This is a genomic window from Nocardia alni (genome assembly GCF_019038435.1).
In the GTDB taxonomy this organism is placed as follows: Bacteria; Actinomycetota; Actinomycetes; order Mycobacteriales; family Mycobacteriaceae; genus Nocardia; species Nocardia alni.
Window position 1 is genome coordinate 1 of the sequence record NZ_JAGPOX010000008.1, and the last position, 56,355, is coordinate 56,355.

Consider the following 56,355-nt stretch of genomic DNA (forward strand, 5'->3'; position numbering starts at 1 on the left):
GAGCTGGACTACCTCTTCGCCGGGGCGGGGGCCGGTGTTGTGGACGGTGACCGTGATGTCCATCGAGCCGTCGGTGGGCAGCGTGGTGGTGCTCAGGGTCAGGTCGGAGTATTCGAATGTGGTGTAGGACAGGCCGTGGCCGAAGGGGTACAGCGGGGTCGGGTCGAGGTTGCTGATGCCCTTGCTGTCGCGGCCCAGCGGAGGTTGCAGGTAGGTGGTCGTCTGGCCTGGGGTGCGGGGGATTTGGACCGGGAGGTGGCCGGACGGGTTGATTCGGCCGGACAGGATGCCCGCCAGGGCGGCGGCGCCCTCCTCGCCCGCCATGAAGGCCTGGATCATCGCGGCGGATGCGGTGAAGCGGCCCAGGGCGTAGGGGCGGCCGGAGACTACGACGAGTATTAGCGGGGTTCCGGTGTCGAGCAGGGCTTCGACCAGATCCGCTTGTACGCCGGGCAGATTCAGGTCCTCGGCGTCGCAACCCTCGCCGGAGGTTCCGTATCCGAACAGGCCGGCCCGGTCACCCACGACCGCGATGCAGACATCCGATTCCCGGGCTGCCGCAACGGCTTCGGCGAAGCCCGAGCGATCGTGCTCGCGGATCGGGCAACCGGGGCGCAGCACGATCTCGGCCGCGGGGAATTCCTCGCGCAGGCCTTCGGCGATGGACGGGACGGTGATCCCGATGCCGTGTTCGGGATGGCGTGCGAGGACGTGGTTGGGGAACGAGTAGCAACCCATCAGGGCCAGCGGATCGTCGGCACACGGGCCGACCACGGCGATCGTGTACGCCGCGAGGGGCAGGGAACCGTCGTTGGCCAGCAGGATGATCGAGCGCTCGGCGAGGTCTCGGGCAATGGCACGGTTGCGTGACGAGTCCAGGTCGACCGGGACCGCGCGGGGAGTCCAGTTCGCATCCAGCAGGCCGAGTTCCGCCTTCTGCCGCAGTAGTCGCAGGGCGGCGCGATCGATCAACTCCTCGGAAACCTCACCGGCGCGGACCGATTCGGCCAATTCCTCGCCGTAGCAGAGGGTGTCGGGGAGTTCGACGTCGATTCCGGCTCGTAGCGCCAGTGCGCCCGCGGCGCCGGGGCTCTCGGCCACCCGGTGCATCGTGTCCAGAAATGCGATGGCCCAATAGTCCGAGACGACCACACCGTCGAAACCCCACTCCTGGCGCAGTATTCCGGTCAGCAGTGCCGTATTCGCCGCCGCTGGAACCCCGTCCAGGTCGACGTAGGCGTTCATCACCGACCGTGCCCCGCCCTCGCGCACGGCCGTCTCGAACGGCGGCAGGATGACGTCGCGCAGCTCACGCGGCCCGATCGAGACCGGCGCGTGGTTGCGCGCGGCCCGCGAAGCGGAATATCCGGCGAAATGTTTCAGCGTCGCCATCACGCCCTCGCCCTGCAGGCCGCGCACGTAGGCCGTGCCGAGAATGCCTACCAGATAGGGATCTTCGCCGAGGGTCTCCTCCACCCGGCCCCATCGGTAGTCGCGCACCACATCCAATACGGGTGACAGTCCCTGATGCACGCCCACCGCGTGCATATCCGATCCGATCGCCGCGGCCATGCGCTCGACCAGCGCCGGATCGAAGGTGGCGGCCCACGCCAGCGCGGTGGGATACACGGTCGCGCCGAGGGTGGTGAACCCGGTCAGGCACTCCTCGTGCACGATCGCCGGAATGCCCAGCCTGGTCCCCTCGACGATCTGCCGCTGCAACTCGATCAACCGGGTCACGCCGTCGACGACACTGATCGGCTTCGTACCGAAAACCCTTGTGAGATGACCGATCCCCTCGCGCACAGCATGCTCGAACGCGCTCGAAGCGGTGAACACGTCCTGCATCGGTGCGACGTTGCCGCTGATCTCCTCGTTACCGGGCCAGGCGCTGCCGAGCTGAGCCAGCTTCTCCGCCAACGTCATCTGCGACAGCAGCGCACGCGCACGCTCCTCGGGCGGGAGAGTCTCATCGTGCCAAAGGCACACGCCCGCGTCGTCTCGGCGCTCGCTCATCGTGTCCCTTCCAGGGGGCCGGTGGAGTCGCGGACGACGAGATTCGTCGCGAGCTCGACGTGATGGGAATCCAGTGGCGCACCATCGATCAGCTTCAGCAGAGTGCGCAGCGCGACCCGGCCCATATCGTGCAGGGGCTGGCGGATCACGGTCAGCGCCGGAGTGGACAGGCGCGCCATGACCGTGTCGTCGAATCCGATGACGCTCAGGTCGTCCGGGACGCGCAGCCCGCGACGACGCGCGGCCTCCACGACACCCAGCGCGGTCACATCGCTCGCGCCGAAGATCGCCGTGGGCGGATCCTGCTCGCCCAGGAGCCGACCGCCCATCTCGACGCCCTCCGCATGACCGAACACCCCGGCGTGCAGCACAAGTCCCGGATCGTAGGCGACCCCGGCCCGCTCCAGCGCGGCCCGATAGCCATGCAGGCGGGCCATACCGGGCGCGGATTGCGGTGGGCCGCCGACGAATCCGATGCGTCGATGCCCCAGCCCCAGCAGGTGTTCGGCAGCGGCTACCCCACCGGCCCAGTTGGTCGCGCCCACGCTGGCGACCTCGACGCGCGGCGGATTCAGCGGATCGATGACCACCAGCGACAGCCCGGCCCGCTCGAACGCCTCGATCTGCGCCAGCGACAGTTCCGTGGTGACCACGATCAGGCCCACGCGTCCGTTGCTCTTCAGGCGTTGTGCCCATTGGTCTTCCGGCGCCAGCGGACCACGGCGATCCGAGTCGTGGGTGCGCCCCACGACGACGTCGACGGCCGATTCGCCCGCGGCCTCCGTCACCCCGCGCAACACCTCGAGCTCGTAAGGACTGTCCAGACAATCGAATACCGCGTCGATCACCCGGGCGACCCCGGCCAGTCGGCGCCCGCGCTGCGGCACGTACCCGTACTCCTGAAGCACGCCCTCGACCCGCGTCCGGGTAGCACGGGCGACATCGTCGCGGCCGTTGACGACCTTGCTCACCGTCGCCAGCGATACCCCGGCTACCTCGGCCACCATCGCCAGAGTCACCTGACCGCTCGGAGTTTCGGTCACTGCACTCCATTCGAATCGCAAATTTTCGACGGACTTTACCTCTGGATTTACCAGAAATGTAGCCCTTGACTGGGTTTCGTGACGAGCCTATCTTCCCTGCAACAGCTCAATACTTTTCGAAAGTTTTCGAACTTCACTGGGGAAGTGACACCATGGCCCTCCTCACTCGTCCGGCCCGGCGCACATGGCGTGCGGCCGCCGTTGCCACCCTGCTCACCCTCGTCGCGGCCTGTGGCTCGTCGGGTCCCGGATCCCGGACCACCGCCTGGGCCCTGACCGGCGGTGACGAACAGGTGTTCCGCAGTTCGTTCAGCAGCCAGAACATCGACGGACAGTTCTTCGGCAACGACGCGTACAAACAGAAGATCCGCTCCGCGATCGGCGCGGGTTCCGCGCCGACGCTCATCTTCAGCTGGGGCGCGGCGGGCACGCTTAAGACCTGGGTGGACGCCGGCAAGATCATGGACCTGACCCCGCAGGTACAGCAGGACCCCGCCCTCACCGGCCGGTTCCTCCCCTCGGTGGCCAAGACCGGCGCCATCGACGGCAAGACCTACGCGGTGCCGAACAACAGCATGCAGCCGGTCATGCTGTTCTACGACAAGGACCTGTTCACGAAGATCGGCGCGCAACCGCCGAAGACCTGGGACGATCTGATGGCGCTCGTGCCGCGGTTCAACCAGGCCGGCGTCGCCCCGCTGTCGATCGGCGGGCAGAGCAAGTGGCCGCAGCTGATGTGGGAGGAGTACCTCGTCGATCGCCTCGGCGGCCCCAGGGTATTCGATGCGATCGCCGCCAACCAGCCAGGCGCGTGGTCGAATCCGGCGGTGCTACAGGCGAATCGGATGATCCAGCAACTCGTGGACGCCGGCGGGTTCGTCAAGGGCTTCGATTCGATCGCCACCGACTCCAATGCCGACACCGCCCTGCTCTACACCGGTAAGGCCGCGATGTATCTGATGGGCTCGTGGGCCTACCCGACCATCAAACAGGCCGAGCCGGACTTCGCCGCGACGACATTGGGATACACCACGTTCCCGGCGGTATCCGGCGGCGCCGGTGATGCGTCCGACGTGGTCGGCAATCCCGCCAACTTCTGGTCGATCTCGGCGAGCGCCAGCGCGACCCAGAAAGATGCCGCGGTGAAGTACCTGCGCAACGGCGTGATGAACGACGCCTACGTCGACCAATTACTCTCGGGCGGTTCGGTGCCGCCGATCGCCGGCATCGACGCGAAACTGGCGAAAACCCAAGATCCGCAGTATCTCTCGTTCGTCTACGGCCTGGCCCGCAACGCGCCGAACTTCCAGCTGTCCTGGGATCAGGCGCTGTCCCCCGGCCAGTCGGACGCGTTGCTGACCGCCCTGGATCAGCTGTTCGGCAAGCAGATCTCGCCGGAACAGTTCTCCTCCACCATGAATGCGACCATCGGCAAGTGACGGCCACGCTCATTCCCGCGCGGCGCGCCGCAATTGGGGAGGTCCGGGGCCGCCGCACCGGACCGCATCCGCTCATGGCGGTCCCCGCGCTGACGTTGTTCGCCCTGTTCGCCCTGCTGCCGATGGCCGGGGTCGCCGTGCTGAGCCTGATGCGCTGGGACGGGGTCGCCTCACCCGGCTGGACCGGGATGACGAATTGGACCGTGGCACTGAGCGATCCGGTCACCTATCACGCCATCTGGCTGTCGGTCCAGGTGATGGTACTGAGCTGGCTGTTCCAGACACCGGTGTCGCTGTTGCTCGGGGTGCTCGTCGCCGGCCGCGGCAGATATCGGGCGCTGCTCGGCGTGCTGTATTTCGTTCCGCTGCTGCTGTCCTCGGCGGCCATCGCGATCGCGTTCAAGGCGCTGCTGGATCCGAATTTCGGCATGAGCCGGGCCTTCGGGCTGCCGGCGCTGGCCCAGGACTGGCTCGGCAATCCACATCTGGCGCTGTACGTGGTGATCTTCGTGATCGGCTGGCAGTTCGTGCCGTTCCACACGCTGCTGTATCAGGCCGGGGTACGCCAGATTCCGGCGCAGCTCTACGAGGCCGCGCGGTTGGACGGCGCCGGGCGCGTGCGGCAGTTCCAGCACATCACCCTGCCACAGCTGCGCTACACGATCCTGACCTCGTCCACGCTCATGCTGGTGGGGTCGCTGACCTATTTCGACCTGGTATTCGTGCTGACCAACGGCGGACCGGGCAACGCGACCCGAATCCTGGCCCTGGACATGTACCTTCAGGGTTTCTCCAACAACGATATGGGTCGCGCGAGCACCGTGGCGGTGCTGCTCGTGGCGGCGGGATTGGCGCTCTCCCTGAGCCTGGCGCGGCTGGCCAGGTTCTCGCGCGGCAGCCAGTTGGACGGTGCGTGAGATGAGCCTGAAAGCTGTGCGGGACAGCAATGTTCCCGCGGGCCTCGGCGGGTTCGTCTGGCTCGTGATCGTGCTGGTTCCGGTGTACTACATCGTCGTGACCAGCCTGCGCGAACAACGCGGCTTCTACGACGCCAATCCCCTGTCGATTCCGGCCCATCCGACCCTGCACAACTACGCCCTGGTGCTCCAGAACGATTTTCCACGCTACCTGGGCAACAGCATCGTGGTGACGGCCGGAACGGTGGCGATCACGGTCGCGGTCTCACTGATGGCGGCATACTTCGTGGTGCGCAGCCACACGAGATTCGCCGGCGCCGCCTACCGCGCCTTCCTCCTGGGCCTGGCAATACCGTTGCAGGCCACCATAATCCCGATCTATTACCTGATCACCCGAATCCATCTCTACGACACGCTACTTGCGATCATCCTGCCCTCGGCGGCATTCGCGATCCCCCTGACAGTGGTGATCCTGGCCAACTTCCTCCGCGACGTCCCCAGCGAACTGTTCGAGTCGATGCGAGTAGACGGCGCCGGCCACTGGCGAATCCTGTGGAGCCTGGTCCTCCCCCTCGTCCGCCCCGCCGTGGTAACCGTCGCCGTCTACGACGGTCTCACCGTCTGGAACGGCTTCCTGTTCCCCCTGATCCTCACCCAGAGCCCAACCGAACGCGTCCTCCCCATGGCCCTCTGGGCATTCCAGGGCCAGTTCCGCGTCAACATCCCCGCGGTCCTGGCCGCCGTCGTCCTCTCGGCCCTTCCCATGCTCGCCCTGTACATCCTCGGCCGCCGCTACCTCGTAGCCGGACTCACCGCCGGCTTCGGCCGGTAGCCCGGCCACCCGGTCAGGCCGAGCCCGTCCCTTCGAAGACGGCCTATCTCCAGCGACCACACGCCAAGCGCTCTTCAGGACCGGTCAGCCCCGACCCTGATAGCGCGTGGTTCGCGTGCCGTAGTGGCTATCACACACTGACCACTCGACCAGCCGGTCAGCCCCGACCCCGATAGCGCGTAGTTCGCGTGCCGTAGGAGCCATCAGACACTGACGGCTCGACCAGGCCGAGGTATCGACGACGACCCTAGACGAGTCGGCCCGTGTCGCGGCTACCCGTTCAGGCCGAGGCTTTTGGCGATGATCGTCTTCATGACCTCGCTGGTTCCGGCGTAGATGCGGGCTACGCGGGCGTCGGCGTAGAGGCGGGCTATGGGGTATTCGAGCATGTAGCCGTAGCCGCCGAAGAGTTGGAGGCAGCGGTCTACCACTCTGGCTTGGGTTTCGGTGCAGAAGAGTTTTACCCGGGCCGCGTCGGGCGCGGATAGTTCGCTGTCGACCAAGTCGAGGACAGCGCGGTCGATCATCGTCTGGGCGGCTTCTACTTCGGCGGACATGGCGGCGAGTTCGAATTTGGTGTTCTGGAAGTCGGCTACCGGGCGGCCGAAGGCCTTGCGGCCCTTCACGTATTCGACCGTGGCAGCGATCGCCGAGTGGGCCTGGGCTACCGAGCCCACCGCGACGGTGATGCGTTCCTGGGCCAGGTTGTGGCCGAGGTAGCTGAAAGCCTCTCCCTCCTGGCCCAATCGGTTGGTCACCGGGACTCGCACGTCGGTGAAGGCCAGTTCCACCGTGTCCTGAACCTTGCAGCCGAGCTTGTCCAGTACCCGGCCCTTGGTGAAACCGGGAGTGCCGTGCTCGACCACGATGAGGCTCAGGCCTTTTCGCCGGTTGTCCGGATCGGTGCCGGTGCGGGCGACGACGATCACCAGATCGGCCAGCAGGCCGCCGGTGATGAAGGTCTTCGCGCCGTTGATGATGTACTCGTCGCCGTCGCGGACCGCGGTCGTGCGGATGCCGGCGAGGTCGGAGCCGGTGCCGGGTTCGGTCATGGCGATCGCGGTGAGCAGCGTGCCGCCTGCCAGCCCGGGGAACCAGCGCCCGCGCTGTTCGTCGTTCGCGTACTCGAGGAAGTACGGCAGGATGACGTCGATCTGGGTCCGGACCGTGCCCAGGGTGACCAGTGCGCGGTATGCCTCCTCCTGCAATACCGCGTTGTACCGGTAGTCGCGCACTCCCCCGCCGCCGTACTCCTCCGGGATCGCGGTCCCGAGCAGCCCCAATTCGCCCATCCGCGCGAATGTCTCGCGCGGTATGCGCCCGTCGTGTTCCCAGTCGGCGTAGTGCGGAACCACCTCCTTGGCGATGAAACCGCGAGCCAGCTCACGGAACGCCTCGTGATCGGCGGTGTACACATCGCGACGCATCGCGCCCTCCTCCTACGAGAACAGTTCTACGACAGTGGCGTTGGCGGTGCCGCCGCCCTCACACATGGTCTGCAGGCCGTAGCGGATGCCCTGCTCGCGCATGTGGTGAATCATCCGGGTCATCAGCACCGCTCCCGACGCGCCGAGCGGATGGCCGAGTGCGATGGCCCCGCCGAGCGGGTTCACCAGCTCCGGGTCGGCGCCGGTCTCGGCCTGCCAGGCCAGCGGCACCGGCGCGAACGCCTCGTTCACCTCGAACACGCCGATGTCCGGCAGCCCGATTCCGGCCTTGCGCAACACCTTTGCCGTCGCGGGGATCGGGCCGGTGAGCATCAGCACCGGATCCGCGCCGGTCACCGCGCCGGCACGGTACCGCACCAGCGGCGTCAGTCCCAGCTCACGGGCCTTGTCGGCGGTGGTCACCACCAGCGCGGCCGCGCCGTCGGAGATCTGCGAGGAGTTCCCGGCGTGGATCACGCCGTCATCCTGGAAGGCGGGCTTCAGCCCGGCCAGTTTCTCGACCGACGTACCACGGCGGATGCCCTCGTCGGCCTGCACGCTGCCGGAATCGGTGGACACCGGCACGATCTGCTCGGTGAACGCACCGCGATCCTGCGCCGCGGCGGCCCGCTCGTGCGAGCGTGCGGAGAACTCGTCCACCTGTGTGCGGCCGAAACCCCATTTCTGCGCGATCAATTCGGCCGAGATGCCCTGATTGAACGAGAAATCCTCGTAGCGGGCAAGCACTTTGGGCCCGTACGGCTGCCCCGTCGCGCGCGCGGTCCCCAGCGGCACCCGGCTCATCACCTCGACCCCGCCGGCCACCACCAGATCCTGCTGCCCGGAGCCCACCGCCTGCGCGGCGAAATCCAGTGCCTGCTGGCTGGATCCGCACGCCCGGTTCACCGTGGTGCCCGGAATCGTCTCCGGCCAACCCGCCGCCAGCACCGCGTAGCGGCCGATATTGCTCGACTGGTCGCCGACCTGGGATACGCAACCCCAGATCACATCGTCCACGACCTCGGGGTCGAGCCCGGTCCGGTCGACCAGCGCGCCCAGCACCACAGCGGACAAATCCGCGGAATGCACACCGGACAGACCCCCGTTCCGCTTGCCAACGGCGGTCCGCACCGCGCCCGCGATCACTACCTCACGCATCGCACCGCTCCTGTTCGCTACTCGTCATTCCAGCGTCTCCACTACACCTCGGTCGTCCCGGCATGATTTCGGCCGGAACCCCGCTGCGCAGCGAGTCACCATGGGCCCCGCCCGCACGCACACCGCGATGACAGGTGAGAGAGGGTGGGACGACAGGTGAGACATGCCGCGACGCCGGGCGAGGTCCACGTACCGCACACTGGTATGACGTGCCGGTGGACCTGCATCCCACGCCGCACCGACGCGAGGTCAGCCTCCTGGGCCGCACGGCGGAAAAACAGCGCACCGACCAGATCACGGCACGACCGCATCCGGGCCGGACGACGCGACGCCGGCACCCTGCACCGGTGCCGTACGCGCATAGGCCGGTCCGACCGCACCGTCCGCCCGGAACTGCTCGATATCGCTTGCCCCGTAACCCAATTCCGACAGCACCGCATCGGTGTGCTCCCCCAGGCCGGGCACCGCCCCCATCGGCGGGTCGTAGCCGTCGATCACGGCGGGCGGCAGTAGAGATGGGACCGGGCCGCCAGGGGTTTCGATGGCGCGCCATCGGTCGCGCGCCGCCAGCTGCGGGTGGGCGACGACGTCGGTGGGCGTGTTGTAGCGGGAGTTCCCGATCCCCGCAGCGTCGGCCACGCGCTGGATTTCCGCCAGATCGTGTCGTGCACACCAGGACCCGATGGCCTCCTCGAGCAGCTCTCGATGCTCGCAGCGGCCCGGATTGGTGCGCAGGCGCTCGTCGTCGGCCAGATCGGGCCGGTTCAGGATGTCGCGGGCCAGCCGCTGCCATTCCTTGTCGTTCGTGGTGCCCAGCACGACGGTCTGCTCATCGGCGGTCCGATAGCCGCCGTAGGGGGCGACGGCCGGTGAACTCATGCCCAGGGGCTGCAGGTTCACACCGGCGTGCCGGGCGTGGCCGAGGTGGTAACCCATCATGTCGGCCATGGTGTCGAACAGGCTCACCGCGATGCTCGCGCCCGGTCCCGGTCCGTTGCGCAGTCGTCCGCACAGCGTGGCCAGGATCGACAGCGCCGCATGCAATCCCGTCGTCACATCGGCCATCGGCGGTCCCGGTTTCGCGGGGGCGCCGGCCTCCCCGGTCACCGCGCAGACCCCCGACTCCGCCTGCACCAGCAGGTCGTAGGCGCGCTTGTGCGACAACGGCCCGCCCGGGCCGAAACCGTCGATCTCCAGGGCGATCAGATGTGGATGCGCCACAGCGAGATCCGCGGGCGCGATACCCAGCCGCGCGGTCGCGCCGGGCGCCAGATTCGACACCAGCACGTCGGCGCGTGCCAGCAACCGATGCAGCACCTCCAGGCCCGCAGTGCTTTTCACGTCCAGAGTCACCGACTCCTTACCCCGGTTGACCCAGACGAAGTGCGCGGCCTGCCCATTCACGACCTCGTCGTAGTGCCGGGCGAAGTCGCCGCCGTCGGGATTCTCCACCTTGATCACCCGGGCGCCGAAGTCGGCCAGCGTCCGCGTGCACATCGGCGCGGACACCGCCTGTTCCAGCGATACGACCAGCACACCCGACAGCGGGGCGCTGCCCGTGCGCGGTCCGATCGCCGACATCACATCACCATGCCGCCGTCGACCGGCAGCACCTGTCCGGTCACGAAGGACGCCGCGTCGGTGGCCAGGAAGACGAACGCGCCCGCGACCTCGTCGGGTTCGGCCCAGCGCCGCAACGGGATCCGATTGATCATCTGCGGTGCGAACCGCTCGTCGGTGCGGATCGTCTCGGTCATGGGGGTCGCGGCCAGCGGGGCCAGTGCGTTCACGGTGATCTGCTTGCGCGCGAGTTCCCGGGCCAGGGACTTGGTGAGCCCGATGATGGCCGACTTGGCCGCCGAATAGTTCACCTGGCCGATGGTTCCGACGATGCCGGCCGAGGAGGTGACATTGATGATGCGCCCGGTGCCATCGTTCGGCAGATGGGCCAGTGCCGCCTGGGTGCAGTTGAACGTCCCGAGGGTATGGACCTCGAACAGCCGCCGCATCGAGTCGGCGGAGGTGTCGGCGAACATGTGCGGGTCGGTCACGCCGGCGTTGTTGACCACGATGTGCAATGTGCCGCCGCCCAATTCGGCCGCGGCAGCGGTCGCGGCGTCCGCCGCCGCACGGTCCGACACGTCCAGCGCGAATCCCGCCGCGGTACCGCCGTCTCCGGTGATCTTCTCCGCGACGGCCCTCGCCGCATTGCCGTCGACGTCGGTGACCAGCACCGCCGCCCCCTGTCGCGCCAGCGCCTGCGCCACCGCCGAACCGATGCCACCGGCCGCGCCGGTGACCATCGCCGTGCGGCCGGTCAGATCGAAAAGGCCGTTCCTGCTTGGCATATGACTTTCCTTCAGTAGCTGCGAGGCAGACCCAGGACGTGGGAGCCCAGATAGTTCAGGATCATCTCCTGGCTGATAGGCGCGATCCGCATCACCCGAGCCTCACGGAAGTAGCGCGAGATGCTGTATTCCTCGGCGTATCCCATGCCGCCGTGGGTCTGCATCGCCCGGTCCGCCGCGGTGAATCCGGCGTCGGCACACAGGTATTTGGCGGTGTTGGCCTCGCGGCCGCAGGGCTTCCCGTTGTCGAACAGCCAGGTCGCCTTGCGCAGTACCAGTTCCGCCGCGTCGAGGTGGGCCAGCGAATCCGCCAGCGGGAACTGGATGCCCTGGTTCATGCCGATCGGACGGTCGAACACCACGCGTTCGTTGCCGTACTTCACCGCCCGGTCCAGCGACACCCGGCCCAAACCCAGTGCCTCGGCCGCGATCAGCATGCGCTCGGGATTCAGCCCATCCAGCAGATACCGGAATCCCTTGCCCTCCTCGCCGACTCGATCCTCCACGGGGATGCGCAATCCGTCGATGAACACCTCGTTGGAGCTGACGGCGTTGCGGCCCATCTTGGTGATCGGCCGGATGTCGACGTGCGCGCGGTCCAGGTCGGTGAGGAACAGGGTCATCCCGTCGGTCTTCTTGTCGACCTCGTCGTATCGCGTGGTGCGCGTGAGCAGCAGGATCTTCTCGGACTCCAGCGCCTTGGAGATCCACACCTTGCGGCCGTTGACCACGTAGTGGTCGCCGTCGCGCCGGGCGAAGGTGGTGATGCGAGTGGTGTCCAGGCCCGCGCCCGGTTCGGTCACCCCGAAGCAGACGTGCAGGTCACCGCTCGCCACGCGGGGCAGCGTGCGCCGCTTGAGCTCGTCGGAGCCGTGCATGACGACCGGCTGCATGCCGAAGATCGACAGGTGGATGGAGGTGGCGGCGTTCATGCCGCCACCGGACCGCGACACCTCCTCGGCCAGCAGCGTGGCCTCGGTGATGCCGAGGCCGTGCCCGCCGTACTCCTCGGGAATGGTGATGCCCAGCCAACCGCCCGAGGCGATGGCCTCGTAGAACTCGGTGGGAAACTCGTGCGCCTGGTCCTTGCGCATCCAGTACTGGTCGTCGAATTTGCGGCAGAGGTCCGCGACCGAGCGGCGGATCAGCTGCTGGTCCTCGGTCAGCTCGAAATCCATGGGTACAGACCTGCTTCCCGTCAGTCCGATGCGGGCAACGCCTTGGCGGCCTTGACAGTCATGGCAACCCCGCCGCAGGTCAGCTCCCCGGCGCCGGCACTGGTGCACAGCAGCTCGACGGTCTCCTCGGCGTCGACGTACCGCTTACCCAGTAGCGTCGCCTGATCGCCGCCGGCGGGTTTCACCGGTGCGACCGTCGCCGCGGGCGCCATCGGAGCGCCGCCGCAGGCGATGTCCAGCGGGCCAGGCGGGGCCTTGACCACGACCACCCGAGTCGAGCACACCGTGCTGGCCAGCTGCTCGCCGGGGCGAAGCGACAATGCCGTCATAGTAGAACGTCCTTTCCAGCGGTGTGATCACCCTTGAATGGAAACTATCTTCTCATAAACCGAGAATCAACCTCTACCCTCCCCTCTCCCGCTCCGCTCACGGCGCGACACACGGGCCGCCGACGGCCCGTCGCAGTGCCCCCGTTGACTAACCGACAACGACATGGAAATGTAGTGAGCAGAATTGAGAATGACATTCTCCTGAGAGGAGGTGCCGGTGCGCCTACCCCCGTTGCCAGCAGACCAATGGGACGATCGCACCCGCGAGGCGTTCCGCGCCCTGCTGCCGCGCGCGCGGCGCAATCCCGACGGCGCCGGACCGGCCATGGCCCCCATGGCCCGCCATCCCGACCTGACCGAGGCATACCTCGGCTTCAGCGTCTACCTGCTGTTTCGTTCGACCCTCCCACCCCGGGTACGTGAACTCGCGGTGCTGCGCACAGCCCACCGCCGTCACTGCGCCTACGAATGGGTCCACCACACGAAATTCGGCCAGGAAGCCGGGCTGACGGAGGCCGACATCGAGGGGGTCGCCACAGGCCAGGCGGCCACCGAGTTCGACCGCCTGATCCTGGCCGCGGTCGACGAACTCGACGAGACCTCCGAACTGTCCGACCAGACCTGGAACGCGCTGTCCGAATGGCTCGACGAACGACAGTGCATGGACCTGGTTTTCACGATCGGCGGCTACACGATGCTGGCCATGGCCTTGAACACCTTCGGTGTCACGCCCGACGACCTCGATCCGAATCACTGAGAAGGGAAACCCCTTGCCGCACTTCACCAAACCGGCCGCCGGGAGCTGGACCGAGAACTACCCCGAACTCGGTACCGAGGTGGTCGATTTCACCGACTCCACCGATCCGGCCTTCTACGCCGACGAACAGGAGGCCATCTTCAAGAAGAGCTGGCTCAATGTCGGCCGGGTCGAACGGCTTCCGCGCGTGGGCAGCTACTTCACCCGCGAGATCGCGGCCGTGAACGCCTCGCTGATCCTGGTCAAGGATCACGATCAGCGAATCCGCGCTTATTACAACATCTGCCGCCACCGCGGCAACAAGCTCGTGTGGGACGACTACCCGGGCGAGGAGACCGCGGGCATCTGCCGCCAGTTCACCTGCAAGTACCACGCCTGGCGCTACACCCTCGAGGGCGAAGCCACCTTCGTGCAGCAGGAGAAGGAGTTCTTCGGCATCGACAAGAGCCAGTTCGGGCTCAAGTCGGTGCGCTGCGAGGTGTGGGAGGGGTTCATCTTCGTGAACCTCGACGACAACGCCCAGCCGCTCGAGGAGTATCTCGGCGCGTGGGCAAAGGGCTTGGAGGGCTATCCCTTCCACGAGATGACCGAGGTGTACAGCTACCGCGCCGAGATCGGCGCGAACTGGAAGCTGTTCATCGACGCGTTCGCCGAGTTCTATCACGCGCCCGTGCTGCACATGAAGCAGGCGGTCAAGGACGAGGCCGACAAGCTGCTCGACGTCGGGTTCGAGGCGCTGCACTACGAGTGCTGGACACCGCATTCCATGGTCTCCTCGTGGGGCGGCATGGCCCCGCCGAAGGATCCGAACATGGTCAAGCCGATCGAGCGCGAACTGCGCAGCGGCCTGTTCGGCCCGTGGGACCGCCCCGATATCGAGGGGCTGGATCCGCTGCCGTCCGGCGTCAACCCGGCCGGCCACCGAGCCTGGGGCGTCGACGAATTCGAGGTGTTCCCGAATTTCGGCATCCTCATCTGGGCTCCCGGCTGGTATCTGACCTATCACTACTGGCCGACCGCCGTGAACAAGCATGTGTTCGAGGCGAATCTGTACTTCACCCCGTCCCGTAACGCACGCCAGCGCCTGGCCCGGGAGCTCGCGGGTGTCACGTTCAAGGAATACGCGCTGCAGGATGCCAACACCCTCGAGGCCACCCAGACCATGCTCGAGACCGGCGTCGTCACCGAATTCCCGCTCAACGACCAGGAAGTCCTGCTGCGCCACCTGCATGTGACCGTCCAGAACATGATCAAGGAGTACCGCGATGGCAAATCCAACTGACCAGCAGGCGACCGAGACCAAGTCGCTCCCAGCTGATTTCGCCGATCTGGCGTGGTTCTCGGACTGGATCCTGGCCACCGAGCCCGAACGCTACACCAAGCGCCTGGCCTCGCCGATGAGCGAGATGCAGGACCTCTACGAGGCGGTGTTCCCCCGGCTGCAAGAGGCCCTGGATCACATCGAGAAGTACGACTGGGACGACCTGCCCGACGAGCAGCGCAACCTGTTCCACCTGCTGCAATCGCTGGTGATGGTGTCCTTCCCGGTCGAGGTGTGGAAGCAGCCGCGCGTACCCGATTCCGGTGCGGCGTATCTGGACGTGATCTCCGAGCCGGTGGTGTGACATGGTGACGCTGCGTGCCGCCGGGGTGCTCGACGTCGACACGGGCGAGGTCGTCCGTCCGGGCATCGTGCACGTCGACGGCGATCGCATCACCGGAATCGGCGGCACTGTCAGCGATTCCGACGATGTGCTCGACCTCGGTGACCTGATCCTGCTGCCCGGCCTGATGGACATGGAGGTCAACCTCCTGATGGGCGGGCGCGGCGAGACGGGTCTGGCCTCGAGTGTGACGGACGATCCGGCCCTGCGGATGCTGCGCGCGGTCGGCAACGCCCGCCGTACGCTGCGGGCCGGGTTCACCACCGTGCGCAACCTGGGCCTGTTCGTCAAGACCGGCGGCTATCTGCTGGATGTCGCGCTGGGCAAGGCGATCGACCGCGGCTGGATCGACGGACCGCGCATCGTGCCCGCGGGTCATGCGATCACGCCGCTGGGCGGGCATCTGGATCCGACGATGTTCTCCGCGTTCGCCCCCGACGTGCTGAAGCTGACCCTCGAGGAGGGCATCGCCAACGGCGTCGACGAGGTGCGCAAGGCGGTGCGGTACCAGATCAAGTACGGCGCCCAGCTGATCAAGATCTGCGTCTCCGGCGGGGTCATGTCGCTCACCGGATCCCCTGGCGCGCAGCACTACTCGGACGACGAGTTGCGCGCCATCGTCGACGAGGCGCACCGGCGCGGGCTCAAGGTCGCCGCGCACACGCACGGCGCCGAGGCGGTCCAGCACGCCATCGAATGCGGAATCGACTGTATCGAGCACGGATTCCTCATCGACGACAAGACGATCGACCTGATGGTCGAGCGCAAGACCTGGCTGGTCCCCACCACCCGGCTCGCCGATGCCATGGATCTGTCGCACGCCGACGAGGCGCTCAAAGCCAAAGCGGCCGAGATGTTCCCGAAGGCGCGCAGCTCCGTCCTGGCCGCCTACAAGGCGGGCGTGCGGATCGCGGTCGGCACCGACGCGCCGGCGATCCCGCACGGCAAGAATGCCGACGAGTTGGTGGCGCTGGTCTCGCGCGGCCTGGATCCGCGGGACGTGTTGCGCGCGGCCACGATCAACGCCGCCGATCTGATCGACGCCGAGGACCGGGGCCGGATCGCACCCGGACTGCTCGCCGACATCATCGGCGTCCCCGGCAATCCGGTCGACGACATGAGCGTCACCCAGGACGTACGCTTCGTGATGAAGGGCGGCAAGGTCTTTGTCCAGAAATGACGATCTACTGGAGATCCAGCAGTTGCTGGCCCGCTATGCCGTCGGCATGACCCAGAACGACATCGACATGGTCGTTTCGGTGTTCACCCCCGACGGCAGCTACAGCGCCTTCGGCGACACCTACACCCTGGACCTGTTCCCGGAGCTGGTGGACGCCGCACCCAAGGGCCTGTTCATGACCGGCACACCGCTTCTGGATATCGACGGCGATACCGCGTCGGGCACCCAGCCGCTGTGCTTCATCGAGCACAGCGCGCACGACATGCGCATCGGCTACTACACCGATGCACTGGTTCGCACCGCCGACGGCTGGCGCCTGAAGACCCGCAGGATGACCTTCATCCGCCGCAGCGGGACGCACGACTCGGGCATTCCGCACGCCTTCGAGCGCACCAAGAGTCAGTGAGAACGCCTGTCGTCCCGGCGTATTCGTGGCGGGAATCCACCTGGTTCACTGCGGGTCACGGTGGATCCCGGCCACGAGCACGCCGGGATGACGGGGTTGGGTGGAGATGAGCGAATCATATGGACATCACTGAATTCCGGGCCGGAGTGCAGTCCTGGCTCGACGAGAACGATCTGTCGCCGGGGCCGGACCACTCCCTGGATGCTCAGGTCGCGCAGCTGGCCCGCGTCCGTCGTGCCCTGTACGACGCGGGCTGGATGCGTTATGGCTGGCCTGCCGAGATCGGGGGTCTCGGCGGGCCCGCCGCGCTGCGCGCGGTACTCGGCGAGGAGGTCGCCACCCGCGATCTGGCCGAGCCGGGCCTGTATTCGATGGTCGAGGTGCTGGCGCCGACCATGATCTCTTATGCGCGCGGTGATCTGGCCGCGCGGATGGTGCCGCGTCTGCTGAACGGCGACGAACAGTGGTGCCAGGGCTTCTCCGAACCCGGTTCGGGCAGCGATCTGGCCTCGCTGAGCACCAAAGCCGTTCCGGACGGCGACAATTGGCGCGTCACCGGGCAGAAGGTATGGACCAGCCTGGCGCAGTACTCCTCTCGCTGCGTCCTGCTGACCCGCACCGGCCCCGGGCACGCCGGCATCACGGCCTTCTTCGTGGACATGGACTCCCCCGGCATCACCGTGCGCCCGCTGCGCACCATGCACGGCGTGGACGAATTCGCCGAGGTCTACTTCGACGACGTCGTCGTTCCGGCCGACCGCATGCTGGGTGAGCCCGGCGACGGCTGGCAGTTGGCCATGGATCTGCTGCCCTACGAACGCTCCACCTGCTTCTGGCATCGCATCGCCTACCTGTTCACCCGTTTGGACCGGGTGCTGGAGCAGACCACGATCGGTGACGACGCCGAACTGGGCGCGGCCTACCTCGACCTGCACACCGTGCGCTGCCGGTCCCGGGAAACCCAGCGCCGCTTGGCTTCCGGCCAGGCGCTGGGCCCCGACACCTCCGTGGACAAGGTCCTGCTGGCCACGGCCGAACAGCATCTGTTCGATACCGCACGCGACCTGCTGCCCGGCGCGATCGAACTCGCTCCCGGCGAGTGGCGCACCGAATACCTGTTCTCCCGCGCCGCCACGATCTACGGCGGAACCGCCGAGATCCAGCGCAACATCATCGCCCGCAGGCTGCTGGGCTTGGGGAAGGAATGAGCGTGCCCGACACCGACGCGGCCGAGATCAGCCTGCTCACCGAGACGCTTCGCAAGACGATGACGACGACCTCGGGTGTCGAGCTCGATGCGGCCCTGACCGAGCTGGGCTGGCCGGAGATGCTCGCCATGATGCCCGATATCGCTGTGCCGCTTGTCTTCCGGCTGCTCGGCGAGACCGGCGCGCACGCTCCCGTACTCAACGACGTTGTCCTGCACGCCCTCGATCGCCGGATCGGTGACACGGTGCCGATCCCGTACGCCGACAGATGGCTCATCTGGGGACGTGACGGCGACGGCGGCGAGACGGCCGATCCCGAACTACCGCTGCGCCCGGCTGTTCCCGGCTCGGGGGAGTCGGTCGCCTCCCATTCCACCGAACCCGGCCCCGCGGCCGCGGCCCGCCGGGCCCTGGCCTGGTGGCTGGTCGGCAGCGGTCACGCCATGCTGTCCCTGGCGCGGCAGCATGCCCTCGATCGCACGCAATTCGGTCGTCCGGTCGCCTCCTTCCAGGCGATCCGGCACAAACTGGCCGAAACCCTGGTGGCGCTGGAAGGTGCGGAGGCCACACTGACGTTCGCCGACGACGACCTGGGCGCCCTGCTGGCCAAGGCCGCCGCGGGCCGCGCCGCGCTGCTGGCCGCCAAACACTGCCAGCAGACCCTCGGCGGCATCGGCTTCACCGCCGAACACGATCTGCAAGGTCATATCCGTCGCGTGCTCGTCCTGGACGGATTGTTCGGCAGCACGCGCGAACTCACCCGCGAGGCGGGTCGGCGAATCCGCGACCTCGGCTCGGCGCCCCGTCTGGCACAGCTGTAATCCCCCGGTGCCCATCCCCTGACGCATTTCGGCCGGGACCCATCCGAATCGGATGGATCCCGGCCGAAAGCATGTGACCCCGGCGGGATCGCCCGCCTACCGCAGGTTCTGCTTCATCTCGTCCAACCGCATCAGCACCGGCAATCCGGTGTGGCTCAACGCGTTCCCGTGCCCGGTCTGATGGATGTCGAACACCGACTGGATCGCCGCGTAGAACCCCTGCACATCCAGGGTCTGGTTCACCGCTCGTTTCGCCTGGCGCAGACCGAATGCCGGCATCTGGGCGATCTGGGCGGCCAGCGCCTGAGTCTCGGTGTCCAGCTCCGCGCGTGCCACCACCTTGTTCACCATGCCCACCTGCTCGGCTTCCTGGGCGGTCACCGGGCGTCCGGTGAACAGGATCTCCTTGGCCTTGCGAGGGCCGAGTTCCCAGGTGTGCCCGTGGTATTCGACGCCGCCGATGCCCATCAGCACCACCGGGTCGGAGAACAGCGCATCCTCGGCGGCGATGATCAGATCGCACGGCCAGCACAGCAGCAGCCCACCGGAGATGCACCGGCCCTGCACCGCGGCGATCGACGGCTTCGGGACGTTGCGCCAGCGCAGCGAATACTCCAGGTACCGACGGGATTCCACGCTGTAGATCATGTCGAGGGTGATCTTGTCGGGCCACGCGCCGCTGCCCTTGAGGTCGTGCCCGGCCGAGAAGTGCTTACCCTCGGCCCGCAGCACGATCACCGAGACGTCCGCGTCGTCGGCCGCCCGCATCCAGGCCGCGTCCAACTCCTCCAGCAGCTCGTGGTTCTGGGCGTTCGCCGCCTCGGGCCGGTTCAGTGTGATGGTCGCGATCCGGTCGGCGACCTCGTATCGGATGTACATGCGCTTTCCTGACTATCGAGGCAGGCCGAGCACTCGCTCGGCGATGATGTTGCGCTGGATCTCCGACGTGCCGCCCGCGATTGTGCCCGCGAAGCTGCGCACGTAGCGCTCGAACCAGCTGGGTACGAAATTGTCGTTGTTGAACGGGTTGAACGGCGCGGTCATCGCCGGATGGATCAGCCCGTCCGACCCCCAGGAGTACAGGGCCTGCTCGGCTGCGGCCTGAACCGCCTCGGAGCCCAGGAGTTTGAGCACCGACAGCGCGGGCACATCCTGCTCGCCGCGCGCCTCGCGGGCCAGCGCCGCCGAGCCGAGCAGCCGCAGCGCCTGATTGTCCATCGCCAGCGTGGCGTAGCGATCTCGCTCCAGCACGGTATGCGGACGGAAGTCCTCGACCAGCTCCTGGAGCCGGTCCGCGAAACTCAGCCACAGCAGGGTTCTTTCGTGCCCGAGCGACCCGTTGGCCACACCCCAGCCGCCGTTCAACGGGCCTACCAGATTCTCCGCGGGCACCCGGACGTCCTCGAAGAACACCTCGTTGAAGTCCAGATCGTGCGGACCGCAGATGGAGGCGAAGGGCCGCCGCGTCACACCCGGGGTATCGGTGGGGATCAGCAGCACACTGATTCCCTTGTGCTTGGGCGCCTCCGGATCGGTGCGCACGAACGTGAGCAGTACGTCGGCGTCGTGGGCGCCGGAGGTCCATACCTTCTGCCCGTTCACCACGAAATGATCGCCGTCCAGGACCGCCCGCGTGCGCAGGCCGGCCAGATCCGACCCCGCCCCGGGCTCGCTCATCCCCAGTGCCGCGGTGATCTCCGCGCGCAGAATCCTTCGTGCCCAACGGGTCTTCTGCTCATCGGTGCCGAAGGACAGCAACGAGGCCGCGATGATGCCCAGTCCCTGCGGATTGAAGCTGTGATATATCCGCCGGCGTGACAGCTCCTCCAAATGCACGTACTGCTGCAGGATTCCGGCGTTTCGCCCGCCGAATTCCGGCGGATTCCCGGGCAGCAGCCAGCCGTGGTCGAATTGCAGGCGTTGCCATTCCCGCGCCCACGGCGGCACCTCGGCGCTGGAGATCGGCCGATCCTTCGCGGCCACGGCCGGATCGGGCAGATACTCATCGAGGAAGGCCGCGAATTCGGCCCGGAACTCCTCGATGTCGGCGTCAAAACTCAGCTGCACGGTACTCCTCGGCGATCAGCGCCCGATGTTCGGCCGCGCCGCCGAGCAGCAGCTCGCCGGACTTGGCCCGCTTGAGCGCGAATTGCAGGTCGTTCTCCCAGGTGAAGCTCATCGCACCGGACAGCTGCATGCCGTGCCGGAACACCAGTGACTGGCACTCCCCGGCCGCGGCCTTGGCCATGGACGCCGCCAAGCGCCGGCGCGGATCGTCCTCGCGGATCGTCAGCGCCGCGAAATACGCCAGCGCACGGGCCCTTTCGATGGCGATGTGCATGTCGACGGCCTTGTGCTTGACCGCCTGGAACGTCCCGATCGGCACGCCGAACTGCTGCCGGGTGCGCACATGCTCGAGCACAAGGTCCAGGACACGCTGGCACGCCCCCACCATCGTGAGCGCCAGGCCGGTCAGCGCGATATGCCGGGCGGGCTCCGGATCGACACGCAGGAGATGGTCGTCGGGCACACGCACACCGGACAGCGTCACCGACCCGATATGCAGCACCGGATCGAATACCGGCTCCCGATGCACCACGATGTCGCCGGCGGGAACCACGAACACCCCGGCATCGGTGACCACGGCGAATCGCGTCGCGCGATCGGCCTCCAGCACATGCCGCGTCGCACCCTCCAGCACCCATCCGCCCGCCTCCCGGCGTGCCGACACTCCGGCGTACACCGTCGCTCCCGCCTCCGGCGGTTCCATGAATCGCGATGCCAGCGGCGCGAATTGGGTCATCGTCGCCAGAAAGGGCGTGGGATCCGTTGCGCGGCCCAGCTCTTCGAGCACGATGGCCAGCTCGATGGCCGCCTCCGGCTCGATGAGCTCGGTCCAGCCGAGATCGATATAACTGCGCCACAACGGCTCCGGATCTCCACCCTTGTCGGCGATAGATCGAACGAGCGTGGACGGGCACTGCTTGGCGAGTACCTCGCGTACGGTGCTGCGCCAGAGCCGCTGATCGGAGTCGAACTCCAAAAGCATCCCGTACTGCCTCCTCACGGGGTAGCGTAAACGGTCTAGCGAGAATATCATTCTCTTCAGACGAAAGTAATAGTCTCCAATATGGTGGGCGACACTTCGCCCAGCCGCCGGTGAACAGCATGTTCTCCGGTACAGTGCAATCATGTTCTGCACACATAACAAGGAACAGGTCTGCCCGTGACAAGCCCCAGCGAAGAACCCGCCTGGAAGCAGCGGGCAGTCGAGCGTTCCATCCGGACCGCCAAACTTCGTGCCGAACAAAGAGTGCAGCGTTTCCTGGACGCCGCGCAGGCCATCATTACCGAGAAGGGCACTACCGACTTCACCGTACAGGAGGTCGTAGACCGCTCACGGCAGTCGTTGCGCAGCTTCTACCTGCAGTTCGATGGTAAACATGAGCTGCTGCTGGCCCTGTTCGAGGATGCGCTCGTGCGCACCGCCGATCAGCTGCGCGCCGCCGCCGACGGGCAGTCCGACCCGATCGAGCGTCTCCGGGTGGCCGTGGAACTGCTCTACGAGCTGTGCCGCCCCGACCCGACCGCACAGCGGCCGCTGTTCACCGATTTCGCTCCGCAGCTGCTGGTTTCGCATCCCGCCCAGGTCAAGATAGCACACGCGCCTGTCCTCGCGCTGTTCTCCGAGCTGCTGGAGGAGGCGGCGCAGACCGGCGGGCTGCGCAAAGATGTCGCGCCGCGCCGGATGGCGGCCATGGTCATGCAGACGGTGATGTTCACCGCGCAGTCCAACGGCGGCACCGACGAGGAGACCGCGCACCCCATCAGTTCGGACGAGGTATGGGCCTTCTGCGCACACGGCTTCGCGAAAAAATGAGAATATCATTCTCAAGCTAAGAGAAGGTCGCTTACACTCGGGGTATGCCCGATCTGTGGAGCGACCTTCTCGACTGTTTCGACCTGCGTGAATCCGGTGATTCCGCGTTCACCGGCCGCAACCAGCAGTTGGAATACCACCGGGTCTTCGGCGGCCAGTTACTCGGCCAGTTCCTGCGCGCGGCGGCTCGGACCTGCCCGGACAAGGCGGTCAAATCCGTGCACGCGCTGTTCCCGCGCGAGGGCAGGACCGACGAGCCGATCGACTATCGGGTCACCCGCCTGCACGAGGGCCGCACCTTCGCCGCCGTGCACATCGTGGCCGAGCAGTCCAAGGGCGTGGTCGCCACGGCGTCGGTGTCACTGCACTCGCCCGAGGACGGACCCGAGCACCAAAGCGTGCAATCGGTTCCGGAGCTACTGGGCGCCGAGCACAAGGTCGACTGGAGCATAATGCCCTGGGAGACCCGCGCCGCCGCCGATCTCGAGGACACCGCTTGCGCCCCACCGGAATTCGAGTTCTGGATGCGCACCCCCGAGATCGCGTCCGGCCTGGCTCCCGCGATCCTCGCCTACGCCACCGATCTGAACCTCATCGGCACCGCTCTGCGCCCTGTGGACGGAGTCTGCCAGCGCGGCAACGGAACTGCCTTCCACTCCGCGGTCACCTCCCACACCGTCTGGTTCCACCGCCCCTTCCGTACCGACTCGTGGCTGCTGCTGCGTCAGCACAGCCCGATCCTCGCGGGCGGGCGCGGCTTCGGTCGCGGCGACGCGCTCACCGAGGACGGAACCCTGGTCGCTTCCTATGCCCAAGAAGCAATGGTGCGGTTCGCACAGTGAACCGCCGTCTCATCCGAACAACAGTAGGTCAACCATGAGTGAAAACGTATTGCCGCACAGCACTTCCGCGGATGCGACACCACAATCCCCGCTCCGCGTCGTCCAGTGGTCGACGGGAACGATCGGCAGTCGCGCGCTACGCGGCATACTCGAGCATCCCAGCCTCGAATTGTGCGGGCTCTACGCGCATTCCGCCGAGAAGATCGGCCGTGACGCCGGCGAGCTGAGCGGGCTGCCGGCCTGTGAGGTGAAGGCCACCAACGATATCGATGCGATCGTTGACCTGAACGCCGACTGCGTGCTGTACATGCCGCTCGCCTTCGACGCGGATGTGGTGACCCGGCTGCTGAGCTCGGGCACGAACGTGGTCACCACCTGCGGCGTGTTCCACCATCCGGCCAGTATGGATCCCGCACTGCGCGAACAGATCACCCGCGCCTGCGAACTCGGCGGCACCTCGATCCACGCCACCGGCAGCAGCCCGGGCTTCATCACCGAGGCGGTGCCGCTGGTGCTGGCCTCCATCCAGCGCCGCCTGGAGGGGCTGGCCATCGACGAATACGCCGACCTGTCCCGGCGTGATTCCCCCGAGATGCTCTTCGACATCATGGGGTTCGGCCATCCACCCGCCGATTTCGACGCCCGCCGGGCCGAATTCCTCGCCGGCTCCTTCGGACCTTCACTGCGCCTTGTCGCCGAGGCCCTCGGCTACACGGTCGAGGAGATCCGCGCACACGGCGAGGTCGCCACCACCCGCGACAAGCTGCAGATCGCGGCGGGCACGCTCGCACCCGGAACCGTTGCCGCCCAACGCACCACGATCGAGGCCATAGTCGACGGCCAACCCCTCCTGCGCTTCCGCGCCAACTGGTACTGCACCACCGACGTGGAGCCCGCCTGGGACCTGCTCGACACCGGCTGGCACATCTCGGTTCTCGGTGACGCCCCGCTGGAGGTGACCCTCCGCATGCCGTTCCCGCTGGAACGCATGGCCGAGATCTCCCCCGCCTACACCGCCAACCGAGCCGTCAACGCCGTAGCCGCCGTCTGCGCCGCCGCACCCGGCATCCACACCTCCCTCGACCTCCCCCACCTCATCACCCACCTCACCTGAGTCACGACGCTCGTTCACACGAGGCAGAAGTCCGACCAATCCGACGATTCGCCCACAACGAACAACAGTGCGATAGGTGGCACGGCGACACAGTTGCCGACACTCATCCGAACAGTTGTCCAAACCTAGGAGCGGTTATGATTGGAGGATGTCTATGCCGGTGGAACAGCTAGTCGAACAAGCGCTGTCGCTGCCCGCTGAAGCACGTGCCTTGCTGGCGGATCGGTTGGTTGAGAGCTTGGATCCGGTCGACGAACACGAGATCCAAGCACTATGGGCCGAGGAGGCAACTCGACGGCTCGATGATGTCCGAAGCGGACGGGTCGACACCATACCCGCCGCTCAGGCCATCGAACAGGTCCGCCGATCCCTCGAGCATGAGGATTGAGTTCCATCCCGCAGCTCTTGTCGAATTCCAGGAAGCCTCTCATCACTATGCCGAGAAGCGGCCTGGACTGGAAAATCGCTTCATCGATGCGATCCAAAGCGTCCTCGCAAGGATTGCCGAGGCGCCGCGTCGACATCGCGTTTTAGCAGGAGACGTGCGGCGATGCCTGACTCATATCTTTCCATATGCAGTGCTGTATACCGTCGAGCCTGATCACATCCTCGTCGTCGCAGTCATGCATTGCCGACGCAAACCCGATTATTGGTCTGGTCGGGTCTGATCGAGCGCATCCCCACCGGATGCGCTCGATCGACCGGTAAAACCCCGTCCAGCGACTAAGGGCGGGGTACGCCCTTACCTGCGGCGCCGAACTCGGGGAGGTCCCGGTGGCGTGCGGGCAGATTCCGGAAGGCGACGAGCAGGCCTGCACTTCCGGCTGGACTGGGAGGCCGTGGTAAGCCCGGTGGTCGACTTCGCGCTCGGCCGGCCGGAGGTGGACGCCGACCGGCCGACGCTCATCGGCACCGACCTCGGCGACTGCCTCGCCGCCCGAGCGGCCGCTTTCGACCATCGCATCGCCGTCTGCATGTTGCACGACGGCGTCTACAGCTTTCATGCGCCTTTCGCGGACATCGCGAAGACGGTCGAAACAGATCCCCGGCGGACTGGAGGCCGTGATGGCGCAGAATACCCAGGCGCGCTGGGCAATTCACAACGGCCCGTGGACCGCGGGGACGAGGGCGGCGGCGAGCACTGCCATGGGGGCGCGACCGCCCTGTTCCACCAGACTGGCCGGGTGGCGTGCTCGCCGCGTGACTCGATCTACAGGCTCAGGACCGTCGCGGCGGCGGTTCCCGGGGCGCCGTAGACCTGGGCGTAGCCGACGCGGGGGTTGCCGGGAACCTGGTGTTCCCCGGCCGTGCCGCGCAGCTGCTGCACCAGTTCGTAGACCTGGCGGATGCCGGAGGCGCCGATGGGTTCGCCGTTGGCGATCAGGCCGCCGTCGGTGTTGATCGGCAGGCGGCCGCCGATTTCCGTGGCACCCTCGGCCAGGAGCTTTTCCTGGTCGCCGTCGGCACAGAAGCCGTTCTCGGCCATGTGGATCAGCTCCGCGCCCGCGTCGGTGTCCTGGAGCTGGATCACGTCGACGTCCTCGGGGCCGATGCCGGCGGCCTCGAAGGCGGCGCGGGAGGCGTAGACGGTCGGCGAGACGTCCTCGTCGACCGCGGCCCAGGTGCTGTGCACCTCGTAGGCTCCGTAGCGACGCGTGCGGATCGCGGTGGAACGCAAGTAGACCGGGGTGGAGGTGTACTTGTGGGCCAGGTCGCCGCGGCACATGATCACCGCCGCCGCACCCTCGTCGGGAGCGCAGAACATGTACTGGGTGAGTGGATAGTTCAGCATCGTCGCGTTGAGGATGTCGTCCTCGGCAATAGGCTTGCGGCGGAAGGCATTCGGATTCAGCGCACCGTTGCGAAGGTTCTTCGCGGCGATCTTGGCGAGGGTTCGCTGGGAGATGCCGTGGTCGGTGAGGTAGCGATTGGCCTTGATACCGAAGAACTTCGTGGTGACGAACTGACCGTTCTCCGCGTACCAGCCCGGCAGGCCCAGCTTGGCGGGATCGTCGGTGAACGCGCCGCGCGGATGCTTGTCCAGGCCCACCGCGATGCCCAGATCGTAGCGGCCCGAACGGATCGCCTCGGCGGTCTGCTCGATCGAACTCGCCGCTGTCGCACACGCATTGAACACGTTGGTGAACGGAATTCCGGTCAGCCCGACCAGCCGGGTCACCGCGTCCGGATTGCTCACCTCGTAGCTGCCGCCGAAGCCGAACTGGATGTCCTTCCACTCCACCCCGGCGTCGGTGAGGGCGAATTGGATGGCGTCGGCGCCCATTTCGATGGCCGACTTGGTGAATCGGCCGAACGGATGCAGGCCGACACCGATGATGGCAACGCCATGATCGTTCATAGGAAGCTCCTTCAGGCGGGCCGGAACGCGACGGTCATGACCTCGTCGCCCGCATCGTCGGTGTACAGCGGGACGAACGTCAACTCGAGCTCCATGCCGATCTTCAGCTCGGCCGGGTCGGCGGTGGTCAGCCGCGTCTCCACCCGCACCTCGTCGCCCAGTTGCACCAGGCCGACGCCGAACGGCTCGAAGGTGTCGGCCGTCTCCTTGCCCGCATAGGGCAGCTTCGGTACGAAGCCCTGTGTCGTCCAAGCGACCAGCGTGCCCTGGGTGGGCAGCAGCCGATCGGTCATATCCGGCCCGCTACAGCGCGGGCAGCGCCCCTGCTTGGGCCACGTCACCGCGCTGCACGAACCACACCGACTGCCGATGAGCTGGGGATTCGTCGCGGGCCACGTGGACGCTTCGGGCGCGAGCGCCTTGGCCATATGCCCTCCTCGTATATCTGTGAATGTCGAGTTGTGTATCAGACGGCCGGGACTTCGATGACCGTCGCCGAGCCCATACCGCCGCCGGCGCACATCGCCGCGATCCCGAAACCACCACCGCGCCTGCGCAGCTCGTGCACGAGGGTGACGATCATGCGGGCGCCCGTTGCCGCGACGGGATGGCCGAGCGAGCATCCGCTGCCGCTGAAGTTGACCGAGTCCGGGTCGAGGTCCAGTGCGCGGATAGAGGCGACCGGGACCGCGGCGAAGGCCTCGTTGATTTCCAGCAGCCGCACGTCCGACAGCGAGATACCCGCCTTGGCAACGGCTTTGGTGATCGCCTCGATCGGGGCCAGGCCGGTGACGGCCGGATCGACGCCGACCGACGCCCAGGACCGGATGTAGCCCAGCACGGGCAGCCCGAGCTGATCGCTCGCCACGGCCAGCGCGGCCGCGCCGTCGTTGGACCCCGAGGCGTTACCGGCGGTGATGCTGAAACCCTCGATCTCCGGATGCAGGACCTTCAGGCCGCCCAGCCGTTCCATCGAGGTGTCGCGGCGCGGATGCTCGTCCACGGCGAACAGCCCGTGCGGCGTTTCGATGGGGACGATCTCCTCCTTGAACCGTCCCTCATCGATCGCGGCGATGGCGTTGCGGTGCGAGCGCAGTGCCCAGGCGTCCATGTCCTCGCGCGAAAGGCCCGCCCGCACGGCGGTATTCCAGCCGACGGTGATCGACATGTCCATGGTCGGCGCGTCGGCGCGCTCGGGATGCGACGGCGACACCCACGGGTCGATCCACTCGTCCTCGCCCGCTTCGTTCTTCCCCACCCGGTAACGCGATCGCGGCGAGGTGGATTCGGAGTTCACGCCCCCGGCGATCACCAGATCCTGCATCCCGGCGCGGATTCCGGCGGCAGCGGTCTGCACCGCCGACATTCCCGCCGCGCAGTGCCGGTTCAACGCCAGGCCCGGAACGTTCGTCAGGCCGGAGGTGAGGGCGGCGTGCCGGGCGATGACCCCGCCGCCGTAGCGGCCCTCGGCGATGATCACGTCGTCGACACGGCTCGCGTCGATCTCCCCCACGACGGCGGATACGACATGGTGGGCCAGATCGAAGGCGGTGGTGTCGCGCAGGGTGCCCTTGCGGGCGGTGCCGATCGGCGCACGCAGCGCGGACACGATGACTGCTTCAGGCATTGGTGTTCTCCAGTTCGGCGACCAGGTTGCGACGCAACAGTTTTCCGGTTTCGGTTTTGGGAAGTTCGGGGCGGAACACGATGGTGTCGGGGGTCTTGGAGGAGCGCAGACGGGTGCGGGCCCATTTCTTGATCTCGGCCGGGTCACCCTGGCCGACCAGCACCGCAACCAGCCGCTGTCCCCATTCCGGATCGGGCACGCCGATCACCGCGACCTCGGTGATGCCGGGATGTTCCAGCAGCACGTCCTCGATCTCGGCCGGGGCGATGTTCTCTCCACCCCGGATGATGGTGTCGTCGGCGCGGCCCTCGATGAACAGGTACCCCTCGTCGTCCAGATGACCGAGGTCGCGAGTGGGGAACCAGCCCTGCTCATCCAGCGTGGCGCTGCCGTTGCCCTCGCCCGCCGCGCGAGCGCCGTACTCACCGGAGATCTGCTCTCCGCGCACATAGACCAGTCCGGTCTCGCCGACGGGCACGGCTTCGCCTGTCTCGGTGCGAATCTGGAACTCGACGCCGGGCAGCGCGCGCCCCACCGAACCCAGCCGCTCGCGTACGCCCGGATCATCGGAGGCGAAGGCGGTGCGATGATCCTCCGGCCCCAGCACGGCGACCGAGGACGCGGTCTCGGTGAGCCCGTAGGCGTTCACGAATCCGGTGTGCGGGAATACCCGCAGGGCGCCCTCCAGCACCGGTCGCGGCGTGCGAGATCCACCGTACGCCAGCGACTCCAGGGTCGGGGTCGCCGCATCACCGCCGTCGAGGGCCGCGACGATGCGAGCCAGCATCGTCGGCACCAGCATCGCGTGCGTAATGCCCTCGCGTCGCACGGTTTCCAGCCAGTCGTTCGCCTCGAACGCGGGCAGATACACCACGCGACGTCCGGAGTAGAGATTGGACAGCAGGTTCGTCAGTCCGGCGATGTGGTACGGCGGAACCGACACCAGCGCGGCGTGATTCGGATCCGCGAGGCCGAATTCCATGGTGTTGAGCAGATAGGCCATCAGATGCCGGTGCCGCAGCAGTGCGGCCTTGGGCGCGGAGGTGGTGCCGCTGGTGTAGATGATCACCGCGACAGCGTCCGGATCCCACGGCGGATTCGGCGCCTCGTCGTCCAGGACCGCACCGGGGTCCACGAGATCGTCCAGATCCTCGGGCCGCACGACCAGCGCACCCGGGTGCCGTTCCAGCAGGGCGGCCAGTTGCTGCTCGCCGAGCCGGTAGTTCAACGGCACGAACGGGACCCCCGCCAGCGCCGCCCCGAACAACGCCACCGGATACGCCAGGTGGTTCGTGCCGAGGTAGAGCACCGCCGATCGGTCCTGAAACCGCTGTGCCGCGCGGCGGGCATAACCGAGCAACTCGTCCGCACGCAGCGACCGATCACCAACCGTGATCACCGGCCGAACGGCGTCCCCCTCGGCGCCCGCCGCGGCCGAGGCTGCCATGTCCAGTACCATGCTAATGTTCATGAGAACATCATTCTCTCAGCAAGAGAGTCATAATTTCAAGGAGAGGGTAGCGATATGCAGATCACAGGGAGTTCCGCCATCGTCGTCGGCGGTACCGGCGGCCTCGGTGAGGCCACCGTGCGTCGTCTGCATGCGGCCGGCGCCCAGGTAGTAGTCGCCGACGTCAACGACGAGAAGGGCAAAGAGCTGGCGTCCGAGCTCGGCATCCGCTACGTGCATACCGACGCGACCAGCGAGGAGTCGGTGAACGCCGCCATCGCCGAGGCGCAGTCGCTGGCACCCTTGCGCATCTCGGTGGACACCCACGGCGGCCCGGCCACCGGCGGCCGCCTGGTCGGCAAGGACGGCGCCCCCCTCGCGCTCGAGGGATTCCGCACCACGGTCGAGTTCTATCTGACCGCGGTCTTCAACGTGCTGCGCCTCTCGGCCGCCGCCATCGCGAAATCCGAACCGCTGGAGGAGGGTGCGCGTGGCGTCATCGTCAACACCGCCTCGATCGCCGGATACGAGGGCCAGATCGGCCAGCTCCCCTACTCCGCCGCGAAGGGTGGCGTCATCGGCATGACCCTGGTCGCCGCCCGCGACCTGTCCCCCCTGGGCATCCGCGTGGTGACCATTGCCCCCGGCACCGTCAACACCCCCGCCTACGGCAAGTCCGCAGACCAGCTCGAGAAGTACTGGGGCCCGCAGATTCCCTTCCCCAAGCGCATGGGCCGCTCCACCGAATACGCCCAGCTCGCCCAGTCCATCATCGAAAACGACTATCTCAACGGCGAAATCATCCGCCTCGACGGCGCGCTGCGCTTCCCGCCGAAGTGAGCGGGGCCGACCAGCCGCTGGCGGGCAAGGTGGCCTTCGTGGCCGGGGCGAGCCGCGGCATCGGCGCGGCCATCGCCCAGGCCCTGGCCGCGGCCGGCGCATCGGTCGCGGTGGCCGCCCGCACCGAGACCGAGGGCAAGCTCCCCGGCACCATCGGCGAGGTGGCCGACCGCATCACCGCCGCGGGCGGGCGCGCACTGGCGATCCCGTGCGATGTGACCAATGAGGATTCGATCGAGAGCGCCGTTGCCACAACGGTTTCCGAATTCGGTGGTATCGACGTCCTGGTCGCCAACGCGGGCGTGCTGTGGATGGGCCCCATCGCGTCCACCCCGCTCAAGCGCTGGCAACTGTGCCTCGACGTCAATCTCACCGGCGTCTTCCTGGTGACGAAAGCCGTGATCCCCCACCTGAAGTCGCGCGGCGGTGGCTCCCTGATCGCCATCACCACCACCGGCGTCGAGATGATCGACCGGGGCGCCAACGCGTACTGGGTCTCCAAGGCCGCCGTGGAACGCCTCTACCTGGGCCTGGCTTCGGACCTGAAGTCCGACAACATCGCCGTCAACTGCCTGAGCCCCTCCCGGGTCGTGCTGACCGAGGGCTGGGCGGCCAACGGCGGCCCCGAAATCCCGGCCCATATGGTCGAGCCTCCCGAAACCATCGCCCGCGCAGCGGTTCTGCTGGCCGGCCAGGACGCGACTGGCGTGAGCGGCACCGTCCAACGCTCGGAATCGCTTGTCCCCCAACTCGAACCTTAGCTCGTGCTTCAGCCTCGTGTGGCCCTCCGGCATCGCCGGGGGCCACACGGCTCTTATCGACGGCGGGATACGGGGTTCACAGCGGATCTACAGGCCGCATGCGGGATGTATTCAGCGACGGAGCCAAACATATACCCATGAAAGCTCTTTCCCTGCTCTCGATTTCCACGCTCGCAGTGGCGGGCCTGACGACAGTCGCGGCTGCGACGGCAGGTACGGCCGACGCAGCTGTCCCAACCGCCCCCTCGCCGAATCCTCCAGCGCCCGTGGCACACAGCGCCTCGATACCCGCGGCGCAACCGGTCGACGCCCTCAGCACCTACAACCAGGATTATTCCAATCTCCAGACGCAGGAAGGCCAGGCCGCTCTGCCCGCACTGGCGATAGGCACCGGCATCGGCTGTGTGGTCGGCGGAGTGCTGGGTTTGCCGACAGGGGTCGGCGAGATAGTCACCCTCCCCCTCGGCTGCCTGACGGGCTTTGCTCTGGGCGCCGGCGTCGCATCGATCGCCACCGGTGCGGTGGCGGCCGCCAACGCGAATCGGCTGAACAGCGAATGCTTGGCCGCGAGGCTGCCCGCATTCGACTGCCCGTGGCCACAGCAATATACGACCCCGTAATGGTTCGCGTGCCCGCGGCCGCTTCGGAACCGTTCAGTGTGCGGCGAAGATCTGCTCCATCACAGGGCCGATTTCAGCCCGGAGCCGGTCAGAATGACGACCGTGGTTTCGCGTGCCGCAATGACTCCGGTCGCGAGGTAGTGATTCAGCGCGGCCGCCGCGACCGCGCTGGTGGGTTCGGCGTACAGGCCCCGGGCGGCCAGTTCACGGACGGCCGAGCGTATTTCGGTTTCGGTGACGGCCACCGCGCCTCCGTTCGAGCGGCGGACAGCCGCCACGACCTCCGGAAGGCGCACGGGGTGGGCGATCGAGGCGCCCTCGGCGATGGTCGGGGTGCGCGCAGCGCGGTCGGCGAGGTCCCGGCCGTTGACGGTGTCGGCGATGGTGGCCCAGTGTTCGGGTTGGCCGACCAGCAGCCGGGGACGGCGATCGATCATTCCGGCGGCCAGCAACTCGGTGAAGGCGATGTCACAGCCCAGGACGAGGCTGCCCGCCCCGGCGACCAGAACGATAGTGTCCGGGGCGGCGTGACCGAACGTTTCCCACATCTCGTAGGCGATCGTCTTGACGCCCTGCAGGAACAGGGGGTGCCAGTTGTGGCTGGCGTAGGGGATCCGCTCGGACTGGCGGATCGCCTCGTCACCTACGGCGTCGCGAGTGCCTTCGACGAGCTCGATCTGCGCGCCGAAGGCCCGTGACTGCATGACCTTGGCCGGTGATGTCGATTGCGGTACCAGGATTTTCGCGGAGATTCCGGCCGCGGCCGAATAGGCGGCGACGGAGGTCCCGCCGTTGCCGGAGGAGTCCTCCAGCACGCGCGCGGCGCCCAGCGACCGCAGATGCGACATCATCACCGACACGCCGCGGTCCTTGAAGCTGCTGGTCGGGTTGAACCATTCGAGCTTGAAATGGATCCGGTGACCGCGCCAGTCGAGCGCGGGCATCGGGGTGAAGCCCTCGCCGAGGCTGATGCGGTGCCGGGGATCGACGGGGATCGACGGCTGGTAGCGCCAGAGGGACCGTTCGGCGGTGTCGATCCGGTCGGGGGCCGGGCCGGTCACGGGGCTCAGCATGAGCGGGGAACCGTCGACGCCGCGCCAGTCCGGGCCGGCTACGTCGTATCGGTTGCCGGACCGGTCGTAGAGGTACGGAGCATCGGTCTGGGCGGAGATCATCGATGCTCGATTCCTTCGTACTCGGCTCGCCGGGTCCGGCCGGCCCGGTCGCGGCTCACGGTACCGGCGACCGGTCCGAACCCGATCGGGCGGACTACCCTTTTCCCCCGGTGAGTTTCGCCATGGAGGTCGCGAAGTCCTGGCTCTGGAAGGTCAGATCCTCCGCGGTGAGCGCGAAGTCGAGGGTGGCCAGCACCGCGCGTTCCAATTGCAGGTTCAGGATGCGCTTGGTGGCCTCGACCGCCTGCTGCGGGAGCTCGAGAATGCGGTGGGCACAGACCAGGGCCTCGGCCACCGGATCGGCGACCACGTGATTGGCCAGGCCCATCTCCCGGGCGCGGGCCGCGGGGATCCGGGCGCCGGTGATGGCGTATTCCTTGGCCAGCAGCAGGCTGGTGTGCAGGGGCCAGGTGAGCGGTCCGCCGTCGGCGGCCACCAGGCCCACCTGGACGTGCGGGTCGGCCAGATGGGCGGTCTCGGCCATATAGACCAGATCACTCAAAGCGACCAGGCTGCAACCCAATCCGACCGCCGGACCGTTGACCGCGGCGATCACCGGGATGCGGCAGCGGGCCATGCCCAGCACGATGTCGCGGCCGTCGGCAATGGATTTCGCGCGCAGGTCGGCGTCGGTGCGCAACTCCTCCAGATAGGTGAAATCGCCTCCGGCGGAGAAGGCCCTGCCCGCGCCGGTGAGGACCGCGACGCGGGCCTCCCGGTCGGCGGACAGCCGCGGCCACAGGGTGGCCAGGCCGTGATGCAGGTCGTCGTTGACGGCGTTGAGCTGGTCGGGGCGGTTCAGGGTGATGATCCGCAGCGCGCCTTCGGCTTTCACCTGAATTTCGGCGGGCATATCGTACATGTCAGGCTCCCAGTCCGAGGATGCGTCCGGAGATGATGTTCTTCTGGATTTGCGAGGTGCCGCCCATGACGCTCTGCGCGCGGCTGTACATGTACGCGCCGAGCAGTTCCGGGTCACGGGTGCCGCCGACGGCGAGGGCAGCGTGGCCGACCGCCTGGTCGACCCAGGTCATCAGCAGCTTGTCCAGCGAGCCGTCAGGGCCGTGGGTGATTCCGTCGAGCTGTTCGGACAGCCGGCGCCGCACGTGCAGCCGCAGCATCTCCGTTTGCACCGCGGCCCAGGCCAATTCGTCCGGGGCCGGGCCGTCGACCCGGGATGCCAGCTGGCGCACCAGTTTCGCGTAGCGCGCGGTGAAACCCAATGTGGAGGGCTCGCGTTCGTGGCCGACCACGGTCATGGCCAGCGGCCATCCCTCTCCCGGCTCTCCGACCATCTGGTCGGCAGGGACACGGGCGCCGTCGAACAGCACCTGTCCGAATTCCTTCGTGACGCCGCTGATCATCTTCAACGGACGCTGTTCGACGCCCGGTTGTTTCATCGCGATGACGAACGCCGAAATCCCCTTGTGCCGCGGGGCGTCCGGATCGGTGCGAGCCAGCAGCAGGCACCAGTCTGCGACGTCGGAATAGCTGGTCCAGATCTTGTGACCATGAATGACGTATTCGTCGCCGTCGCGAGTCGCGGTGGTGCGCAACGATGCCAGGTCCGATCCCGCGCCCGGCTCGCTGAAGCCCTGGCACCAGCGTTCGCTGCCGTTGATCATCCCGGGCAGGAAGCGCTGCTGCAGTTGCCTGCTCGCGTGCCGTCCGAATCCGGCGACCAGATACCCCAGACCGGGCCGCGGCGGTGCGCTCGCGACGGCAAGTTCCTCGTCCAGGATGACGTCGTAGACCGGCGGCAGATCCTGCCCGCCGAACTCCCGCGGCCACGACAGGCCGAAGAATCCGGCCTCGTACAGCGCGCGATGCCATTCGCCCTGACGGGCCCAATACTCGTCACCGGAGGTCGGGAAAGTTCCGGCGATCCCGTCCAGCCAGTCCCGCAGCCGAGTGCGGAACTGGGCCTCCTCCGGCGAATCACGATAGTCCACAGTCGATCTCCTCCAGACGCACGGGGAACAGTTCGGTCGAGGTCAGCGCACGCCGCAGATAGACGTGAGCCAGGCATTCCCAGGTGTTGCCGATGCCGCCGTGCACCTGGATAGCGGTCTCGCAGATGGTTCGCGCGGCGCGGGCGCAGTAGAGTTTCGCGATCCGCGCCGCCTGAATCGCCTCCGACACAGGCAGTTCGTCCACGGCCCAGGCGGCGTGGCGCAGCACGCTGACCGAGCCCTCGATCAGCGCCTGGCTCTCCGCGAGCAGATGCGCCACGGCCTGGTACGAGCCGATCGCATGCCCGTACTGTTCGCGGATTTTCGCGTACTCGACCGCCGACGCCTGTGCGCCGCGTGATGTTCCGAGCAGATCGGCGGTGGTCGCCACCAGCGCGAGGGCGAACCAGCGCCCGGCCCGCTCGTCGGACAGCTCGCCGATCGGTTCCGGCTTGCCCGTGACGACGGCGTCGACGCGGGTGAGGTCAGCGCCCGGCAGGCGATCCCCGACCGTGGCCGCTTCGAGCCGGTCGCCGGAGACCATCAGCGCCCGATCCGCGCCGAGCGCATCGATCGCGCGGCCGTCCACCGCCACGGTCCACCGCTGGCCGTCGATCTGACCGCGCAGATCGTCGGCCAGCACCGGGCCCAGGAAGGGCACGTCCACCAGGCCGCGGCCGAATTCCTCGGCCACCAGCGCCACCTCGACCCCCGACGCGCCGTCCGAGCGCAACGCGCGCCATCCGGTGGTGTCCACGACCTTCTCCAACCGGGCCGCGCGGGCGGCGTCGTCGAGGTCGGCGACCGATCCCGGTCCCAGTTCGGTGGCCAATTTGGCTGCGGCGTCGCGCAATTGGCGCTGCTCATTCGTCAGACGAACGTCCATACTGCTCCTTCAGAATTCGGCGCAACACCTTGCCCGACGGCAGGCGTGGGATCTCGGACACGAACATCACCGCGCGCGGACGCTTGTAGTGGGCCAGTCGCTCGCTCACCAGGGCGACCAACTCCTCGGCGGTGACCGGTGCGGACCGGGAGACCGCGGCCACGATCGCCTCGCCGTCCTGCGCGTCGACACCGAACACCGCGCAGTCCGCGACGGCCGGATGGCCGTGCAGCACGGCCTCGATCTCGGCGGGCGCGACCTGGAAGCCACGCACCTTGATCATCTCCTTGGACCGGTCGGTCAGGCGTACCCAACCGTCGGCGTCGACGCTGCCGACGTCTCCGGTGCGGTACCAGCCGTCGACGAACGCGGTCTCCTCTCCGGGGAGATATCCGGCCATCAGCGAATCCGAGCGGGCCTGGATCTCACCGATCTCCCCCGCCGCCACCGGGTTTCCGGTCTCGAGCGACAGCACCCGCAGTTCGACGCCGGGCGCGGGCTTGCCGACGCTGTCCAGCCGCGCGCCCCGGATCGGATTGCACGCGATCACCGGCAGCTCGCTGGCGCCGAAGGCGGGCAGCCAGGCGACACCCGTTCGCGCGGTGACGGTTTCGGCCACGCTGACGGTCACCGGCGTCGCGCCCCACATGATGAAGCGCAGCGAGGACAGATCGTAGGACTCCAGCTCCGGATGCTGGGCCAGGGCCAACGCGATGGGCGCGACGGCCATCTCGACCGTGATCCGATCGGATTCGATGCACCGCAGCATGGTGTCGATGGTGAACCGGCGGTGCAGCCGCATCCAGGCGCCGACCCGCAGAGCGGTCACGATGTTGAGCAGGCCCAGGATATGCGCGGGCGGGGTGAGGATCTGGAGCCGGTCGTCCCGGGTCAGTTCCAGCACCCGGATCCAGTTTCGCACCGCCGCGTCGAACGAGGCGTGTGTGTGCCGGACGGCTTTGGGTAATCCGGTCGTGCCCGAGCTGAATACCAGCAGAGCGTCGGAGTCCGGCGCGGGCGTGTAATCCGCCGCCGGCACGCTCGGCTCGGGAATGGGGTCATCGAGATGCCGCATGGGCAGCAGGTCGCCGAGCACCGGAGAGTCGCCGACGGCATGGGCCGGGTTCGTGATCGCGAGCGCGTGCTCGACCTCCGCGCGCTTCCAGGCCGGGCTGAGCAGCACGACCGCCGCGCCGAGCCGCCAGATCGCCAGCAGGGCCACCACGAACTCCGGCCGGTTGGCCGACATCAACGCCACCCGGTCCCCCGGACGCACCCCGCCCCGCGCCAGCTCGTCGGCCAACCCGGACGCCAGCTGCTCCAGCTCACCGACCGTGTACTCGCGCTCCTCGAAGGCGACCGCCACCGCGCGCGCGGACAAGCGCCCGTCCGATCCTCTTCCCGCCACCGCGTCCGACGGCGCGGTCACGGCGCACCCGCGCGCAGGCCGGTCCTACTGCACCACATCGAGAGCTTCCAATCTCGTTTTCGAGAATACTATTCTCCTTACGCTAGAATGTTAATACCAGAAGGAGGATGTTCATGGCGAAACCCCCGTTGTTCCAGCGCGCGACGGTGACCCGGATCGTGAAGGAGAGCGCCGACGCCCGCACCTATGTGCTCGCACCGCACGACGGGCCGATCGCCTACCGGGCCGGGCAGTTCTGCACGTTCCGGGTGCCGGTGGATGGACAGGACCTGTTCCGCTCCTATTCGATGTCCAGCGCGCCGGAGATCGACGCCGAGCTGTTCACCACGGTCAAGCGGGTGCCCGGCGGCCGGGTCTCGAACTGGCTGCACGACAACATCGTCGAGGGCGACGAACTCGAGATGACCCGGGCCTCGGGCCGATTCTGCCTGCGTGACACCGACGTTCCGCTGCTGGGTTACAGCGGCGGCAGCGGTATCACTCCGATCCTGTCGCTGGCCAAGAGCGCACTGGCCACCACCGGCCGACGGGTCCGGCTGCTGTGCGCGGACCGGGACCGCGAGTCGGTGCTGTTCGAGGCGGCGCTGACCGAACTGGCCGATCGTTATCCGGGACGCCTCGAGGTGATCCGTCATCTCGACTCCGACGGCGGATACCTCACACCCGAGTCCATCCGGGACTTCGTCCGCGACGAGGGCGGCGCGGACCATTACATCTGCGGGCCGGAACTTTTCATGGAGATGGCCGAGAACGCCCTGACCGGAACGGGATTGGTCTACAGCGAGCGATTCGGCGTACCCGAGCCCGTGGTTCCGCCGGTGGACGACGCCTCGACGACCCCGGCCGAGCCCCAGAAGCCCGCCGTCTCCCCGGCCGTCGAGCCCGCCGCCGCGGCGGCGCCGAGCGACAGCACCGTGACGATCATCCTCAATCGCAAGAAGCGGACCGTCCCCCGCAAGGACGGCGAGACCCTCCTGGAAAGCGCCCGCCGCGCGGGCCTGGCCCCGCCGTTCTCCTGCGAGGCCGGCAACTGCGCCACCTGCATGGCCCGAGTGACCAAGGGCCACGCCACTTTACGCCAGAACAACGCGCTGACCGACGAAGAACTGGACGAGGGATACGTCCTGACCTGTCAGGCCATTCCCGACACGGACGCGATCACCGTCGACTACGAGTGAGCCGATCGGCCTGCCACGAGCATGTAGCTCCGCGAGGCGCGCCCTTGCGGAGGTTTGCACTGCTCACCCAGGGGCTTGCTGTCACTGTGCACACGTCATGATTCCGGCGGGAAATAAGAGGGAAGCACCACCCGGACCGGCTATGGTCGAGACGAATCGAAGCGCTGAAGAATACGATTCGGAATAGGCAGCTGGGCCACCCGCTATCAACGGAAATACCGGCGTTCTGGTGTGGGAAAACGGATCGCGAACAGGTACCGAGTGCCGGCCCGCGTTCGGATCGTGAACAGCTCCGATATCCGGCCCGTGTTCGAATGGCGAACAACTCGGAAATCCGCTGTCGCCAACTACGATCGGCCGATCGAAACGTCCGTTTTCCACCCGAGGCTTGTGCTATTACTGACTCCCAGTGGTAGCCCAGCGGTATCCGCCCGGTTTGCCTTCACCATGTCGCCGATGAGAAGGATAGGTGCGCCACATGGGACCGCTCACCGAACAACGAACCGGATCGCCCGCTGCGGCCCTGACGGCCGGAACATTGGTCGCCGCCTGTCTCGCGGTCTGCGTCGCGCAGGTGGGCCTGGCCATTCCGGCCGTGCTCAACGGCCTGTTCCAGACCGATCTGCACACCACCTCCTCACAGCTGACATGGATCTCGGACGCGTTCCTGGTCCCGGTCACCTTGCTGGAGTTGACCTTCGGCGTACTCGGCGACCTGTTCGGCCGCAAACGCCTCCTGGTCGGCGGCGCGCTGACGCTGGCGGTCGGTGAGCTGGTCGCCGCGTTCGCACCCGGCACCGGCGACTGGCGGGTGCTGGTGCTGTGGATCGGTCAGATCCTGGCGGGTATCGGCTCGGCCGCCCTGTTTCCCTCCACCTTGGCGATGGTCGCCGCGGGTACGCACACCATCGGTCACCGCTCGCGCGCCCTCACGGTCTGGGCGGCGTCCCTGTCCGCCGGCGGGTTCATCTCGCCGGTGCTCGGTGGTTACATCACCAAGCTGCACTGGGGTGGCGATCCCAACGCGAGCTGGCGGTGGGCGTTCATCGCGGTGGCCGCGCTGGCCGTGATCAGTGCCGTGGTGTCGGCGGTCTTCGCGGTGAGTTCCTCTGCGCCCGAGGGGCGTTCGCTCGACTGGCCCGGCCAGATCACCATCGCCGTCGCGCTGTTCGCCCTGTTGTTCGCGGTGATCCAGGGACCGACCAGCGGATGGGGCAGCGGTGAGGTGATCGGCGGGTTCGTCCTGGCGGTCGTCGCGCTGGCCGCCTTCATCGCCGTCGAGCGCCGCACACCCTCTCCGCTGTTGCAGCTGGGTCTGTTCTCCAATCGCGCCTTCGCGATGGCCTCGGTGGCAACGGTTTTCGGGATGTTCGCCTTCCTCGGAACCGCCTATGCGACGAGTATCCGGCTGTCGGCGATTCAGGGCTTCACGCCGCTGCGGGCGTCGATCGCCTTCGTCCTGTTCCAGGGCGCCGCACTGGTTCTGATGCCGGTGACCTCGCGGGTGCTCGGGCGTTTCAACCCCAAATGGGCGCTGGGCGGCGGCACGGCGCTGATCGCGGTGGGTGATTTCTGGATGTCGATGATTCCGGCGCGGGAGTCCACCGATATCGCGCCGATGATCGCGCCGTTCCTCGTCGTCGGCTGCGGATTCGCCTTCGCCGTCTCGGCATTGACCGCCGTCGCGGTGAACACCGTGCCCATCCACCTCGCCGGTATGGCCAGTGGAACCACCAGCCTGCTCAGGGATTTCGGATTCACGCTCGGACCGGCCGTCGTCGGGGCGGTCGCGTTGAGTCGTGCGGCCTCCGAGATCCACCGCAAGGTCGCCGCGAACAGCTCTGTGCAGCAGGCGCTCACAGCATTCGACAACTCACCTGCCACCGCTCCCCCGGCGCAGCGGCAGTCGGTGGCGGAGGCTGTCGGCGCGGTGAACTCCGGTCCGCTCGGCGCCAACGGGGTCCCCGGCCACATCACCTTGCCCACCGGTCGGACGGTGCCGTTCAATCCGTTGCACGACATCGCCTTTCACGCTCTGGACAGCGCCTACTCCGTCGGATACATGGTCTGCGGCGCCTGCGGCCTGATCGCGGCGGTGATCGCCCTCATCGGTGTCGGCGGCCGGGCGAGCGAACCGCTGGTGAGCGAGCAGTCCCTCGCCTGAATATCCGGTTGCGGCTCACCGCAGTTCGCGTGCCAGCTCCGCGATCATCTCCCGGGTGCGGGCCTTGGACGCGCGCAGTTCGTCGAGGCTGTCGCCGATCGGAAGCAGGCGCACCGACAGGTCCGTGGCGCCCGCGTCGGCGTAGCGTCGCAGCCCCGCCGCGATGTCGGATTCCGTTCCGGCGATGCAGATATCACCGACATCGGTGGCGTCACCCTGGTCCAGCAGGCGCTGGTAGTTCGGGGAGACCTCGGCCTCACCGAGAATGCGGTTGGCACGGGCTTTCGCCTCGGCGACCTCCGACGGACGGCACAGGCATACCGGCAGTCCCGCGACGACGCGCGGGGCGGGGCGGCCGGCCTCGGCGGCCGCCTTGGTGATCTTGGGGACCACGTGGTCGGCGATCGCGCGTTGGTCGGCCAGCCACAGGATGGTGCCGTCGGCCCGCTCCCCGGCCAGGCGCAACATGACCGGGCCGAGCGCGGCGACCAGGACGGGCATCGGCGCGACCGGGCCCAGATCCAGCGGGTTGTGCACGGTGAACGTCGTATTCTCCACGTCCACCTTCCCGGGGCCGCGCAGGCCGGCGTTCAGCACCTCCAGGTAGTCCCGGGTGTACGCGGCGGGCTTGTCGTACGGCAGCCCGAGCATGTCCCGCACGACCCAGTGGTGTGAGGGCCCGACGCCGAGCGCCAGGCGACCGTCGGTCGCCGCCTGCGCCGAGATCGCCTGGCGAGCAAGGGCGATCGGGTGCTGTGCCTGCAACGGCACCACGGCCGTGCCCAATTCGATCCGGGTGGTCCGCGTGCCCATCAGGGCAATCGCGATCAGCGCGTCGAAGTCGCTGGGTATCTGCGGAATCCACGCCGAATCCAGTCCGGCCGCCTCGGCCCACTCGATATCGGCCAGCATCCGGCTGAGCTTGCGCGCGGCATCGCCCTTCTCCGGTCCGACCATCACTCCGATACGCACGAACGCCTCCTGCCGACTTCACGAGTCCCGATGAATACGGTACTTGCCAAAAATGAGAATACCAATACCATCAAATGAAAACGGACACGTCCGACAGATGTACGGCCAGGTCACGGCATGCCCGACCCGGCAGACCGTGGTGTTCTCCGGCACCGGCCGAGGCATTCGGACCGATCATCGCGGGCGCGCCGCCCTGTTCGTCTCGACCGATCTCCCAGGAGGCGCGATGCCCGAGGACACCACGATCCGCGACCGCTACGAGGCCGGACTCCAGGTCCGCCGCGAAGTCGTCGGCGCGGAGTACGTGACCAAGGCGCTGGCCGGGGCCACCGAATTCTCGGGCCCGCTGCAGGACCTGGTCACCGAGTACTGCTGGGGCGCGGTGTGGACACGCGAGGGTCTGGACCGGCGCACCCGCTCGATGCTGACGCTCGCCATGCTGACCGCGCTCAACCGGTCGACCGAATTCGCCACCCACGTCCGGGGCGCGCTGACCAACGGCGTCACCCCCGAGGAGATCCGGGAAGTGTTGCTGCACAGCACGATTTATGCCGGAGTCCCCGCCGGAGTGGAGGCCTTCCGCATCGCCGGGCCGATTCTCGCGGAGCACGACAATGCCTGACAACCACAACGCCGTCGCGTTTCTCGGTCTCGGCAACATGGGCGCCCGAATGACCGGTCGCCTGGTAGCCGCGGGCTTCGACGTCATCGGATTCGACCCGGCCGAACCGGCCCGCCGAACCCTCATCGACGCGGGCGGCCGAACCGTGGATACCGCGGCACAAGCGTTCCGGGCGGCCGATCGCGTGATCCTGATGCTGCCCAGCACCCGTGTGGTCGAGTCGGTCCTCGACGACACCGAGATCCGTCAGGCCCTCCGCCCGGGCATGACCGTGATCGATATGAGCTCCTCCGAGCCACTGTCCACCCGACGCCTGGCCGGCGACCTGGCCGAGTACAAGGTCACCCTGATCGACGCCCCCGTCTCCGGCGGCATCGCCGGCGCCACCGCCGGCCGCCTGACCATCATGGCGGGTGGCCCGCAAGACGTGCTGTCCCAACTGGATTCGCTGTTCGCCCCGCTAGGCCAGGTCCGCCACGTAGGCGACACCGGCACAGGCCACGCGGTCAAGGCGGTCAACAACCTCCTGTCGGCGGTAAACCTCCTGGCCGCCGCCGAAGGCGTGGCCGCCGCAACACAATTCGGCGTAGACCCCGCAGTCCTGATCGAAACGATCAACGCCGCCAGCGGTCGCAGCGCCGCCACCGAACTGAAATTCCCCCAGGCCATCCTCCCCGAAACCTACAACTCCGGCTTCGCCCTACGCCTGATGCTCAAAGACATGCGCATAGCCACCACCCTGGCCACCTCCGTAGGCCTCCCCGCCCACCTCGGCGAACAGGCCCTGGCCCTCTGGTCCGCCGCCGACGCCGCCCTGGGCGAGGGGGCTGACCAGACCGAGATAGCCCGCTGGATCGCCGAGGGCGGATCACACACGACATAGACGCTGTGTGTCTGCTCGATGGGCACGGCAGGTGTTCAGTCGACTCGAGTTGAACCGATCAACCAGCGACGAAATCGCGGTCGAGACAGCGGTAATCGAGGCGGCCCCGCCGCTCGGCGGGCGGCCCGAATCGGAGTGTCCCGTTCGCCGCGCGCAGCACTACCGACCCGCGACACCATTCTGACCTGACCTGGGAATTCACTTCTCGACTTCAGGTTACGGAATCCGATGAGCGGACCGGTAGGGTAATCGTGTGAGGCGGTTCAATACGACAGGGCCGTGCCGACCGGGGCGCGATTACATGCTTCCGGCCGAAGAGCGGCTGCCAGGGGCGCAGGCGCTCATCGATGAGGGTCTGTATTTCGTGGTGCACGCACCACGCCAGACCGGCAAGACTACGACGCTCGAGGCTCTGGCCGACACGGTGTCCGCGGCGGGTGATCGAGTCGCGATCTGCGTTTCGTGCGAGACCGCGCAGGTCGCCGGTGATGATTACGGCGCTGCCGAGGACATCGTTTTGCAGATGATCCGCAAGGCAGTCCACCGACGAGGCTATCCCGAGTCGTGGCTGCCTCCGACACCGTGGCCGCAGGCTCCGGCGGGGACACGGATCAATATCGCCCTATCGGAATGGGCCGGGCAGTGCCCGGTCCCACTGGTGCTGCCGTTCGACGAGATCGACGCCATGCTGGGGCCGAGCATGATGACGATGCTGCGGCAGTTGCGGGACGGATTCCGGGACCGGCCTGACTGGTTTCCCGCTTCGGTGGTGATTTGTGGCTTGCGGGACGTGCGTGACTACAAATTGGCGGGATGAAATCGCCACTCTGTATGGCCAGCACACCACTGATACCGGCCAGGAGTTCACCGACGAGGCCGTAACCAAGGCGCACTGCTACACCGCCAGCCAGCCCTGGCTGGTCAACGCCCTGGCCAGGGAGATCATCGTCAAGATGGGCGTGCCAGCCACGAGCCCGATCACCGGACGGCATATGGACAAAGCCAAGGAGCGACTGATCGCAACCAGGGCAACACATCTGGATTCCCTGGTGGACAAGCTCAACGATCCGCGCGTGCGCAGAATTATCGAACCGCTCATATCCGGGCGGCAGATCGACATCGACACCGCGTACCACGACGACGCCGCATACGTCCGCGACCTGGGGCTGATATCCCCGAAAAGCCCCGTCGCGGTGGCGAATCCAATCTACCGAGAGGTACTGTCGCGGGTGCTGGCGCAGCCCGTGATGGACTCGGTCACCGACCATCCCCGCAGCTTCATCCTGCCCGACGGTCGCATCGACCTGGACAAACTGCTGCGCGAATTCGTCGCCTTCTGGCGCGAATCGGCCGCCGCCGGATCGATGTCATGATCCGCAAGCCATACACCGACGCGGACGGCACGTCGGCGATGCAGCGTGAGGTGCTCGAGCTGAAGGTTGGTATCCCGGCGAATCCGATCCCATCGACGAGGGCTTGGACCAAGGCCGTGGTGTGCGGCGCTGAACACCTGCGCGACGCGGATTTCCTTGTAGGCTTGTCGCCCGTCGGTGGATGTGCCGACGGCACAGTTGATTACGTTGTCAGAGCGCTGGAGATTCATGCCCGAGCCCTATTTCGCCCCGGATCAGCTCGACGAAACCGGTTGTCCCGCTTGGATCACCGAGTTCGCGGGGACCGAATACGATGCCAACCATATGGTGCACGTCGTGCGCGATATCTACCCCGCCGAGGCGCTGGAGTTACTGGGCGCCGATCCGGAGGAGATCAGGCCTTGCGTCCTGCCTACCAGGGATCCCGGTGAGAAGACGTCGCTGGCCCGGGCGGCCATCCACCCGCTGAATCCCATCGTGGTACTCATCGCGGCCCGTATCGGCGAGTGGACGTTCATCTACGACGATCTGGGCGAGACCGGGTGCCTGTGGCACCTCGAGCAGCAGCCGCCGGTGGACTCGACCGCGGCACTGTCCACCAAAGGTGGGGTAGCCGCGACCGCCGCCGTCTCGATCACCGGGCATATCGGCTTCACCTACGCGGTCGACGGCGACATCAAGGTCTGGCACAGCGACCGCGGCTTCGAGGCCACCGATCTCGAGAACGACGCACCGGCAGAGGTACGGGCCGCAGCCGAGGCCGCGGGCACAATCCAGGCCGAGCCCGACGACGGAATCACCATGCGCATGATCTGCGCCCTCACAGGCCTCCCCCGCACCATGAACGAACTCCGCGAAATCCCCCTGCTCATCGTCCCCCACGAATCCCGCCCCTACCTCTTCGGCTGAGGATGCCGACGAGCCGGTGGTGACCGGCTCGCGCGGTCCCGGTAGTCCAGTCGATAAACGTCGGCCTACCGCCGCTCGCGAACGGCGTCGTACCCCGCGGTCAGCCAGTACACCGTGCGGTCGACCGCCAGGACGATATCCCGCACCTCGATCTCACCGCCCGCGAACCGCCCGAGCAGCCCGTAGACGAGACTCGACAGGATCGACTCGAGATCCGCCACGAAATCGGCGTCAACATCGGCCAGTACCGTCATGGCAGCTGGTACAACGGCGTCGAACCCACGGCGGATCAGCCGCTCGCTCCCGGGGGCGGCCCGCGCGCGGAAATACGCCACCAGCAGGGCCGGGTGGCTCTCCCACGGCTCGAAGATCCGGCGTAGCACCCACATCAGGCCCTCGTACACCGATCCGCCCACGCCACCATACGCTTCCAAGCCCGCGTAGCGGTTCTCCTGCATCCACCAGTCCAGGGCGGAACTGATGAGTTCGTCGCGGGTGTCGTACAGCTTGTAGATCTTGGCCAGCGAGACACGGGCGCTCCGGGCCACCTCACGCATCTGAAACCCGTCGTAGCCTTCGCTTTCCACGAGTTCCACCACGGCCCGGCGGATCCGGTCGTCCGCCGTACCTTCCGAATCCGAGACCGCCGCCTGCCGCTCAGAGACCACACCGAACTCCCTTCCCGCATGCTGACAAGAGTGCTACTCTCACTAACTGGTAATCAGATTACCGCACGATAAGTGCATAATTCGCGTCCAATCATCACCGTGTTCCCTTCGGCGCCACGGCGGATGCGACGCGGTTTCCGCTCGGTTCGAAGCGAGGATCAATGGGATCATCAGAGGGCAAGGTCGCCTTCATTTCCGGTGTCGCGCGTGGCCAGGGGCGCAGTCACGCCGTGCGCCTGGCCACCCAGGGCGCCGACATCATCGGCGTAGACATCTGCGCCGACATCGCGTCCATCAATTATCCGTTGGCCACCCGGGAGGAGCTCGACGAAACCGTGGCGCTCGTCGAGGCCACGGGGCGCCGCATGCTCGGCACGGTGGCCGATGTCCGCGATTTCGACCAGGTACGCACCGCCATCGACACCGGAGTCGCCGAATTCGGGCGCCTCGACATCGTCTGCGCCAACGCGGGTATCGCGCCGATGTCGTTCGAACAGGCGCCGATCGAGCAGGAACTCGCGCAGTGGGGCGACGTCATCGGCGTCAACCTGTCCGGCGCGTTCCACGTCACCCGGGCCGCGATACCGCACCTGATCGCCGGCGGGCGGGGCGGGGCGATCGTGCTGACCAGCTCCACCGCCGGTCTGGTGGGCATGGGCAGCGTGGAGGGCGGTGGCCTGGGTTACGCGGCGTCCAAGCACGGCATCGTCGGCATCATGCGTGTGCTGGCCAACATCCTTGCCCCGCACAGCATCCGGGTCAACACGGTACACCCGACCGCGGTGAACACGATGATGGCGGTCAATCCGGCGATGATGGACTGGGTGCAGAACCACCCCGAATCCGGTGGACCTCATCTGATGAATCCTATGCCGGTGGCGCTGGTGGAACCCGAGGACATCAGCGCGGCGGTCGCATTCCTCGCCTCCGACGAGGCTCGATACATCACCGGCGTGACACTGCCCGTCGACGCCGGATTCTGCAACAAGCTGTGAACGGAGACGAGATGAGCGACGCAGCTGGGCGGGTGGCAGGTAAACGAGTGCTGATCACCGGCGCGGCGCGCGGGATGGGCCGCAGCCACGCGGTGCGTCTGGCGCAGGAAGGGGCCGATCTGATCCTCGTGGACATCTGCGCACCGCTGCCGGATATCGAATATCCGCTGTCGACGCCCGAAGATCTGGCGGAGACGGCCGAACTGGTGGAAAAGCTGGGCAGACGTGCCGTGACGGCGATCGTGGACATCCGCGACGCGACGGCCATGGAGATCGCGGTCGCCGAGGGCGCCGAACGGCTGGGCGGCCTGGATGCCGCGGTGGCCAACGCCGGTGTGCTCACCGCGGGCACGTGGGTCACCACCACCCCACAGCAGTGGCGAATCGTGCTCGACGTCAATCTGATCGGCACGTGGAACACCTGCGCCGCTGCCATACCGCACCTGCTCGAGCACGGCGGCAGCCTGGTGAACATCAGCTCGGCGGCGGCGCTGAAGGGCACCCCGCTGCATATCCCGTACACCGCGTCCAAGGCCGGTATCGTCGGCCTGAGCCGATCGCTGGCCAATGAGCTTGCCGCACACCAGATCCGGGTGAACACAGTGCACCCGACCGGCGTCGAGACCGGTATGCGACCGGACTCCCTGTTCACTCTGCTCACCGAGGTGCGCTCCGACCTCGCGCCGATATTCGGCAATGCCATGCCGGTGGCGATGGTGGAGGCCATCGATATCAGCAACGCCGTGCTGTACCTGGTCTCCGACGAGTCCCGCTACCTCACGGGCACGGAGTTGAAGGTCGACGCGGGTGTCACCCTCCGTTAGTGACACCGGCCGAATCTCATACAGCTACCACCAGTTTGGACACTCATGACAACCGACACCACCTCGAACCGGCGCACACAGGGAAGGCGCGAATTCGCAGCGGTGATGACCTGTCCGGCTCCGCGGGACACGAGCCCAGCGATCGCCGACGGCCTGATCGACTTCGTCTTCGCCGAGATCTGGACTCGCCCCGGCCTGACGCGACGAGAGCGCAGATTCATCACCCTGTCCTGCGCGGCGGACGCCGACGCCGAGCAGCCGATCGTCGATCACGTCTACGCCGCACTGAACAGCGGCGACATCACCATCACCGAGATGCGCGAAGCCGTCCTGCATTTCGCGGTCTACGCCGGCTGGCCCAAGGCCTCTCGTTTCAACGGGATCGTCGATCAGCAGTGGGAGCGCGTCAACCGCGAACGCGGCCAGCGGGTTCCACCGCCGGAACCGCTGCTGCCGTTGACCACACCCAACGATCCGCAGGCCCGGCTCGCGCGCGGCGAGCAGTGTTTCATGGAGGTCAATTGCCTGCCGTACGTCCCCGACCGCGACAATCCCTATCAGGGGGCGGGAATCCTCAACTTCGTTTTCGGCGAGATGTGGCCGCGACCGGGCCTGGGCATGAAGGAGCGGCGGCTGATCACCGTCGCCTGCGTGGCGTTCCAGGACGCGCCGTATCCGATCCTGTCGCACGTCTACGCCGCGCTGAAGAGCCGGGACCTGACGTTCGACGAAATGGACGAGTTCGCACTGCATTTCGCCGCGTATTGCGGCTGGCCCAAGGCCTCCCACCTCGATCAGATGATCGCGGAGCAGAAGGCCAGGGTGCTCGAGGAGTGGCAAGTAGAAGACCGAAACACTGTGCAGGAATAGCTATGCCGACCACAACCGCACATCCGGAACTGCCGGACGGACTGATCATCGGCGGCGATCGAGTCACCCGTACCTCCGGCGGCACGCACGCGCACATCGACCCGGCCACCGGCCGAGTCAATGCCACAGTTCCACTGGCCGGGCCGGACGAGATCGGTGCCGCTGTCGCCGCGGGCTGGGAGGCGCAGCGGGAATGGATGTCGTTCACCGCCGACCGCCGTCGCGATCTCCTCATCGATCTGGCGGATGCGGTCGCCGAGCAGATGGCCGAGTTCTCCCGCCTCAACGTGCTGGACTACGCAGTCCCGATCTCGTTGGCCGTCAACACGATTCTGCTCGAACGTTTCCTGCGGCATTTCGCCGGATACGTCGACAAGCCGCACGGCCTGAGCACCCCGGTATCCGGATCCGGCGACATCAACCTCGTCGAACGCGAACCCTACGGCGTGGTCGGGGTGATCGCGCCGTGGAACGGGGCGATGGTCGTGGCCGCGTCGTGTGTCGCTCCGGCCCTGGCCGCAGGAAATGCCGTCGTGCTCAAGCCCTCTCCCCTGGCGCCCCTAGCCGCGCTGCGCTTCGGGGAGCTCTGCACGCGCACGGGACTGCCGCCGGGGTTGGTCAACGTGGTCCCGGCGGACGCCGAGGGCAGCCAGGCCCTGGTCCGGCATCCGAATGTGCGCAAGATCCACTTCACCGGCGGCGGCGACACCGCCCGTGCCGTCCTGGCCGGTGCGGCAACGAATCTCACCCCTGTGGTGACCGAATTGGGCGGCAAATCCGCCAATCTCGTCTTCTCGGACGCGAACCTCGATGCGGCAGCACAACTATCGGCGTATCAGGGTCCGCTGGTCCAGTCGGGACAGAGCTGTGCCTGCGCCAGCCGCATCCTGGTGCACGAGTCGGTCTACGAGGCATTTCTGGAGAAGTTCGTCGCGGTGGTCCAGTCGACGAAGGTCGGCGACCCGTTCGATCCGACCGTGACGGTGGGTCCGGTGATCAGTGAGAGCGCCGCCGAACGCATCCTGAGCATCGTCGATCGCGCGGTGGCCGAGCGGGCAGGGGAGCTGATCACCGGCGGCACACGGATCGGCGGCGAACTGGCGGAGGGCTATTACCTCGAACCGACGGTATTCGCCCATGTCGACAATCGATCGGCCCTGGCACAGTGCGAGACCTTCGGCCCCGTGGCCTCGGTGATCCCGTTCGCCGACGAGGACGAGGCGCTCCGGCTCGCCAACGACACCCCCTACGGACTGAACGCCTTCGTGCAGACCGCCGACCTCACCCGGGCGCACCGAGTCGCGCGGCGCCTGGAGGCCGGTTCGGTGTGGATCAACCAGATCAGCGATATCGCACCGCAGGGCCCCTATGGCGGTTACAAGCACAGCGGCTTCGGCCGGACCGGCGGGCTCGACGGACTGTATGAGTTTTTGCAGGTCAAAAACATTCGTATCGGAATGGGCTGACTCCCGTATATCCATCACTCTCCCGCCATGAAAGGCCGGAACAATGACCGATTCAGCACTGGCCGACTATTTCTCCGACGCCGATATCGCCCAGGACCCATATGCCTATCTGGCCGCTCTGCGCGGCCGGAACCCGGTGTTCCGGGAGCCGCATCACGGTGTCGTCGCCGTCACTGGTTACCGGGAAGCCATCGAGGTGTTCCGCGATTCCGAAACCTTCTCCGCCTGTATATCCATCGGCGGACCGTTCCCACCGCTGCCCTTCGAGCCCGTCGGGGACGACATCACCGCCCAGATCGAGGAACATCGCCACGAATTCCCGATCCACGAGCACATGGTGACAATGGACCCGCCGGACCATACCCGCACCCGCGCCCTGCTGAGCAAGCTCCTGACACCGAAACGCCTGAAGGAGAACGAGGAATACATGTGGCGGCAGGCGGACCGCCAGCTCGACGAGTTCCTCGCCAACGGACGCTGCGAATTCCTCGACGAGTACGGAAAACCCTTCGCCACCTTGGTGATCGCCGACCTACTCGGTGTACCGGACAACGATCGCGACGAGTTCCGCGCGGCCCTGTCCGGACACAAGCGGCCGGGCAGCCGGGTCGGGGCGCTGAATCACGAGCCCGTCGGCGCCAATCCACTGGAATGGCTGGACGATACGTTCGGCGCGTACATCACAGAGCGCCAACGTGATCCACGCCAGGACATCCTCAGTGTCCTGGCCGGGAGCACCTATCCCGACGGATCCGTACCCTCGATCATCGAGCTGGTCCGCCCCGCCACATTCCTGTTCGCCGCCGGACAGGAGACGGTCACGAAATTGCTCAGCGCCGCCGTGCGGGTCCTCGGTGAGCGGCCGCACTATCAGCGGCTGCTCCGTGAGGACCGCACGCTGATCGGTCCGTTCATCGAGGAGGCACTGCGTATCGAAAGCCCGACCAAGGTCGATTTCCGCCTGGCCCGCAAGACAACTCGACTCGGCGACCTCGACATCCCCGCCGGCACGGTGATCATGGTGTGCATCGGCGCGGCCAACCGCGACCCCCGGAAGTTCGACTCCCCCGACGAGTTCCGGCTGGACCGTCCGAATGCCCGCGAACACATCGCGTTCGGCCGCGGCATCCACACCTGCGCGGGCGCGCCGCTGGCTCGGGTGGAGGGCCGGGTCACCCTGGAGCGCCTGCTGGACCGCACCCGCGACCTGACGATCGACGACACCGCCCACGGCCCTGCCGACGACCGCCACTACGTGTACGAGCCGACCTTCCTCCTGCGCGGCCTGCGCAATCTGCACATCACATTCACCCCGGCCTGATACACCCCGGAGACTACTGTCTTTCGCTCCCCACGAGTCCACACCCGCTACAGCTCGTGCCCAACGATCACGCATAGCGTGACGGACGGCCTCCCGAGCCAGGAAAACACTTGCACCAGGCTCGTACTGTCGAGGCGATGACAGATATCGACAGCTTGCTCGCGGCGTACGACGAGCAGATGCGGGGAACACCGCCCAACCTTCCGCGCGGGGTCAGCTGCGAGCGGGACGGTCCGCTGCTACGGATCGTCGGTCAGTTCCGCGGTTTGATCAGTCCCCCACCGGACCTCGGCGTGTCGGGTGTCGAGCTGGACCGGTTGATCACCCGTCAGCGTGACTACTTCGCCGCGCGCGGTGAGGGAGTGGAATGGAAGATCCGCGGGCACGACAAACCCGATGATCTGACCGATCACCTGCGCGCGGCCGGTTTCGTTCCCGAAGGACAGGAGACAGTTCTGATCGGAGTGGCCGACGACATGCCCGCCGAGCCGGCATTGCCGGACGGAGTCATCGTTCGCCATGTCACCGCCGACGCCGACATGCACCGGATCGCCGCCATGGAGTCAGCTGTATGGCAGCGTGATTGTGGCTGGGTCGCGGAGGATCTCATCGGCCGGGTCGGTACCGCACCAGATGAGATCGTGGTGCTCGTCGCCGAGGCGGACGGCGAGGTGGTGTCCGCAGGCTGGCTGGTGTTCCGCGAAGGCACCGATTTCGCCTGCCTGTGGGGCGGATCGACGCTGTCACAGTGGAGAGGTCGCGGAATCTACCGCGCACTGGTCGCCACCCGGGCCGCCCTCGCCATCGCCCGCGGGGTGAGGTTCCTCCAGGTGGACGCCTCCGACGACAGCGCTCCGATCCTGCGCCGCCTGGGGTTCCACGCCGTCACCACCACCACGCCTTACGTCTGGTCGCCCATGGAGTAGTCACAGACTGGACCACTCGGGACGTCCACGGATCCGGTCGACACCTGCGGTTGATGCATGTTCTCCGATTTCGGTATCGAAGTTCTTGATCTAGGAGAATAGTATATTCAGAGCTCGCAGCCTCAGCCCACGTCTCACCCGGCCGCGCCGCGAGCGGTTCCGCGCCGGGTCCGGGAGTATCCATGCGCATCATCCCCGCCGAACTGGTCACCCGCTACGAGGCCGAGGGGTGGTGGTCGCGCGACACGCTCGGCGACATGCTCGCTCGCGCCCTGGCCGCCGCACCCGATACCAAGTTTCGGGTGCATTCGCAGGTACGACCGTATTCGGGCACGTTCGGCGATATCGAGCGGGTCGCCCGCCGGCTCGCCGCGGGACTGCGGGAGCGGGGGGTGGGGCCGGGCGATGTGATTTCGTTCCAGCTGCCCAACTGGATGGAGGCGGCCGCGACCTTCTGGGCCGCGACCTTCCTGGGCGCGGTCGTGGTGCCGATCGTGCACATCTACGGCCGCAGGGAGGTCGGCTATATCCTCGACGCGGTCTCCCCGCGCGTCTTCGTGACGACCGATCGGTTCGGCAGCATCGAGTACGACCCGGACACATCCGCGAACGTGCCGATCGTCGGGGTCGTCGGCGGCACCACGCACCCCCACCCGAATCGGATCGACTTCGAGGACCTGCTGGCCGCGACGCCGTTCGAGGGCGTCACCCCGGTCGACCCCGCCGGGACGGCGCTCATCGCGTTCACCTCCGGCACCACCAGCGCGCCCAAGGGCGTCGTCCACAGTCATCAGACCCTCGGCTGCGAGACCCGCCAGCTCGCCGAGCACTTCCCGCCGGACCTGGGTCCGCAGATCACCGCCGCGCCGGTCGGGCACTTCATCGGCATGCTCAACGCCCTGCTCATCCCCATCCGCGACGGTATCGGGGTCAACCTAGTCGACACCTGGAATCCGCAGCTGATCCTGGACCTGATGGTCAGCCACGGCATCACCGTCGGCGGCGGCGTGCCGTACTACATGACCAGCCTGGTCGATCACCCGAACTTCACGCCCGAACATCTGCTGCACATGAAATACGCGGGCATGGGCGGCGCGTCGGTGCCGGTCGCGGTGACCGAACGCCTGACCGACCTGGGCCTGATCGTCTATCGCTCCTACGGCAGCACCGAACATCCGTCCATCACGGCCTCGGACTGCACCGACCCACTGCGCAAACGCCTGTACACCGACGGCGACCCGCAGCCCGGGGTGGAGATCCGCCTGACCGAGGACGGCGAAATCCTCAGTCGCGGACCGGATCTGTGCCTGGGCTACACCGACGACGCGCTCACCGCGGCCCGCTTCGACGCCGAGGGCTGGTACCACACCGGCGATATCGGAATCCTCGACGAGAACGGCTATCTGACCATCACCGACCGGGCCACCGACCTGATCATCCGCGGCGGGGAGAACATCAGCGCGCTCGAGGTCGAGGAGGTGCTGATCACGATGCCCGGCATCGCCGAGGCCGCAGTCGTCGCCGCCCCGGACGAACGCCTGGGTGAACACGTCGCGGCGGTGGTGCGTATACATCCGGGCAAACCCGCACCCGATCTGGAAGACCTGCGCGCGCATTTCGCCGAGGCCGGGCTGGCCAAGCAGAAGTGGCCCGAGCAGCTGCGCATCGTCGAGGACTTCCCCCGCACTCCCAGCGGGAAGGTGCAGAAGTACCGCATCCGCCAAGATCTGAGGACGATTGCCAGTGAGCAAGAACGAGAATAAGATTCTCCCAAACAGATAAGAAGGATCTCATGCCCGTCCGGACCCTACCTCGCTCGGCTGCTCGGCGTATAGCGGTCGACACCGGCGGAAAAAGTGACGGCAGCGCGCCGCGACGATGAGCGGCGACACGACGAAGGGCCAGTAAGTGTGGGAGAGCATTCCCGAACTCGTGCTTAGTTCGGCGGACCGCTTCGGTGACGCCGAGGCGGTCGTCGACGGGCCTGTGCGGCTGAGCTTCATCGAGCTCGTGCACCGGATCCGCTGCGCCGCCGGAGCATTCGCCGACTTCGGTATCGCACCCGGGCAGCGGGTGGCGATCTGGGCGCCGAACAGCGCCGACTGGATCATCGCCGGATTCGGCGCGCTGGTCGCGGGTGCGGTGCTGGTGCCGGTGAACACCCGGTTCACCGGCGCCGAGGCCGCCGACGTGATCACCCGGTCCGGCGCCCGAATAGTCCTGGTGCAGAAGGGCTTCCTCGGTAAGGATTATCTGCCGCCGGTGCGGGTTCCGGTCCTGGGCCTGTCCGAATTCCTGTCCGGAGGAAGGCCGTTCGAACATCCGGTGAGCGGCGACGCGGTCGCCGACATCGTCTACACCTCGGGCACGACCGGAAAATCCAAGGGCGTCATGATGAATCACCATCAGACGCTCCGGTTGTACGCGGAGTGGTGCGATCTGGCAGATCTGCGCGAGGGTGACCGGTACCTGATGGTCAACCCGTACTTCCACACCTTCGGCTACAAGGCCGGGCTGATCGCGGCGTTCACCCGCGGCGCGACCATGCTGCCGGTGCCGGTCTTCGACACCGCGATGGTGGGCGAGCTCATCGAACGCGAGCGGGTAACGATGCTGCCGGGACCGCCGACGCTGTACCACTCGCTCATGGAATCCGGTGGTACACACGATCTGTCGTCGCTGCGGGCGGCGGTGACGGGCGCCGCCGACATTCCGGTCGAGCTGATCCGCCGGGTCCGCCAGGAGCTGCCGTTCACCTCGATCATGACAGGCTACGGGCTCACCGAGGCCGGAACCGCGACCGCCTCCCGTCCCGGCGACACCTTCGAACAGATCGCCACCACCGTCGGAACACCCTGCGACGGTGTGGAAGTCGGCATCGCCGACGACGGCGAGGTGCTGATCCGCGGCTACAACGTGATGCAGGGCTATCTCGACGATCCGGTCGCCACCGCGGCGGCGATCGACGCCGACGGCTGGCTGCACACCGGCGATCTGGGCGACCTCGATCCCGAAGGGCGGCTGCGCATTTCGGGCCGCAAGAAGGATATGTACATCGTCGGCGGGTTCAACGCCTACCCGGCCGAGATCGAGGGCATGCTGCTGGCCCATCCGGCGGTGGCACAGGCCGCGGTGATCGGCGTCCCCGATGCCCGGATGGGTCAGGTCGGGCGCGCGTTCATCGTCGCCAAGGGCCCGCTCACCGAGACCGAGCTGATCGCCTGGAGCCACGATCGGATGGCCGGATACAAGGTCCCCCGCTCCGTCGTCTTCCGTGACTCCTTGCCGCTCAACGCGACCGGCAAGGTCGTCAAAGATCACCTGCGGTAGACACCGGCTCGGGATCCGGGCGAATCGGCCAGGGTTCGCCGTCTCCGTCGGCCACCCGCTGCCGGTACACGTCGATCTTGTGGTCCATCAGCTGGAGTTGCTCACCGAGAGTGGCGAGTTCGTCGACGATCCGGGCGCGGTGCGATTCGAACAGTTCCAGACGCTCGCGCTCGTTCCCCGGTCCCGACCGCACCAT

The 56,355-nt window shown here is 67.1% G+C and carries 57 protein-coding genes (1 of these 57 only partly in view); 34 read left to right on the top strand and 23 right to left on the bottom strand.

Going from position 1 to position 56,355, the window contains the following annotated elements:
- Window positions 1-2,016, bottom strand: a 2,016-nt coding sequence (locus JZ791_RS05095; protein WP_216892980.1) for a glycoside hydrolase family 3 protein, incomplete at its 3' end; no start/stop codon positions are given.
- Window positions 2,013-3,059, bottom strand: a complete 1,047-nt coding sequence (locus JZ791_RS05100) for a LacI family DNA-binding transcriptional regulator (RefSeq protein WP_308162782.1) — start codon at window positions 3,057-3,059, stop codon at window positions 2,013-2,015. The genes JZ791_RS05095 and JZ791_RS05100, both read right to left, overlap by 4 nt.
- A 152-nt stretch (window positions 3,060-3,211) precedes the next feature.
- Between JZ791_RS05100 and JZ791_RS05105 the strand changes: the two genes are divergently transcribed.
- Genes JZ791_RS05105 through JZ791_RS05115 form a run of 3 tightly spaced genes read left to right on the top strand, consistent with a single transcriptional unit; the run spans window position 3,212 to window position 6,247 of the window.
- Window positions 3,212-4,498: an extracellular solute-binding protein gene (locus JZ791_RS05105; RefSeq protein WP_216892981.1), complete on the top strand. Its 1,287-nt coding sequence runs from the start codon at window positions 3,212-3,214 to the stop codon at window positions 4,496-4,498.
- Window positions 4,495-5,415, top strand: a complete 921-nt coding sequence (locus tag JZ791_RS05110) for a carbohydrate ABC transporter permease (RefSeq protein ID WP_216892982.1) — start codon at window positions 4,495-4,497, stop codon at window positions 5,413-5,415. Before JZ791_RS05105 ends, JZ791_RS05110 begins: the two co-directional genes overlap by 4 nt.
- Window position 5,416: 1 nt before the next feature.
- Window positions 5,417-6,247 (top strand): carbohydrate ABC transporter permease, encoded by an 831-nt coding sequence (locus JZ791_RS05115; protein ID WP_216892983.1) that lies wholly within the window; start codon window positions 5,417-5,419, stop codon window positions 6,245-6,247.
- A gap of 272 nt (window positions 6,248-6,519) precedes the next feature.
- On the opposite strand, the gene JZ791_RS05120 is transcribed toward JZ791_RS05115, so the two are convergent.
- From JZ791_RS05120 to JZ791_RS05145, 6 genes are all read right to left on the bottom strand, one after another.
- Complete coding sequence (locus JZ791_RS05120; RefSeq protein ID WP_216892984.1) at window positions 6,520-7,674, bottom strand: acyl-CoA dehydrogenase family protein; 1,155 nt, start codon at window positions 7,672-7,674, stop codon at window positions 6,520-6,522.
- Between the two features lie 12 nt (window positions 7,675-7,686).
- Complete coding sequence (locus JZ791_RS05125; RefSeq protein WP_216892985.1) at window positions 7,687-8,832, bottom strand: thiolase family protein; 1,146 nt, start codon at window positions 8,830-8,832, stop codon at window positions 7,687-7,689.
- A 294-nt stretch (window positions 8,833-9,126) separates the two neighbouring features.
- Window positions 9,127-10,413 carry a CaiB/BaiF CoA transferase family protein gene (locus JZ791_RS05130; protein ID WP_216892986.1) on the bottom strand — a complete coding sequence of 429 codons (1,287 nt, stop codon included), beginning with the start codon at window positions 10,411-10,413 and terminating at the stop codon, window positions 9,127-9,129.
- A complete protein-coding gene (locus tag JZ791_RS05135) occupies window positions 10,413-11,180 on the bottom strand; it encodes an SDR family NAD(P)-dependent oxidoreductase (protein ID WP_216892987.1) in 768 nt (255 codons plus the stop codon). The genes JZ791_RS05130 and JZ791_RS05135 overlap by 1 nt, the downstream gene beginning before the upstream one ends.
- Window positions 11,181-11,191: 11 nt before the next feature.
- Window positions 11,192-12,358, bottom strand: coding sequence for an acyl-CoA dehydrogenase family protein (locus tag JZ791_RS05140; RefSeq protein WP_216892988.1), 1,167 nt, complete (start codon window positions 12,356-12,358; stop codon window positions 11,192-11,194).
- A gap of 20 nt (window positions 12,359-12,378) precedes the next feature.
- Window positions 12,379-12,687, bottom strand: coding sequence for a hypothetical protein (locus JZ791_RS05145; RefSeq protein WP_216892989.1), 309 nt, complete (start codon window positions 12,685-12,687; stop codon window positions 12,379-12,381).
- A 217-nt stretch (window positions 12,688-12,904) separates the two neighbouring features.
- Between JZ791_RS05145 and JZ791_RS05150 the strand changes: the two genes are divergently transcribed.
- From JZ791_RS05150 to JZ791_RS05180, 7 genes are all read left to right on the top strand, one after another.
- Window positions 12,905-13,444, top strand: coding sequence for a carboxymuconolactone decarboxylase family protein (locus tag JZ791_RS05150; RefSeq protein WP_216892990.1), 540 nt, complete (start codon window positions 12,905-12,907; stop codon window positions 13,442-13,444).
- 13 nt (window positions 13,445-13,457) lie between these two features.
- Entirely contained in the window at window positions 13,458-14,726 is a 1,269-nt protein-coding gene (locus tag JZ791_RS05155; RefSeq protein ID WP_216892991.1) for an aromatic ring-hydroxylating oxygenase subunit alpha, read from the top strand.
- Window positions 14,710-15,069: a hypothetical protein gene (locus JZ791_RS05160; RefSeq protein ID WP_216892992.1), complete on the top strand. Its 360-nt coding sequence runs from the start codon at window positions 14,710-14,712 to the stop codon at window positions 15,067-15,069. The genes JZ791_RS05155 and JZ791_RS05160 overlap by 17 nt, the downstream gene beginning before the upstream one ends.
- Before the next feature lies 1 nt (window position 15,070).
- Window positions 15,071-16,288, top strand: a complete 1,218-nt coding sequence (locus JZ791_RS05165) for a metal-dependent hydrolase family protein (protein ID WP_216892993.1) — start codon at window positions 15,071-15,073, stop codon at window positions 16,286-16,288.
- Entirely contained in the window at window positions 16,275-16,694 is a 420-nt protein-coding gene (locus tag JZ791_RS05170) for a nuclear transport factor 2 family protein (protein ID WP_216892994.1), read from the top strand. The genes JZ791_RS05165 and JZ791_RS05170 overlap by 14 nt, the downstream gene beginning before the upstream one ends.
- Before the next feature lie 119 nt (window positions 16,695-16,813).
- Window positions 16,814-17,902, top strand: coding sequence for an acyl-CoA dehydrogenase family protein (locus JZ791_RS05175; protein ID WP_216892995.1), 1,089 nt, complete (start codon window positions 16,814-16,816; stop codon window positions 17,900-17,902).
- Window positions 17,899-18,723 (top strand): acyl-CoA dehydrogenase family protein, encoded by an 825-nt coding sequence (locus tag JZ791_RS05180; protein ID WP_216892996.1) that lies wholly within the window; start codon window positions 17,899-17,901, stop codon window positions 18,721-18,723. Before JZ791_RS05175 ends, JZ791_RS05180 begins: the two co-directional genes overlap by 4 nt.
- Before the next feature lie 96 nt (window positions 18,724-18,819).
- Here JZ791_RS05180 and JZ791_RS05185 read toward each other — a convergent pair whose 3' ends face one another.
- The 3 genes from JZ791_RS05185 to JZ791_RS05195 are packed head-to-tail and all read right to left on the bottom strand — an operon-like array spanning window position 18,820 to window position 21,772.
- Complete coding sequence (locus JZ791_RS05185; protein WP_216892997.1) at window positions 18,820-19,602, bottom strand: enoyl-CoA hydratase; 783 nt, start codon at window positions 19,600-19,602, stop codon at window positions 18,820-18,822.
- Window positions 19,603-19,614: 12 nt separating this feature from the next.
- Window positions 19,615-20,790 (bottom strand): acyl-CoA dehydrogenase family protein, encoded by a 1,176-nt coding sequence (locus JZ791_RS05190; RefSeq protein WP_216892998.1) that lies wholly within the window; start codon window positions 20,788-20,790, stop codon window positions 19,615-19,617.
- Entirely contained in the window at window positions 20,774-21,772 is a 999-nt protein-coding gene (locus JZ791_RS05195) for an acyl-CoA dehydrogenase family protein (protein ID WP_216892999.1), read from the bottom strand. Before JZ791_RS05195 ends, JZ791_RS05190 begins: the two co-directional genes overlap by 17 nt.
- Before the next feature lie 177 nt (window positions 21,773-21,949).
- Between JZ791_RS05195 and JZ791_RS05200 the strand changes: the two genes are divergently transcribed.
- From JZ791_RS05200 to JZ791_RS05225, 6 genes are all read left to right on the top strand, one after another.
- On the top strand, window positions 21,950-22,603 hold the full coding sequence (locus JZ791_RS05200; protein ID WP_216893000.1) for a TetR/AcrR family transcriptional regulator: 654 nt from the start codon (window positions 21,950-21,952) through the stop codon (window positions 22,601-22,603).
- Between the two features lie 44 nt (window positions 22,604-22,647).
- On the top strand, window positions 22,648-23,445 hold the full coding sequence (locus JZ791_RS05205; protein WP_216893001.1) for an acyl-CoA thioesterase: 798 nt from the start codon (window positions 22,648-22,650) through the stop codon (window positions 23,443-23,445).
- Between the two features lie 34 nt (window positions 23,446-23,479).
- Window positions 23,480-24,559, top strand: a complete 1,080-nt coding sequence (locus JZ791_RS05210; protein ID WP_216893002.1) for an NAD(P)H-dependent amine dehydrogenase family protein — start codon at window positions 23,480-23,482, stop codon at window positions 24,557-24,559.
- Between the two features lie 148 nt (window positions 24,560-24,707).
- Window positions 24,708-24,947 carry an addiction module protein gene (locus JZ791_RS05215; RefSeq protein WP_216893003.1) on the top strand — a complete coding sequence of 80 codons (240 nt, stop codon included), beginning with the start codon at window positions 24,708-24,710 and terminating at the stop codon, window positions 24,945-24,947.
- Window positions 24,937-25,227, top strand: coding sequence for a type II toxin-antitoxin system RelE/ParE family toxin (locus tag JZ791_RS05220; RefSeq protein ID WP_216893004.1), 291 nt, complete (start codon window positions 24,937-24,939; stop codon window positions 25,225-25,227). The genes JZ791_RS05215 and JZ791_RS05220 overlap by 11 nt, the downstream gene beginning before the upstream one ends.
- 111 nt (window positions 25,228-25,338) lie before the next feature.
- A complete protein-coding gene (locus JZ791_RS05225) occupies window positions 25,339-25,815 on the top strand; it encodes an alpha/beta hydrolase family protein (RefSeq protein WP_216893005.1) in 477 nt (158 codons plus the stop codon).
- On the opposite strand, the gene JZ791_RS05230 is transcribed toward JZ791_RS05225, so the two are convergent.
- The 4 genes from JZ791_RS05230 to JZ791_RS05245 are packed head-to-tail and all read right to left on the bottom strand — an operon-like array spanning window position 25,770 to window position 30,016.
- Window positions 25,770-26,918 (bottom strand): thiolase family protein, encoded by a 1,149-nt coding sequence (locus JZ791_RS05230; protein ID WP_216893006.1) that lies wholly within the window; start codon window positions 26,916-26,918, stop codon window positions 25,770-25,772. The genes JZ791_RS05225 and JZ791_RS05230 overlap by 46 nt on opposite strands.
- An 11-nt stretch (window positions 26,919-26,929) precedes the next feature.
- A complete protein-coding gene (locus JZ791_RS05235) occupies window positions 26,930-27,346 on the bottom strand; it encodes a Zn-ribbon domain-containing OB-fold protein (protein ID WP_216893007.1) in 417 nt (138 codons plus the stop codon).
- A gap of 38 nt (window positions 27,347-27,384) precedes the next feature.
- Window positions 27,385-28,545, bottom strand: coding sequence for a thiolase family protein (locus JZ791_RS05240; RefSeq protein WP_216893008.1), 1,161 nt, complete (start codon window positions 28,543-28,545; stop codon window positions 27,385-27,387).
- Window positions 28,538-30,016, bottom strand: a complete 1,479-nt coding sequence (locus JZ791_RS05245; RefSeq protein WP_216893009.1) for a class I adenylate-forming enzyme family protein — start codon at window positions 30,014-30,016, stop codon at window positions 28,538-28,540. The genes JZ791_RS05240 and JZ791_RS05245 overlap by 8 nt, the downstream gene beginning before the upstream one ends.
- 54 nt (window positions 30,017-30,070) lie before the next feature.
- Here JZ791_RS05245 and JZ791_RS05250 point away from each other — a divergent pair, with 54 nt between their 5' ends.
- The 3 genes from JZ791_RS05250 to JZ791_RS05260 all read left to right on the top strand — a co-directional run bounded on the left by JZ791_RS05250 (window position 30,071) and on the right by JZ791_RS05260 (window position 32,216).
- On the top strand, window positions 30,071-30,835 hold the full coding sequence (locus tag JZ791_RS05250) for an SDR family NAD(P)-dependent oxidoreductase (protein ID WP_216893010.1): 765 nt from the start codon (window positions 30,071-30,073) through the stop codon (window positions 30,833-30,835).
- Complete coding sequence (locus JZ791_RS05255; RefSeq protein ID WP_308162784.1) at window positions 30,832-31,596, top strand: SDR family NAD(P)-dependent oxidoreductase; 765 nt, start codon at window positions 30,832-30,834, stop codon at window positions 31,594-31,596. The genes JZ791_RS05250 and JZ791_RS05255 overlap by 4 nt, the downstream gene beginning before the upstream one ends.
- A gap of 137 nt (window positions 31,597-31,733) precedes the next feature.
- Window positions 31,734-32,216: a hypothetical protein gene (locus JZ791_RS05260; RefSeq protein WP_216893011.1), complete on the top strand. Its 483-nt coding sequence runs from the start codon at window positions 31,734-31,736 to the stop codon at window positions 32,214-32,216.
- A 59-nt stretch (window positions 32,217-32,275) separates the two neighbouring features.
- On the opposite strand, the gene JZ791_RS05265 is transcribed toward JZ791_RS05260, so the two are convergent.
- The 5 genes from JZ791_RS05265 to JZ791_RS05285 form a co-directional block, all read right to left on the bottom strand.
- The gene (locus JZ791_RS05265) at window positions 32,276-33,391 is read right to left on the bottom strand and encodes a threonine synthase (protein WP_216893013.1); all 1,116 of its coding nucleotides are present in this window, start codon (window positions 33,389-33,391) and stop codon (window positions 32,276-32,278) included.
- 94 nt (window positions 33,392-33,485) lie between these two features.
- A complete protein-coding gene (locus JZ791_RS05270; protein ID WP_216893014.1) occupies window positions 33,486-34,253 on the bottom strand; it encodes an enoyl-CoA hydratase/isomerase family protein in 768 nt (255 codons plus the stop codon).
- Window position 34,254: 1 nt separating this feature from the next.
- A complete protein-coding gene (locus JZ791_RS05275; RefSeq protein WP_216893015.1) occupies window positions 34,255-35,343 on the bottom strand; it encodes an acyl-CoA dehydrogenase family protein in 1,089 nt (362 codons plus the stop codon).
- Entirely contained in the window at window positions 35,330-36,229 is a 900-nt protein-coding gene (locus tag JZ791_RS05280) for an acyl-CoA dehydrogenase family protein (RefSeq protein ID WP_216893016.1), read from the bottom strand. Before JZ791_RS05280 ends, JZ791_RS05275 begins: the two co-directional genes overlap by 14 nt.
- Window positions 36,207-37,610, bottom strand: a complete 1,404-nt coding sequence (locus tag JZ791_RS05285) for a class I adenylate-forming enzyme family protein (protein ID WP_216893074.1) — start codon at window positions 37,608-37,610, stop codon at window positions 36,207-36,209. The genes JZ791_RS05280 and JZ791_RS05285 overlap by 23 nt, the downstream gene beginning before the upstream one ends.
- A 161-nt stretch (window positions 37,611-37,771) precedes the next feature.
- Between JZ791_RS05285 and JZ791_RS05290 the strand changes: the two genes are divergently transcribed.
- Entirely contained in the window at window positions 37,772-38,836 is a 1,065-nt protein-coding gene (locus tag JZ791_RS05290) for a ferredoxin--NADP reductase (RefSeq protein ID WP_216893017.1), read from the top strand.
- 478 nt (window positions 38,837-39,314) lie between these two features.
- Window positions 39,315-41,000, top strand: a complete 1,686-nt coding sequence (locus tag JZ791_RS05295; RefSeq protein WP_216893018.1) for an MFS transporter — start codon at window positions 39,315-39,317, stop codon at window positions 40,998-41,000.
- Window positions 41,001-41,015: 15 nt separating this feature from the next.
- Here the strand turns inward: JZ791_RS05295 and JZ791_RS05300 are convergent, their stop codons facing one another.
- Entirely contained in the window at window positions 41,016-41,972 is a 957-nt protein-coding gene (locus JZ791_RS05300; protein WP_216893019.1) for an LLM class F420-dependent oxidoreductase, read from the bottom strand.
- A 226-nt stretch (window positions 41,973-42,198) separates the two neighbouring features.
- Here JZ791_RS05300 and JZ791_RS05305 point away from each other — a divergent pair, with 226 nt between their 5' ends.
- The 5 genes from JZ791_RS05305 to JZ791_RS05325 all read left to right on the top strand — a co-directional run bounded on the left by JZ791_RS05305 (window position 42,199) and on the right by JZ791_RS05325 (window position 45,759).
- The gene (locus tag JZ791_RS05305; RefSeq protein WP_216893075.1) at window positions 42,199-42,594 is read left to right on the top strand and encodes a carboxymuconolactone decarboxylase family protein; all 396 of its coding nucleotides are present in this window, start codon (window positions 42,199-42,201) and stop codon (window positions 42,592-42,594) included.
- Complete coding sequence (locus JZ791_RS05310) at window positions 42,587-43,477, top strand: NAD(P)-dependent oxidoreductase (protein WP_216893020.1); 891 nt, start codon at window positions 42,587-42,589, stop codon at window positions 43,475-43,477. Before JZ791_RS05305 ends, JZ791_RS05310 begins: the two co-directional genes overlap by 8 nt.
- 301 nt (window positions 43,478-43,778) lie before the next feature.
- Window positions 43,779-44,294 (top strand): AAA family ATPase, encoded by a 516-nt coding sequence (locus JZ791_RS05315; RefSeq protein ID WP_216893021.1) that lies wholly within the window; start codon window positions 43,779-43,781, stop codon window positions 44,292-44,294.
- Entirely contained in the window at window positions 44,272-44,850 is a 579-nt protein-coding gene (locus JZ791_RS05320) for a hypothetical protein (RefSeq protein ID WP_216893022.1), read from the top strand. Before JZ791_RS05315 ends, JZ791_RS05320 begins: the two co-directional genes overlap by 23 nt.
- 228 nt (window positions 44,851-45,078) lie before the next feature.
- Complete coding sequence (locus tag JZ791_RS05325; RefSeq protein WP_216893023.1) at window positions 45,079-45,759, top strand: hypothetical protein; 681 nt, start codon at window positions 45,079-45,081, stop codon at window positions 45,757-45,759.
- 65 nt (window positions 45,760-45,824) lie between these two features.
- On the opposite strand, the gene JZ791_RS05330 is transcribed toward JZ791_RS05325, so the two are convergent.
- Entirely contained in the window at window positions 45,825-46,427 is a 603-nt protein-coding gene (locus JZ791_RS05330) for a TetR family transcriptional regulator (protein WP_308162785.1), read from the bottom strand.
- A gap of 161 nt (window positions 46,428-46,588) precedes the next feature.
- Between JZ791_RS05330 and JZ791_RS05335 the strand changes: the two genes are divergently transcribed.
- The 8 genes from JZ791_RS05335 to JZ791_RS05370 all read left to right on the top strand — a co-directional run bounded on the left by JZ791_RS05335 (window position 46,589) and on the right by JZ791_RS05370 (window position 56,159).
- On the top strand, window positions 46,589-47,422 hold the full coding sequence (locus tag JZ791_RS05335; RefSeq protein WP_216893025.1) for a mycofactocin-coupled SDR family oxidoreductase: 834 nt from the start codon (window positions 46,589-46,591) through the stop codon (window positions 47,420-47,422).
- Between the two features lie 11 nt (window positions 47,423-47,433).
- Complete coding sequence (locus JZ791_RS05340; RefSeq protein WP_216893026.1) at window positions 47,434-48,246, top strand: mycofactocin-coupled SDR family oxidoreductase; 813 nt, start codon at window positions 47,434-47,436, stop codon at window positions 48,244-48,246.
- 45 nt (window positions 48,247-48,291) lie between these two features.
- Complete coding sequence (locus tag JZ791_RS05345) at window positions 48,292-49,116, top strand: carboxymuconolactone decarboxylase family protein (RefSeq protein WP_216893028.1); 825 nt, start codon at window positions 48,292-48,294, stop codon at window positions 49,114-49,116.
- A 2-nt stretch (window positions 49,117-49,118) separates the two neighbouring features.
- Window positions 49,119-50,582, top strand: coding sequence for an aldehyde dehydrogenase family protein (locus tag JZ791_RS05350; protein ID WP_216893029.1), 1,464 nt, complete (start codon window positions 49,119-49,121; stop codon window positions 50,580-50,582).
- 43 nt (window positions 50,583-50,625) lie between these two features.
- The gene (locus tag JZ791_RS05355) at window positions 50,626-51,903 is read left to right on the top strand and encodes a cytochrome P450 (RefSeq protein WP_216893030.1); all 1,278 of its coding nucleotides are present in this window, start codon (window positions 50,626-50,628) and stop codon (window positions 51,901-51,903) included.
- Window positions 51,904-52,040: 137 nt separating this feature from the next.
- Complete coding sequence (locus JZ791_RS05360; protein WP_216893031.1) at window positions 52,041-52,829, top strand: GNAT family N-acetyltransferase; 789 nt, start codon at window positions 52,041-52,043, stop codon at window positions 52,827-52,829.
- Window positions 52,830-53,011: 182 nt separating this feature from the next.
- Window positions 53,012-54,592: an AMP-binding protein gene (locus JZ791_RS05365; RefSeq protein WP_216893032.1), complete on the top strand. Its 1,581-nt coding sequence runs from the start codon at window positions 53,012-53,014 to the stop codon at window positions 54,590-54,592.
- A 145-nt stretch (window positions 54,593-54,737) separates the two neighbouring features.
- Window positions 54,738-56,159: a FadD3 family acyl-CoA ligase gene (locus JZ791_RS05370; protein ID WP_216893033.1), complete on the top strand. Its 1,422-nt coding sequence runs from the start codon at window positions 54,738-54,740 to the stop codon at window positions 56,157-56,159.
- On the opposite strand, the gene JZ791_RS05375 is transcribed toward JZ791_RS05370, so the two are convergent.
- Window positions 56,140-56,355: the 3' end of a MerR family transcriptional regulator gene (locus JZ791_RS05375; protein WP_216893034.1), read on the bottom strand. Its footprint extends 249 nt past the window's final position; 216 of the gene's 465 nt are visible here — the last part of the coding sequence; its start codon lies beyond the right edge, outside the window; the stop codon is at window positions 56,140-56,142. The two genes, JZ791_RS05370 and JZ791_RS05375, sit on opposite strands and share 20 nt — an antisense overlap.

What these genes read in the sequence shown, in the direction of transcription:
- JZ791_RS05105 (WP_216892981.1), top strand. Translation starts at nt 3,212, where the DNA reads ATGGCCCTCCTCACTCGTCCGGCCCGGCGCACATGGCGTGCGGCCGCC.
- JZ791_RS05115 (WP_216892983.1), top strand. Translation starts at nt 5,417, where the DNA reads ATGAGCCTGAAAGCTGTGCGGGACAGCAATGTTCCCGCGGGCCTCGGC.
- JZ791_RS05120 (WP_216892984.1), bottom strand. Translation starts at nt 7,674, where the DNA reads ATGCGTCGCGATGTGTACACCGCCGATCACGAGGCGTTCCGTGAGCTG.
- JZ791_RS05125 (WP_216892985.1), bottom strand. Translation starts at nt 8,832, where the DNA reads ATGCGTGAGGTAGTGATCGCGGGCGCGGTGCGGACCGCCGTTGGCAAG.
- JZ791_RS05130 (WP_216892986.1), bottom strand. Translation starts at nt 10,413, where the DNA reads ATGTCGGCGATCGGACCGCGCACGGGCAGCGCCCCGCTGTCGGGTGTG.
- JZ791_RS05135 (WP_216892987.1), bottom strand. Translation starts at nt 11,180, where the DNA reads ATGCCAAGCAGGAACGGCCTTTTCGATCTGACCGGCCGCACGGCGATG.
- JZ791_RS05140 (WP_216892988.1), bottom strand. Translation starts at nt 12,358, where the DNA reads ATGGATTTCGAGCTGACCGAGGACCAGCAGCTGATCCGCCGCTCGGTC.
- JZ791_RS05145 (WP_216892989.1), bottom strand. Translation starts at nt 12,687, where the DNA reads ATGACGGCATTGTCGCTTCGCCCCGGCGAGCAGCTGGCCAGCACGGTG.
- JZ791_RS05160 (WP_216892992.1), top strand. Translation starts at nt 14,710, where the DNA reads ATGGCAAATCCAACTGACCAGCAGGCGACCGAGACCAAGTCGCTCCCA.
- JZ791_RS05165 (WP_216892993.1), top strand. Translation starts at nt 15,071, where the DNA reads ATGGTGACGCTGCGTGCCGCCGGGGTGCTCGACGTCGACACGGGCGAG.
- JZ791_RS05175 (WP_216892995.1), top strand. Translation starts at nt 16,814, where the DNA reads ATGGACATCACTGAATTCCGGGCCGGAGTGCAGTCCTGGCTCGACGAG.
- JZ791_RS05180 (WP_216892996.1), top strand. Translation starts at nt 17,899, where the DNA reads ATGAGCGTGCCCGACACCGACGCGGCCGAGATCAGCCTGCTCACCGAG.
- JZ791_RS05185 (WP_216892997.1), bottom strand. Translation starts at nt 19,602, where the DNA reads ATGTACATCCGATACGAGGTCGCCGACCGGATCGCGACCATCACACTG.
- JZ791_RS05195 (WP_216892999.1), bottom strand. Translation starts at nt 21,772, where the DNA reads ATGCTTTTGGAGTTCGACTCCGATCAGCGGCTCTGGCGCAGCACCGTA.
- JZ791_RS05205 (WP_216893001.1), top strand. Translation starts at nt 22,648, where the DNA reads ATGCCCGATCTGTGGAGCGACCTTCTCGACTGTTTCGACCTGCGTGAA.
- JZ791_RS05210 (WP_216893002.1), top strand. Translation starts at nt 23,480, where the DNA reads ATGAGTGAAAACGTATTGCCGCACAGCACTTCCGCGGATGCGACACCA.
- JZ791_RS05215 (WP_216893003.1), top strand. Translation starts at nt 24,708, where the DNA reads ATGTCTATGCCGGTGGAACAGCTAGTCGAACAAGCGCTGTCGCTGCCC.
- JZ791_RS05220 (WP_216893004.1), top strand. Translation starts at nt 24,937, where the DNA reads ATGAGGATTGAGTTCCATCCCGCAGCTCTTGTCGAATTCCAGGAAGCC.
- JZ791_RS05230 (WP_216893006.1), bottom strand. Translation starts at nt 26,918, where the DNA reads ATGAACGATCATGGCGTTGCCATCATCGGTGTCGGCCTGCATCCGTTC.
- JZ791_RS05235 (WP_216893007.1), bottom strand. Translation starts at nt 27,346, where the DNA reads ATGGCCAAGGCGCTCGCGCCCGAAGCGTCCACGTGGCCCGCGACGAAT.
- JZ791_RS05240 (WP_216893008.1), bottom strand. Translation starts at nt 28,545, where the DNA reads ATGCCTGAAGCAGTCATCGTGTCCGCGCTGCGTGCGCCGATCGGCACC.
- JZ791_RS05245 (WP_216893009.1), bottom strand. Translation starts at nt 30,016, where the DNA reads ATGAACATTAGCATGGTACTGGACATGGCAGCCTCGGCCGCGGCGGGC.
- JZ791_RS05250 (WP_216893010.1), top strand. Translation starts at nt 30,071, where the DNA reads ATGCAGATCACAGGGAGTTCCGCCATCGTCGTCGGCGGTACCGGCGGC.
- JZ791_RS05260 (WP_216893011.1), top strand. Translation starts at nt 31,734, where the DNA reads ATGAAAGCTCTTTCCCTGCTCTCGATTTCCACGCTCGCAGTGGCGGGC.
- JZ791_RS05265 (WP_216893013.1), bottom strand. Translation starts at nt 33,391, where the DNA reads ATGATCTCCGCCCAGACCGATGCTCCGTACCTCTACGACCGGTCCGGC.
- JZ791_RS05270 (WP_216893014.1), bottom strand. Translation starts at nt 34,253, where the DNA reads ATGTACGATATGCCCGCCGAAATTCAGGTGAAAGCCGAAGGCGCGCTG.
- JZ791_RS05280 (WP_216893016.1), bottom strand. Translation starts at nt 36,229, where the DNA reads ATGGACGTTCGTCTGACGAATGAGCAGCGCCAATTGCGCGACGCCGCA.
- JZ791_RS05290 (WP_216893017.1), top strand. Translation starts at nt 37,772, where the DNA reads ATGGCGAAACCCCCGTTGTTCCAGCGCGCGACGGTGACCCGGATCGTG.
- JZ791_RS05295 (WP_216893018.1), top strand. Translation starts at nt 39,315, where the DNA reads ATGGGACCGCTCACCGAACAACGAACCGGATCGCCCGCTGCGGCCCTG.
- JZ791_RS05305 (WP_216893075.1), top strand. Translation starts at nt 42,199, where the DNA reads ATGCCCGAGGACACCACGATCCGCGACCGCTACGAGGCCGGACTCCAG.
- JZ791_RS05310 (WP_216893020.1), top strand. Translation starts at nt 42,587, where the DNA reads ATGCCTGACAACCACAACGCCGTCGCGTTTCTCGGTCTCGGCAACATG.
- JZ791_RS05315 (WP_216893021.1), top strand. Translation starts at nt 43,779, where the DNA reads ATGCTTCCGGCCGAAGAGCGGCTGCCAGGGGCGCAGGCGCTCATCGAT.
- JZ791_RS05325 (WP_216893023.1), top strand. Translation starts at nt 45,079, where the DNA reads ATGCCCGAGCCCTATTTCGCCCCGGATCAGCTCGACGAAACCGGTTGT.
- JZ791_RS05335 (WP_216893025.1), top strand. Translation starts at nt 46,589, where the DNA reads ATGGGATCATCAGAGGGCAAGGTCGCCTTCATTTCCGGTGTCGCGCGT.
- JZ791_RS05340 (WP_216893026.1), top strand. Translation starts at nt 47,434, where the DNA reads ATGAGCGACGCAGCTGGGCGGGTGGCAGGTAAACGAGTGCTGATCACC.
- JZ791_RS05345 (WP_216893028.1), top strand. Translation starts at nt 48,292, where the DNA reads ATGACAACCGACACCACCTCGAACCGGCGCACACAGGGAAGGCGCGAA.
- JZ791_RS05350 (WP_216893029.1), top strand. Translation starts at nt 49,119, where the DNA reads ATGCCGACCACAACCGCACATCCGGAACTGCCGGACGGACTGATCATC.
- JZ791_RS05355 (WP_216893030.1), top strand. Translation starts at nt 50,626, where the DNA reads ATGACCGATTCAGCACTGGCCGACTATTTCTCCGACGCCGATATCGCC.
- JZ791_RS05360 (WP_216893031.1), top strand. Translation starts at nt 52,041, where the DNA reads ATGACAGATATCGACAGCTTGCTCGCGGCGTACGACGAGCAGATGCGG.
- JZ791_RS05365 (WP_216893032.1), top strand. Translation starts at nt 53,012, where the DNA reads ATGCGCATCATCCCCGCCGAACTGGTCACCCGCTACGAGGCCGAGGGG.